Source organism: Dokdonella sp. (genome assembly GCF_017744955.1).
GTDB lineage: Bacteria > Pseudomonadota > Gammaproteobacteria > Xanthomonadales > Rhodanobacteraceae > Dokdonella_A.
The window spans coordinates 1-57,671 of record NZ_JAGIAG010000014.1; the positions used below are offsets into that span (position 1 = coordinate 1).

General features: G+C 68.9%; 49 protein-coding genes (1 of these 49 running past the window's edge). 25 read left to right on the top strand and 24 right to left on the bottom strand.

Annotated elements, in window-relative coordinates; genetic code table 11:
* Window positions 1-291 precede the first annotated feature (291 nt).
* Window positions 292-2,532, bottom strand: coding sequence for a DNA topoisomerase IV subunit A (parC, locus tag J7520_RS17975; protein WP_291191417.1), 2,241 nt, complete (start codon window positions 2,530-2,532; stop codon window positions 292-294).
* 142 nt (window positions 2,533-2,674) lie between these two features.
* Window positions 2,675-3,640: a LysR family transcriptional regulator gene (locus J7520_RS17980; protein ID WP_291191420.1), complete on the bottom strand. Its 966-nt coding sequence runs from the start codon at window positions 3,638-3,640 to the stop codon at window positions 2,675-2,677.
* Between the two features lie 161 nt (window positions 3,641-3,801).
* Here J7520_RS17980 and J7520_RS17985 point away from each other — a divergent pair, with 161 nt between their 5' ends.
* From J7520_RS17985 to J7520_RS17995, 3 genes are read left to right on the top strand one after another with little or no spacing between them, the layout of a single operon-like run.
* A complete protein-coding gene (locus tag J7520_RS17985; protein WP_291191423.1) occupies window positions 3,802-4,200 on the top strand; it encodes a DUF805 domain-containing protein in 399 nt (132 codons plus the stop codon).
* Window positions 4,201-4,244: 44 nt separating this feature from the next.
* On the top strand, window positions 4,245-4,490 hold the full coding sequence (locus tag J7520_RS17990; protein ID WP_291191426.1) for a hypothetical protein: 246 nt from the start codon (window positions 4,245-4,247) through the stop codon (window positions 4,488-4,490).
* Entirely contained in the window at window positions 4,487-5,371 is an 885-nt protein-coding gene (locus J7520_RS17995; RefSeq protein ID WP_291191429.1) for a hypothetical protein, read from the top strand. Before J7520_RS17990 ends, J7520_RS17995 begins: the two co-directional genes overlap by 4 nt.
* A gap of 2 nt (window positions 5,372-5,373) precedes the next feature.
* Here J7520_RS17995 and cfa read toward each other — a convergent pair whose 3' ends face one another.
* Window positions 5,374-6,492, bottom strand: coding sequence for a cyclopropane fatty acyl phospholipid synthase (gene cfa, locus J7520_RS18000; protein WP_291191434.1), 1,119 nt, complete (start codon window positions 6,490-6,492; stop codon window positions 5,374-5,376).
* A 101-nt stretch (window positions 6,493-6,593) separates the two neighbouring features.
* Window positions 6,594-6,980, bottom strand: coding sequence for a fluoride efflux transporter CrcB (crcB, locus tag J7520_RS18005; protein WP_291191436.1), 387 nt, complete (start codon window positions 6,978-6,980; stop codon window positions 6,594-6,596).
* Window positions 6,981-7,425: 445 nt separating this feature from the next.
* Between crcB and J7520_RS18010 the strand changes: the two genes are divergently transcribed.
* The 5 genes from J7520_RS18010 (at window position 7,426) to J7520_RS18030 (ending at window position 13,700) form a co-directional block, all read left to right on the top strand.
* Window positions 7,426-10,449 carry a GEVED domain-containing protein gene (locus J7520_RS18010; RefSeq protein ID WP_291191438.1) on the top strand — a complete coding sequence of 1,008 codons (3,024 nt, stop codon included), beginning with the start codon at window positions 7,426-7,428 and terminating at the stop codon, window positions 10,447-10,449.
* A 137-nt stretch (window positions 10,450-10,586) separates the two neighbouring features.
* Window positions 10,587-11,810 (top strand): multidrug effflux MFS transporter, encoded by a 1,224-nt coding sequence (locus J7520_RS18015; protein WP_291191440.1) that lies wholly within the window; start codon window positions 10,587-10,589, stop codon window positions 11,808-11,810.
* Between the two features lie 110 nt (window positions 11,811-11,920).
* Window positions 11,921-12,502, top strand: coding sequence for a hypothetical protein (locus J7520_RS18020; protein WP_291191443.1), 582 nt, complete (start codon window positions 11,921-11,923; stop codon window positions 12,500-12,502).
* Window positions 12,499-13,116, top strand: coding sequence for a hypothetical protein (locus J7520_RS18025; RefSeq protein WP_291191446.1), 618 nt, complete (start codon window positions 12,499-12,501; stop codon window positions 13,114-13,116). The genes J7520_RS18020 and J7520_RS18025 overlap by 4 nt, the downstream gene beginning before the upstream one ends.
* The gene (locus tag J7520_RS18030) at window positions 13,113-13,700 is read left to right on the top strand and encodes a hypothetical protein (RefSeq protein ID WP_291191449.1); all 588 of its coding nucleotides are present in this window, start codon (window positions 13,113-13,115) and stop codon (window positions 13,698-13,700) included. Before J7520_RS18025 ends, J7520_RS18030 begins: the two co-directional genes overlap by 4 nt.
* On the opposite strand, the gene J7520_RS18035 is transcribed toward J7520_RS18030, so the two are convergent.
* From J7520_RS18035 to J7520_RS18100, 14 genes are all read right to left on the bottom strand, one after another.
* Window positions 13,690-14,991 (bottom strand): hypothetical protein, encoded by a 1,302-nt coding sequence (locus J7520_RS18035; RefSeq protein ID WP_291191450.1) that lies wholly within the window; start codon window positions 14,989-14,991, stop codon window positions 13,690-13,692. The two genes, J7520_RS18030 and J7520_RS18035, sit on opposite strands and share 11 nt — an antisense overlap.
* 139 nt (window positions 14,992-15,130) lie before the next feature.
* On the bottom strand, window positions 15,131-16,528 hold the full coding sequence (locus J7520_RS18040; RefSeq protein ID WP_291191453.1) for a choice-of-anchor Q domain-containing protein: 1,398 nt from the start codon (window positions 16,526-16,528) through the stop codon (window positions 15,131-15,133).
* 145 nt (window positions 16,529-16,673) lie between these two features.
* On the bottom strand, window positions 16,674-18,038 hold the full coding sequence (gene otsA, locus J7520_RS18045) for an alpha,alpha-trehalose-phosphate synthase (UDP-forming) (protein ID WP_291191455.1): 1,365 nt from the start codon (window positions 18,036-18,038) through the stop codon (window positions 16,674-16,676).
* 7 nt (window positions 18,039-18,045) lie between these two features.
* Window positions 18,046-19,836 (bottom strand): glycoside hydrolase family 15 protein, encoded by a 1,791-nt coding sequence (locus tag J7520_RS18050; protein ID WP_291191458.1) that lies wholly within the window; start codon window positions 19,834-19,836, stop codon window positions 18,046-18,048.
* Entirely contained in the window at window positions 19,833-20,642 is an 810-nt protein-coding gene (gene otsB, locus J7520_RS18055) for a trehalose-phosphatase (RefSeq protein WP_291191461.1), read from the bottom strand. The genes J7520_RS18050 and otsB overlap by 4 nt, the downstream gene beginning before the upstream one ends.
* Window positions 20,643-20,753: 111 nt before the next feature.
* Window positions 20,754-21,248, bottom strand: coding sequence for a hypothetical protein (locus J7520_RS18060; RefSeq protein WP_291191464.1), 495 nt, complete (start codon window positions 21,246-21,248; stop codon window positions 20,754-20,756).
* The gene (locus J7520_RS18065) at window positions 21,245-21,742 is read right to left on the bottom strand and encodes a hypothetical protein (protein ID WP_291191467.1); all 498 of its coding nucleotides are present in this window, start codon (window positions 21,740-21,742) and stop codon (window positions 21,245-21,247) included. Before J7520_RS18065 ends, J7520_RS18060 begins: the two co-directional genes overlap by 4 nt.
* The gene (gene minE / locus J7520_RS18070) at window positions 21,742-22,032 is read right to left on the bottom strand and encodes a cell division topological specificity factor MinE (RefSeq protein ID WP_291191470.1); all 291 of its coding nucleotides are present in this window, start codon (window positions 22,030-22,032) and stop codon (window positions 21,742-21,744) included. The genes J7520_RS18065 and minE overlap by 1 nt, the downstream gene beginning before the upstream one ends.
* 2 nt (window positions 22,033-22,034) lie before the next feature.
* On the bottom strand, window positions 22,035-22,847 hold the full coding sequence (gene minD / locus J7520_RS18075) for a septum site-determining protein MinD (protein WP_291191473.1): 813 nt from the start codon (window positions 22,845-22,847) through the stop codon (window positions 22,035-22,037).
* A 96-nt stretch (window positions 22,848-22,943) separates the two neighbouring features.
* Window positions 22,944-23,726, bottom strand: coding sequence for a septum site-determining protein MinC (minC, locus tag J7520_RS18080; RefSeq protein WP_291191475.1), 783 nt, complete (start codon window positions 23,724-23,726; stop codon window positions 22,944-22,946).
* A gap of 19 nt (window positions 23,727-23,745) precedes the next feature.
* Window positions 23,746-24,357 (bottom strand): GNAT family N-acetyltransferase, encoded by a 612-nt coding sequence (locus tag J7520_RS18085; protein ID WP_291191477.1) that lies wholly within the window; start codon window positions 24,355-24,357, stop codon window positions 23,746-23,748.
* 132 nt (window positions 24,358-24,489) lie between these two features.
* Window positions 24,490-25,668, bottom strand: a complete 1,179-nt coding sequence (locus tag J7520_RS18090) for an MFS transporter (RefSeq protein ID WP_291191480.1) — start codon at window positions 25,666-25,668, stop codon at window positions 24,490-24,492.
* The gene (locus J7520_RS18095) at window positions 25,665-28,751 is read right to left on the bottom strand and encodes an efflux RND transporter permease subunit (protein WP_291191483.1); all 3,087 of its coding nucleotides are present in this window, start codon (window positions 28,749-28,751) and stop codon (window positions 25,665-25,667) included. Before J7520_RS18095 ends, J7520_RS18090 begins: the two co-directional genes overlap by 4 nt.
* Window positions 28,752-28,776: 25 nt before the next feature.
* Window positions 28,777-29,886 (bottom strand): efflux RND transporter periplasmic adaptor subunit, encoded by a 1,110-nt coding sequence (locus tag J7520_RS18100; RefSeq protein WP_291191486.1) that lies wholly within the window; start codon window positions 29,884-29,886, stop codon window positions 28,777-28,779.
* A 133-nt stretch (window positions 29,887-30,019) separates the two neighbouring features.
* Here J7520_RS18100 and J7520_RS18105 point away from each other — a divergent pair, with 133 nt between their 5' ends.
* The 4 genes from J7520_RS18105 (at window position 30,020) to J7520_RS18120 (ending at window position 34,318) form a co-directional block, all read left to right on the top strand.
* The gene (locus J7520_RS18105; RefSeq protein ID WP_291191490.1) at window positions 30,020-31,021 is read left to right on the top strand and encodes a LysR substrate-binding domain-containing protein; all 1,002 of its coding nucleotides are present in this window, start codon (window positions 30,020-30,022) and stop codon (window positions 31,019-31,021) included.
* Between the two features lie 66 nt (window positions 31,022-31,087).
* Complete coding sequence (locus J7520_RS18110; protein ID WP_291191493.1) at window positions 31,088-32,275, top strand: sensor histidine kinase; 1,188 nt, start codon at window positions 31,088-31,090, stop codon at window positions 32,273-32,275.
* 11 nt (window positions 32,276-32,286) lie between these two features.
* The gene (locus J7520_RS18115) at window positions 32,287-32,928 is read left to right on the top strand and encodes a response regulator transcription factor (RefSeq protein ID WP_291191560.1); all 642 of its coding nucleotides are present in this window, start codon (window positions 32,287-32,289) and stop codon (window positions 32,926-32,928) included.
* Between the two features lie 229 nt (window positions 32,929-33,157).
* Window positions 33,158-34,318, top strand: coding sequence for an SRPBCC family protein (locus J7520_RS18120; protein WP_291191496.1), 1,161 nt, complete (start codon window positions 33,158-33,160; stop codon window positions 34,316-34,318).
* 203 nt (window positions 34,319-34,521) lie between these two features.
* Here J7520_RS18120 and greB read toward each other — a convergent pair whose 3' ends face one another.
* The gene (gene greB / locus J7520_RS18125) at window positions 34,522-35,025 is read right to left on the bottom strand and encodes a transcription elongation factor GreB (RefSeq protein WP_291191499.1); all 504 of its coding nucleotides are present in this window, start codon (window positions 35,023-35,025) and stop codon (window positions 34,522-34,524) included.
* Window positions 35,022-36,506 (bottom strand): helicase HerA-like domain-containing protein, encoded by a 1,485-nt coding sequence (locus tag J7520_RS18130; RefSeq protein WP_291191502.1) that lies wholly within the window; start codon window positions 36,504-36,506, stop codon window positions 35,022-35,024. The genes greB and J7520_RS18130 overlap by 4 nt, the downstream gene beginning before the upstream one ends.
* A 111-nt stretch (window positions 36,507-36,617) precedes the next feature.
* Here J7520_RS18130 and J7520_RS18135 point away from each other — a divergent pair, with 111 nt between their 5' ends.
* Window positions 36,618-38,132 (top strand): transglycosylase SLT domain-containing protein, encoded by a 1,515-nt coding sequence (locus J7520_RS18135; protein ID WP_291191505.1) that lies wholly within the window; start codon window positions 36,618-36,620, stop codon window positions 38,130-38,132.
* Window positions 38,133-38,160: 28 nt separating this feature from the next.
* Here J7520_RS18135 and J7520_RS18140 read toward each other — a convergent pair whose 3' ends face one another.
* The 3 genes from J7520_RS18140 to J7520_RS18150 form a co-directional block, all read right to left on the bottom strand.
* Window positions 38,161-38,598, bottom strand: coding sequence for a hypothetical protein (locus tag J7520_RS18140; protein ID WP_291191508.1), 438 nt, complete (start codon window positions 38,596-38,598; stop codon window positions 38,161-38,163).
* 98 nt (window positions 38,599-38,696) lie between these two features.
* On the bottom strand, window positions 38,697-39,572 hold the full coding sequence (asd, locus tag J7520_RS18145) for an archaetidylserine decarboxylase (RefSeq protein ID WP_291191511.1): 876 nt from the start codon (window positions 39,570-39,572) through the stop codon (window positions 38,697-38,699).
* 7 nt (window positions 39,573-39,579) lie between these two features.
* A complete protein-coding gene (locus J7520_RS18150; RefSeq protein ID WP_291191514.1) occupies window positions 39,580-40,212 on the bottom strand; it encodes an SCO family protein in 633 nt (210 codons plus the stop codon).
* Between the two features lie 125 nt (window positions 40,213-40,337).
* Here J7520_RS18150 and prmB point away from each other — a divergent pair, with 125 nt between their 5' ends.
* The 8 genes from prmB to J7520_RS18190 all read left to right on the top strand — a co-directional run bounded on the left by prmB (window position 40,338) and on the right by J7520_RS18190 (window position 49,717).
* The gene (gene prmB / locus J7520_RS18155) at window positions 40,338-41,264 is read left to right on the top strand and encodes a 50S ribosomal protein L3 N(5)-glutamine methyltransferase (protein WP_291191517.1); all 927 of its coding nucleotides are present in this window, start codon (window positions 40,338-40,340) and stop codon (window positions 41,262-41,264) included.
* 110 nt (window positions 41,265-41,374) lie between these two features.
* Complete coding sequence (gene aroC, locus J7520_RS18160) at window positions 41,375-42,475, top strand: chorismate synthase (RefSeq protein WP_291191520.1); 1,101 nt, start codon at window positions 41,375-41,377, stop codon at window positions 42,473-42,475.
* A 137-nt stretch (window positions 42,476-42,612) separates the two neighbouring features.
* Complete coding sequence (locus J7520_RS18165) at window positions 42,613-43,626, top strand: D-glycerate dehydrogenase (RefSeq protein WP_291191524.1); 1,014 nt, start codon at window positions 42,613-42,615, stop codon at window positions 43,624-43,626.
* Between the two features lie 49 nt (window positions 43,627-43,675).
* A complete protein-coding gene (locus J7520_RS18170; RefSeq protein ID WP_291191529.1) occupies window positions 43,676-44,704 on the top strand; it encodes an aspartate-semialdehyde dehydrogenase in 1,029 nt (342 codons plus the stop codon).
* 183 nt (window positions 44,705-44,887) lie between these two features.
* Window positions 44,888-47,542 (top strand): FimV/HubP family polar landmark protein, encoded by a 2,655-nt coding sequence (locus J7520_RS18175; protein ID WP_291191532.1) that lies wholly within the window; start codon window positions 44,888-44,890, stop codon window positions 47,540-47,542.
* A gap of 195 nt (window positions 47,543-47,737) precedes the next feature.
* On the top strand, window positions 47,738-48,505 hold the full coding sequence (truA, locus tag J7520_RS18180) for a tRNA pseudouridine(38-40) synthase TruA (RefSeq protein ID WP_291191535.1): 768 nt from the start codon (window positions 47,738-47,740) through the stop codon (window positions 48,503-48,505).
* Window positions 48,502-49,125 carry a phosphoribosylanthranilate isomerase gene (locus tag J7520_RS18185; RefSeq protein ID WP_291191538.1) on the top strand — a complete coding sequence of 208 codons (624 nt, stop codon included), beginning with the start codon at window positions 48,502-48,504 and terminating at the stop codon, window positions 49,123-49,125. The genes truA and J7520_RS18185 overlap by 4 nt, the downstream gene beginning before the upstream one ends.
* Window positions 49,126-49,294: 169 nt before the next feature.
* A complete protein-coding gene (locus J7520_RS18190; RefSeq protein WP_291191541.1) occupies window positions 49,295-49,717 on the top strand; it encodes a hypothetical protein in 423 nt (140 codons plus the stop codon).
* On the opposite strand, the gene J7520_RS18195 is transcribed toward J7520_RS18190, so the two are convergent.
* Window positions 49,660-51,255 (bottom strand): MASE1 domain-containing protein, encoded by a 1,596-nt coding sequence (locus tag J7520_RS18195; RefSeq protein WP_291191544.1) that lies wholly within the window; start codon window positions 51,253-51,255, stop codon window positions 49,660-49,662. The two genes, J7520_RS18190 and J7520_RS18195, sit on opposite strands and share 58 nt — an antisense overlap.
* A 548-nt stretch (window positions 51,256-51,803) precedes the next feature.
* Between J7520_RS18195 and trpB the strand changes: the two genes are divergently transcribed.
* The 4 genes from trpB to J7520_RS18215 all read left to right on the top strand — a co-directional run.
* Window positions 51,804-53,042 (top strand): tryptophan synthase subunit beta, encoded by a 1,239-nt coding sequence (trpB, locus tag J7520_RS18200; RefSeq protein WP_291191547.1) that lies wholly within the window; start codon window positions 51,804-51,806, stop codon window positions 53,040-53,042.
* 23 nt (window positions 53,043-53,065) lie between these two features.
* The gene (gene trpA, locus J7520_RS18205; protein ID WP_291191551.1) at window positions 53,066-53,881 is read left to right on the top strand and encodes a tryptophan synthase subunit alpha; all 816 of its coding nucleotides are present in this window, start codon (window positions 53,066-53,068) and stop codon (window positions 53,879-53,881) included.
* A 143-nt stretch (window positions 53,882-54,024) separates the two neighbouring features.
* Window positions 54,025-54,888, top strand: a complete 864-nt coding sequence (gene accD, locus J7520_RS18210; protein WP_291191554.1) for an acetyl-CoA carboxylase, carboxyltransferase subunit beta — start codon at window positions 54,025-54,027, stop codon at window positions 54,886-54,888.
* 567 nt (window positions 54,889-55,455) lie between these two features.
* Window positions 55,456-57,671: part of a hypothetical protein coding region (locus tag J7520_RS18215; protein WP_291191557.1), annotated on the top strand (this coding region is incomplete at its 3' end). The annotated region continues 3,315 nt past the right edge of the window; the window shows 2,216 of its 5,531 annotated nt.

Consider the following 57,671-nt stretch of genomic DNA (forward strand, 5'->3'; position numbering starts at 1 on the left):
GCTGCACCGCCAACTCAAAGGCCTCCCTTCGGGGAGGCCTTTTTTTTGGCGATCCGTCCGGGATCGCGGCGCTCTGCTGGGGATCGAGGACGGCAGAGCCGCGGCTTCCGATCGTCTACTCGCGGCCATCCCTGGCCGCACATTTCACGAGAAGCATCGAGCGGGGGGCGTTGCGGGGAGGCTGCGGCTTCGGATCGTCTACCCACGGCCAACCGGGGCCGCACTTTTCACGAGGGGCACCGAGCGGAGGTCGTTGCGAGCGATGGAGTGCCGGTCCGCCGCGTCTGCACCTCATCCGGTGGTTTCGATCCGATCCACGCGTTGCAGCCCGCGCGGCAGCAGCCCGCCGCGCGCGGCGCGCGCGCCGCCGTATTCGACCAGGTCGTTCCACTTCAAGATCAGCTTGCGCTGGCCGGCGTACAGCGTGACCTCGCCCTTGCCTTCGCTCACCACCGCGACACCGGCGACGCGCTCGCCGTCGGCGAGGCGCGCCTTCGGGATCTCGATCAGCTTGTTGCCCTTGCCGCCCTTGTCCAGCTCGGGCAGGTCGGCGACCGAGAACATCAGCAGATGACCGGCATTGGTGACGACGACGATGCGGTCGCGCGCGGAGTCGGCGACCATCGCCGGCGTCAGTACGCGCGCCTTGTCCTCGATGTTGAGAATCTGCTTGCCGGCCTTTTTGTTCGCGATCAGCGCTTCGAACCTGGTCACGAAACCGTAGCCGAGATCGGAGGCGAGCACGAGCTTGCTCTGCGCGTCGGCGATCGCGACCGCGTCGAAGCGCGCGCCGGCGGGGAGGGTGAAGCGGCCGGTCAGCGGCTCGCCGTTGCCGCGCGCGGACGGCAGCGTGTGCGCCGGCGTCGAATAACTGCGGCCGGTCGAGTCGATGAAGGCGGCCTGTTGCGTGGTGCGGCCCTGCGCCGCGGCGAGGAAGGAATCGCCTTCGCGATAGCCGAGCTCGCTGGCGACGACGTCGTGCCCCTTCGCCGCGCGCACCCAGCCCTTGGCCGACAGCACTACGGTGACCGGTTCGCTGGCGACCAGGGCGGTGTCGTCCAGCGCCTGCGCGGCGGCGCGCGCGACCAGCGGCGAGCGGCGTTCGTCGCCGTATTTCTTCGCGTCGGCCTTCAGTTCGTCCTTGATCAGCGTCTTCAGGCGCGCCTTCGAGCCGAGGATCACGTTGAGGCGCGCGCGCTCCTCTTCGAGCTCGTCGCGCTCGGCGTTGATCTTCATCTCCTCCAGCCGCGCGAGCTGGCGCAGGCGCGTCTCGAGGATGTAGTCGGCCTGTTCCTCGCTCAAGCGGAAGCGCGCGATCAGCGCCGGCTTGGGTTCTTCCTCGGTACGGATGATGCGGATCACCTCGTCGAGATTGAGGTAGGCGATGCGCAGGCCTTCGAGCAGGTGCAGGCGGCGTTCGACCTTGGCCAGGCGGAACTGCAGGCGCTTGGTCACCGTGTCGGCGCGGAAGCGCAGCCACTCGGTCAGGATCTGCTTCAGATTCTTGACCTGCGGCTTGCCGTCCAGGCCGATCATGTTGAGGTTGACGCGGTAACTCTTCTCCAGATCGGTGGTCGCGAAGAGGTGCGTCATCATCTCGTCGAGGTCGATGCGGTTCGAGCGCGGGAACAGCACCAGACGCACTGGATTCTCGTGGTCGGACTCGTCGCGGATGTCCTCCAGCATCGGCAGCTTCTTCGCGCGCATCTGCGTGGCGATCTGCTCGGCGATCTTCGACGGCGAGACCTGGTACGGCAGCGCGGTGATGACGACGTTGCCGTCCTCCTTCGCGTAGACGGCGCGGCAGCGCACCGAGCCGTTGCCGGTGGCATACATCGCGGCGAGTTCGCTTGCCGGCGTGATGATCTCGGCAGCGGTCGGGAAGTCCGGCCCCTTCACGTGCTCGCACAGCTCGGCGATGCCGGCGTCGGGCTCGTCGAGCAGATGGATGCAGGCGCCGACCACCTCGCGCAGGTTGTGCGGCGGGATGTCGGTCGCCATGCCGACGGCGATGCCGGTCGAGCCGTTCAGCAGCACGTGCGGAATGCGCGCCGGCAGCCACGAGGGTTCCTTCAAGGTGCCGTCGAAGTTCGGCACGAAGTCGACCGTACCCTGGCCGAGTTCCTCCAGCAGAAGCTCGGCGATCGGCGTCAGCTTCGATTCGGTGTAGCGCATCGCCGCGAACGACTTCGGGTCGTCGGTCGAGCCGAAGTTGCCCTGGCCGTTGATCAGCGGATAGCGGTACGAGAAAGGCTGCGCCATCAGCACCATCGCCTCGTAGCAGGCGCTGTCGCCGTGCGGGTGGAACTTGCCGATCACGTCGCCCACGGTGCGCGCGGACTTCTTCGGTTTCGAGCCGGCGTCCAGGCCGAGTTCGCTCATCGCGTAGACGATGCGCCGCTGCACCGGTTTCAGGCCGTCGCCGACGAAGGGCAGGGCGCGGTCCAGCACCACGTACATCGAATAGTCGAGATAGGCGCGCTCGGCGTAGTCCTTGAGAGGGATCTGTTCGTAGTTGGCTTGCAGGTTCATCCGATGGGGCAGTCGAAACGGCTCGCGGCGGCCGGAAGCGGGAGATTGTGCCGCAGTCGCTTCGGCGCAGATAGCCGCGGAATGTCGCCGATCGTGACGGCGCGGCAGGAGGCGGGTCGTTCGCGCGACGCACGCCCGCGCTTCAGCTTTCCTCGCGCCCCGGCACGCTGCGCAGGCGGCGTCGGTTCGCCGCGATCAGCGCGTCGTCGGCGACGGCGCTGACGCCTGCGTCGAGCGGGCGGTGCGACGCGTAGCATCGGGCGCTCTCGCGCACCAGCGAGTCGATCACCAGGCGGCGCATCTTGGTGTAGTACGGCTGGGTGTGGTGGTGCAGGAACACCGGCACCTCGTACGGACGGAAGCCCGGAACCAGGCGCACCTGGTGTTCCGGCCGCAGCAGATGCAGCGGCACCACGGCGCGGCCGATCCCCTCGGAAACCGCGTCGATCAGGCCGTAGATGTCGTCGAAGTACGCGCGCAGCATCGTCGGCACGGTCGATCCGGTCTGGATCAGGAAGAAGCGCTCGGTGAAGTTGTCGCGCGGATCGTGGTCGATGTAGCAGTCGCGGCGTCCGTCGTAGCGCGTCGACTCGATCAGCACGTTGCGCTCGGTGCCCAGGCGCACGTTCTCCACGCCCATGCGCTCGCATTCCGACAGCGAGACGCTGAAGTCGACCTTGCCGTCGATCAACAGCTCGTGCAGCTCGTGCACTTCGGCCTTCACGAACTGGCAGGACAGACGCGGGTTGTCGCGCAGCAGGCCGCCGATCGCCGGGATCAGGATCGAGCGCAGGCAGGAGGAGAACGAGACCAGGCGGAAGAAGCCGGCGATGCCCTCGGAACCGCCGACCAGATCGTCGAGCAGTTCCTGCTCCTGGCGTTCGACCGAGGCGGCGTGGCGCTGCAGGATGCGCCCGGATTCGGTCAGCTGCAGGCCGCCGCGCAGGCGCATGAACAAGGCTTGCCCGAGCGTTTCCTCCAGGTTCTGGATGCGCTTGGTCAGCGCCGGCTGGCTGACGTGCAGCAGCTCGGCCGCGCGCGAGAAATTGAGCACGCGCGCGAGCGTCATGAACGATTCGATCTGCGCCGACGACAGGCGGGTTCCCATCGCATCCTCCCCAGGATTGGCGGGCAGTATAACCACCGGCTATCGCGCGATCACGGCGTTCTATCGCGATAAAGCCGCGCTATCGACGGATGCGGAACATTGATTGGCGCCCGCCGTGCGCGCGGCGCACAGTGCCCGCGTCGTCCACGGGGAGAAAGTCCATGAGCTGGTCGCAGCTGTTGTTCTCGTTCGACGGGCGCATCGGGCGCGCGCCGTACTGGTATTTCGTGCTGGCGGTGACGGTCGTGTTCGCGGTGCTGTTCGCCTTTGCCGGCGTCTCGCTGTTCAGCGGCGTGGGCCTGGACGGCGTGCCGGATCCGGCGCCGAGTGCTGGCGTCGCCGGCGTCCTGCTGCCGCTGGCCTGCATCGCGCTGCTGTGGCCGAGCCTGGCGATCGCGGCCAAGCGCTGGCACGACGTCGACAAGTCCGCCTGGTGGATCCTGATCGGGCTGGTGCCGTTGGTGGGTGGACTGGTCGCGCTGGTCTTCAACGGCTTCATCGCCGGCACGCCGGGAGCGAACCGCTTCGGCAATCCCCCGCCGGCGAGCGTCGTGCCGTGAGGCGGCTGCGCACGACGGTGACGGGCGTGGCGGCAGCGCTGGCGATGTCAGTCTGCGCCGGCGCCACGCCGGGCGGCGACAGCTTCGCGCTGCGCGGCGCCGTGATCGCCGGCGGCGGCGGGTCCAGCCGTTCGGCGCAGGAATGCTTCGCGCTGGAGGCGACGGTGGCGGAAAACGCCGCCGGCGTTTCCGCCGCGGGCGAATTCGTATTGCGCGCCGGTTTCTGGGCGGGCGCAGGCGCACTGCGGCGCGACTCGGTATTCCACGATCGCTTCGAGGAGTGCGAATGATGAAGACCTCTCGGGTTTCGCGCCGGCCCGCTCTGCTCGGCGCGCTGCTGGCTTCGGCGCTGTCGATCGCGACCGCCGCTGCGGCCGAGCCGCAATTGCCCGACTTCACCTATCAGGGCCGATTACAGCGCAACGGCGCGCCGGCGAACGGCGCGTTCGACCTCAGCTTCGCGCTGTTCGATGCCGTCAGCGGCGGCAACCAGGTCGGTGTCGCGGTCGACGAGCCGGACTATCCGGTCGAGGACGGCCTGTTCACCGTCTCGCTCGCGTTTCCCGGCGTGTTCGACGGCACCCAATTGTGGCTGCAGGTCAGCGTCGAGGGCGTGCCGATGCAGCCGCGCCAGCCGATCGCGACGACGCCGGTCGCGCAGTACACCTTGAGCGGCGCGATCGGTCCGGCCGGCGGGGATCTCAGCGGCACGTTCCCGAATCCGGCGATCGCGTCGGGCGCGGTCACCAGCGCGAAGATCGCCAGCGGCGCGGTGTCCTCGAGCAAGCTTTCCGCCAGTTCGGTGACCGACAGCAAGATCGCCGACGGCGCGGTGACCGCGGACAAGATCGCCTCGAGCGCGGTGGGCACGGCGAAGCTGGCCAACGATTCGATCACGCGCGGCAAGATTTCCGGCGGCTACAGCAACGGCGCGATCTCGGTGACGCTGGGCGCGAACAGCTGCAACGACTACGACATCTCGGTCGGCGGCGTGCAGCCGGGCGACATTCCGTTCTTCTCGCTGCAAGCGGCCGGCACGCTGCCGTCGAAGATGCTGGTGATGCCGCTGAAGGTCGCCGCGGCCGGCGTGGTCAAGACGCGGATCTGCAACTTCGCCTCGACGACGCAGAGCGCGGCGAACGTGCCGGTCTACCTGATCACGCTGCGCTAGCCTCAGCGCGGCGCGCGATAGCCGCCGCGGATGCCGCGCGGGCTCATGACCAACTGCCAGAGCTGGTCGCGACGGGTGCGGAACACCGCCGCGGAGGCGGACAGGTAGAAGCGCCACATGCGCCGGAAGCGTTCGCCGTACTTCGGCGCGAGCCGCGGCCAGGCCGCGTCGAAGTTCGCGCGCCAGGCCATCAGCGTGCGGTCGTAGTCGGCGCCGAAGTTGTGCCAGTCCTCGATCACGAACAGGCCTTCGCTGGCCTTGGCGATCTGCTCGGCCGACGGGATCATCGAGTTCGGGAAGATGTACTTCTCGATCCACGGATCGGTGTGGTTCGAGGACACGTTCGAGCCGATCGAGTGCAGCAGGAACAGGCCGTCGTCGCCGGTGCAGCGGCGCGCGACTTCGAAATAGGTGCGGTAGTTCTTCACGCCGACGTGCTCGAACATGCCGATCGAGAACACGCGGTCGAAGCGCTCTTCCAGCTCGCGATAGTCGGTCAGGCGGATCTCGACCGGCAGGCCCGCGCAGATCTCGCGCGCGTAGTCGGCCTGCTCCTGCGAGACCGTCACGCCGACGCCGGTGACGCCGTAGCGCTCGGCGGCGAGCTTCAGAGCCTCGCCCCAGCCGCAGCCGATGTCGAGCACGCGCATGCCGGGCTCGAGTCCGAGCTTGCGGAAGATCAGGTCGAGCTTGGCTTCCTGCGCGGCGTCGAGATCGGTCGCCGCGTTCCAGTAGCCGCAGCTGTAGACCAGGCGCTTGCCGAGCATGGCCTGGAACAGGTCGTTGCCGAGGTCGTAGTGCTGTTCGCCGACCTCGTAGGCGCGGCGGCCGCGCTGCAGGTTGACGACGCGCGACTTGAGGAACAGCCAGGCGTCCTCGGCGGCGCCGACGCGCTCGTCCAGGTGCGCGTCGAGCAGGCGGCAGAAGAAGCCGTCGAGGTCCTCGGCGTCCCACCAGCCGTCCATGTAGCTTTCGCCCAGGCCCAGCGAGCCGTGCGCGAGCACGCGCGAGTACATGTGCGGGTCGTTGACCCGGATGTCGGTCGGCGCCGGCCCGTCGATGCGTATGCCGGCGATCTCGAGCAGCGATTCGATGCGCGCCTGCGCGCGGGAGTCGTTCATCGGCATCCCCTGAAGAAGGTTCGCAACGACAACGTGCAGATGGTCGGGGCATGCGAGCGGGGCTTCAAGCGTCCGCGCGCGAAGCCCGCGCCGCCTGGGCGCTACGCGCGCAGGAACAGGCGCATCAGGCCGATGCCGGCCAGCGTGGCGAGCAGGGAGCCGAGCAGGTGCGCCGTGATGATCGCCGCGGTCCAGCCGTACTGCTCGCGCTGCAGCGTGATGACCGTTTCCGCCGAGAAGGTCGAGAACGTGGTCAGGCCGCCGAGGAAGCCGGTCGTCAGCGCGAGGCGCCAGACGACCGAGAGATCCTGGTAGTGCTCGATCAGCCCCATCGCCATGCCCATGATCAGGCCGCCGAGCAGGTTCGCCGCCAGCGTGCCGAGCGGCAGCGCCGGCAGGATCGGATTCAAGGCCAGGCCGAGCAGCCAGCGCAGCACGGCGCCGGCGAAGGCGCCGAAGCCGACGGCGAGGAAGGAGAGCAGGTTCACGCGGCCGGGCGGAGGGGAACCGCGGCCGGGCGGAGGGGAACCGCCGCCGGCGGTTGCGGGATCGAGTTGGACGGCATCGGCATCTCGGTCGCTCGGGCGGGGCCGCTCCCGGGGGCGCCGATCTTAACGCAGCCCCGGCGGGGCGCGGAGGCGTTTCGGGCGGCGTATCGGTCTGAAGGGGCGATGGGCTTCAGGTCCGGGAACGCAGGAATTGCATACTGAGAACGCACGGATTGCATCCATGGACGGATGAGGTTCTAATCAAAAGTCCGTCCAGAGGCTGGGTGGGTTCGAGCGCAAGACCGACGCTTCGGTGGCGAACGGTCTGCGTGTCTTCCGAAACGGATGGCGGGCCGTGTAGGGGCACGGGCCGGGTCCGCTTCCTTTTTCAATGGGGAATGACATGGCTTTTTTCGCTTCACGATGGGCCCGCATCGGGCTGGGGTTGGTCTTTGCGCTCGCGGCGGCGGCCGCGGCCAATGCCAAGGTCATCGAGATTCGCGTCAACCAGGCGCGCGGCGTCGATTCGACAGTCGCCTACGGCAAGCTCACGGCGTTCGGTCCGTGGGACGACCGCAACTACGCCCTGACCGCCGAGGATCTCGAATTCCTCTCGCCCAACGAAACCGAATCGCGTGATCCGACGCCGGCGTTCTTCCGCGTCTGGATGCGCAAGGGTGCGATCCAGGAAGGGCACCCGCTTCCGACCAAGGGGCCGGACCAGTACCCGCGCAGCGCGGTCAACACGTTCCTGCAACGGTTCGGCGGCCTGCAGATCGACGGCAAGATCTACCGCGGCATCAACCGCATCGAAGGCAACCGCTTCGAGGTCTTCGAGGAAGAGGAACTCGAGGAGATGGGTGAAGGCTGGCCGCGCTTCGTCAGCGGCGAGGTCAAGATCACCAATCCGCAGGGTGCCGAGGAAACCGCGATCGCGGTCAATCCGGTCGACACCAACTACGTGATCGCCGGCAGCAACGGCCCGGGCAACGGCCAGAAGATGTGGCGCTCGACCGACGGCGGCGCGACCTGGAGCAACGCGATCAGCCTGACCGGAAACACCTGCTGCGACGCCACCGTCGGCTGGTCCACCGACGGCCAGGTCGCCTACACCTCCTCGCTGGTCAACTGCGGCTCCAGCTGCGGCGTCGCGTTCTACCGCTCGCTCGACAAGGGCGCCACCTGGACGCAGAGCGCGACCCTGGTCGCCAGCGGCTCGGACAAGGAATACCTGCACGTCGATTCGTACGCCGGCTCGCCGTACAAGGACAACATCTACGTCTCCTGGCACCAGAGCAACGTGCAGAAGTTCGCGCGCTCGACCGACAAGGGACTCACCTTCAGCTCGGCGCAGACGCTCGACACCGCCTTCAAGGGCATCGGCAGCGACATCACCAGCGACAAGCAGGGCAACGTCTACTACTTCTTCCCGTCCACGACGGGCCGCCAGGTGCGCGTGGTCAAGTCGACCGACGGCGGCGCCTCGTTCGCGGCCAGCGGCGTCAAGGTGTCCGATACCAAGGCGTCGTTCGACTTCCCGCTGCCGTCGATGTCCACGCGCAACGCCTTCATCTACGCCTCGGCCGACGCCGACCTCACCAGCGGACCGTACGCCGACAGCCTCTACGTCGCCTGGTCGGACACCTACGACACCGACAACGACGGCAGCGCGACGGCCAACCACGCGCGCGTGCAGGTCGCCTACTCGCGCGACGGCGGCGCCACCTGGACCGTGACGACGCCGCACCCGACCAGCGACGGGACCACCGTCGACCGCTACCAGCAGTGGCTGAAGGTCGACGAGTACGGCCGCGTGCACGTCGTCTACTACGACACCCGCCACAGCGCCAGCCGCAACGGCGTCGACCTGTACTACTCGGTGTCGATCGACGGCGCGCAGACCTGGGAAGAACCGCGCCGCCTGACCACCGCCACCTCGCCGAAGATCAACACCTCGATGGAGTGGGGCGACTACAACGGCATGGACATGGCGATGAACGACATCATCGCGATCTACACCGACAACCGCGCCGGCATCGACGTGTGGGGCATCGGCGGCTTCGCCGACGCGCCCGGTCCGGACTATCGCCTGTCGGTGCCGAATACGACGCAGGACGTGTGCGCGGGCAGCTCGATCGCGCCGGTCACGGTGTCGCTGTCGTCGGTGGTCGGCTACACCGGCACGGTCGCGCTGAGCACACCGGGCCTGGACGCTTCGGCGTTCACCGGCGGCGTGTTCACGCCCGCCTCGCTCACCCTGCCGGCGAATGGCAGCGACACGTCGGTATTGACGCTCGGCACCCAGCCCGGCGCGGCGAGCGGCACCTATCCGGTGCTGGTGCGCGGCACCGACGGCCAGAACCCGGCGGTGATCAAGGAGGCGACCTTCAACGTGCAGATCGCCGCCGGCCAGACCGTGGTGCCCGCGCTGAACACGCCGGCGAACGGCGCCAGCGGCCAGCCGCGCCTGACCGTGTTCAACTGGGCGGCGGATCCGGCCGCGACCGGCTACACGATCGAGATCGCCAGCGACAGCGCGTTCGCCACGATCGTCGAGACCGGCACGCCGAGCGCCGCGACCTACACCGTGCGCCAGCAGCTGCAGCCGCTGACCACGTACTACTGGCGCGTCCGCGCGAACAGCCCGTGCGGCGACAGCGCGAACTCGCCGGTGTTCAGCTTCACCACCGGCGTCACCTTCCCCGAGCCGTACTGCAGCGTGTCGTTCCCGAGCGCGGTGGAGCCGATCACGCGGGTCAAGTTCACCGGTATCGACAACCGCAGCGATCCGGCTCCGGACGGCAGCCCAGCGCTGGAGGACTTCCTCAGCGTGCCGGGCGGCGCGATCGTCGCGGGCGAGACCTACTCGATGATCGTCGAAGGCAACACCGTGGGCAGCTACACCACCAAGGTGAAGGCGTACGCCGACTGGAACCGCAACGGCACGTTCGACGCGAACGAAGGCTACGTCATCGGTGACATCGTCAACTCGACCGGCACCGATGGCATCCAGGCCGTGGCGAACGTGCTGGTGCCGGCCGGCACCACGCCGGGCCCGGTGCGCCTGCGCGTGATCAAGAAGTACAACACCGCCGCGACCGCCTGCAACACCGATGGCTATGGTCAGGCCGAGGACTACACGCTCAACGTCGGCGGCACCGAACCGACCTACACCGTCGGCGGCACCGTCAGCGGCCTGGCCGGCAGCGGCCTGGTGCTGAGCTTGAACGGCTCGACCAGCCTGCCGATCGTGGCGGACGGCGTGTTCACGTTCGGCGACGCCCTGACCAGCGGCACGAGTTACGAGGTGACGGTGGCGACGCAGCCGTCCGATCCGGCGCAGACCTGCACCGTCGACAACGACAGCGGCACGATCGGCTCCGCCAACGTGACCGACGTCGAGGTGACGTGCGAGACGACCGTGCTCGATCGCATCTTCGCCGACGGCTTCGAGCAGGCCACGCCCTAGCCGCCAGTCCCACGCAGGACCGTCCCTTCGCGGGCGGTCCTGCGTTTTTCGACAGCGCCTGTCGCATCGAACGTGCGGCAGGCGCTTTTTTTTGCGCAGTCCGGCTCGCCGCGGCCGCCCCTCGGCAGGTAGCATGCGTGTTCACGCCGATGACGCCCGCGCCGACTTTCCGCCACCGCCGCCTCGCGCCGCTGCTCGCCGCGCTGGCGATGTTCGGTCCGTTCGCGATCGACACGATCTTTCCGGCGTTCCCGGCGATCGCCGCGCAGCTGCACGCGAGTCCATTCGCGATGCAGCAGACCATCAGCGTCTACCTGATCGCCTATGCGCTGATGTCGCTCCTGCACGGCCCGCTGTCTGATGCGCTCGGCCGGCGCCGCGTGATCCTCGCCGGCGTGGTCGTGTTCGCGCTGGCCTCGATCGGTTGCGCGCTCGCCGGCACCATCGAGGCGCTGCTGGCGTTTCGCGCGCTGCAAGGCGTCTCCGCCGGCGCCGGCCTGATCGTCGGCCGCGCGATCATCCGCGACTGCTTCGACGGTCCCGAAGCGCAGCGCCTGATGTCGACGGTGTCGATGATCTTCGGCATCGCGCCGGCGATCGCGCCGATCACCGGCGGCTGGGTGGTCGCGGTCGCGCACTGGTCGATGATCTTCTGGCTGCTGGCTGCGTTCGCGTCGCTGCTGTTCTTCGCCTGCATCGCGTGGCTGCCGGAAACCCATCCGCACGAGCGCCGGCTGCGGCTGTCCGCCGGCGCGCTCGCGTCGAGCTACCGCCTGATCGTGCGCGACCGCGCGTTCCTGCCGCTGGCGCTGGCGGGCACGTTGAACTTCAACGCGCTGTGGGTCTACATCTCCTCGGCGCCGGCCTTCGTGCTCGATCTGCTCAAGCTCGACGCGCAGCACTTCGCCTGGCTGTTCATTCCGGCGATCAGCGGACTGATGCTCGGCGCGTTCCTGTCCGGCCGCGTCGCCGGCCGCCTGAGCGCGGCGGCGACGGTGCGGCTCGGCTACACGATCATGCTGGCGGCGGTGGTGCTGAACGTGTTCCTCGCGCTGCTGTTCCCGTCGCCGCGGCTGCCATGGTCGGTGCTGCCGATCGGACTGCACGCGGTCGGCATCGGCATCAATTCGCCGACCTTGACCTTGCTGCTGCTGGATCGATTCCCGCAATACCGCGGCGCGGTGTCGTCGCTGCAGGCCTTCATGAGCCTGGTGCTGAGCGCGATCATCGCCGGCCTGCTGTCGCCGCTGCTGTCCGACAGCGCGCTGAAGCTCGCCGCCGGCGCGGCGCTGGCGACCTTGCTCGGTTTCGCGGCGTGGCGCGCGTACCGGCGCGTCGAGCGCGCGGCACAACCCGGCTGAATCGACGCTGCACTCCGCGCGCGGGGCATGTGCGGGTGTGTGCTATAAGTTCGCCCCGTCATCGACCGACTCGCCGGTTCATGCCGCTCGATCCTTCCCTGAAACAGGCGGTGAAAAGCACGCGCTGGCGCATCGCCGCAGCCGTCGTTCTGCTCGCCGCGATCGTCACCGCAGCGCTCGGCGGCTTCCGCTTCGCACCGAAGACCTCGGCGAAGTCGGAGGAGCTCGGCAAGCGCGTGACGACGAACGCGCTCGCGGTGCAGCCGTTGCGCGTCTGGCTGGACACCAACCATCCGGTCGGATTGGCGACCCCGACGCCGCCGGTCGACTATCTCGTGCTCGAAGCCGAGGTCGAGAACCTGACCAGGCAGAGCAACAACTACTTCCTCGCCAGCGACCTGGTCTGGCTGACCAGCCAGGACGACCAGAAGGGCAAGCGTGCCGACGCGACCTACCGCGTCGACGACACCACACTGCTCGGCAACCTGCAGCCGAAGCTGCCGGTGCGCGTGCGCCTGTCCTGGAAGCTGCCGCACGGAGCGGTGCTGCCTTCGCCGCTGCGCTTCGGTCTCTACGCGCGCCGCTACGTCGAGAAGACCTACCTGACCGGCGAGAGCACCTGGCTGCAGGATGGCCCGGGCGCGACGCTGAAGCTGCCGGTCGAGGACCGCCGCAACCGGAGCGTGCCGTGATCGCTCAGTCGCTGCGTCGCGTCGGTTGGCGGCAATGGGTGTGGGTCGTGATCGGCCTCGCGCTGATCGTGCTGATGCGCAAGAACATGCTCAGCTACGACGAGCGGCTGGCGCCGCTGCCGGTGCACGGCGCGCTCGAGCAGCGCGTGGTCGGGCGTACCTTCGCCGTGACGGTCAAGGGATTCCGCCTCGCGCGCAGCTACAAGACCGCCGGCGGCTGGGTGTCGCGACAGCAGACGTTGGTGCTGAAGACGCCGGGCATCTGGATGTCGACGGTCGTTTCGCTCGAGGCGTTCCAGCAGCCGGTCGGCGCGGTCTCCGCGCGCGTGCGCGCGGCCGACGGCTCGTACTACACCGCCGGCGCCAGCGACCGGCCGACTGTGAAGGGCGTCAACCTGACCGGCGAACCGGTCCTGCCCGGGCTGCCGCAGAACGGCGCCTACTTCTTCGAGCTGCCGCCGGCGCAGCTGGTCGGCGCGCATCTGGAATTCTTCACCGCGCCGCACGTGCCGGGCAGCAACGACGCGCTCGTCGACATCGATCTCGGCCTCGACAAGGCCAAGGTCGACGAGCTGGTCGCGAAGGCGCCCGACGAGGTCAGCCTGCTGCCATGAACGGGACGATCGAATCCAAGCCGCCGTCGAGCTGGTGGCGGCGCCAGGGTCCCTGGCTGCTCGGCGCCGCGCTGCTCGGCGCCTACGCGTTCTACATGCCGTACCGGGAATCCCTGAACCACTACGCGATCTTCCATCCGATACGGCCGATCGAAGTCGCCAAGGGCGCGTCGGCGGACTACGAGGGCGCGCGCTGGCGCCTGCTCAACATCACCCAGCGCGACCAGCGCGATCTGCGCGAGGACGCGATGATCCTGGTCGCGCGCTTCGAGTTGATCGCCGACGAAGGCACCAGCGCGAAGAACCTCAACCGCTGCAAGAGCCGCATCTCCGACGCGCGCGGACGCTATTGGGAAGTCGCTCCCTTCAGCGGCCTGCGCGTCAAGTCGGAGCTGCCCGATTCCTGCGGCAGCGGCCGCGGACCGAACTTCACCACCATCGAGCCGGAGCCGGGCAAGCCGTGGCTGTTCGAACAGGCCTATCTGGTGCCGCGCGGACTCGATCCGAAAACGCTGCGGCCGGAGATCTACATGTTCTCGATGGAGCAGCGGCGGCCCGGCGATTACCTGCGCTTCATGCCGTAGCCGGCACCGCGGCCGGTGCAGCCTCCGGCGCTGCAGCCTGGGACGTCTGCAAGCGCGCGATCGCGCAATCGCAGGTCGCCGCCAGCAGCGCGACGCGCAGCAGCTCGGTCAGCAGCGGCGGCCGCAGCGACAGCGGACTGCCGAACAGCAGCGCGATCGGGTTGCCGATCACGTTCCACCACGCCGGGTCGTGCGGGCCGAGCAGGTGCACCACGACGCGCCACGCGTACGAATCGACGAAGTCGAGCAACTGGTAGCACACGCACAGCACGACCACCGCGGGCAATCCCGCGCGCAGCACCAGACGCAGGCTGTTGACGACCGGCACGCCCTTGCTGGTCCAACCCTCGCTGGCCTTGCCGGCGACCTTGCGCACCAGCAGCGGCAGCGCGCTGTAGCGCGCGCCGAGACGCGCCAGGCTCTCGTCGGCGGAGTCGAGCTTGTGCGAGCGGCGCAGGTCCATGCCGTAGATGATCGCGGTGATCGCCAGCCAGATCAGCGGCAGCACCACGCCGGAGAACGCCGTGGTGGCGATGTCCCACAGCGGCATCAGCACCTGCTTGATCGGCGCCAGGAGATGGAACAGCGCGCGCGGATCGTCCCACCAGGCCATCAGCCATTGATGCGCGGCGCGGTCGGTCCACCACGTCTTCACCGTGCCGATGCCTTGCGAGATCGCGCGCGCGCCGACGAACACCCAGTACGCCTCGCAGGCGGTCGCCAGCAGCGACCAGCCGATGCCGGCGCCGGTTTCCTTCGCGCGCTTCAGGCTGACGTGGCGCACGGCCCAGGAAATCGCCAGCGCCAGCCACAGCCAGGGCAGGCCGAGCACGTCCTTCAGCGAGACCTGCTGCTCCGCCACGACCCAGAAGATGTAGGTGAGCTGGAAGTCGCGGCGCAGTCCTTCGAGCAGGCCCCAGGTCGTGTAGTACGCGAAGAACGGCAGTAGGGCGACCGCCAGCGCGCCGGTCCAGCGGTTGCCGCGCGGCGTGGTCGGCACGTCGCGCCGGTTCAGCATCGGCAGGCTCGGCCGGAGGCAGAGGAACATCGCGATCACCGTCACCAGCTGGCTGACCACCAGCACCGCGAGCGCCGCATAGGCCAGCAGCAGGGACGGGCCGGCGAGCGCGATCGCCGCCTGCATCGAGAGGTCGTAGACCACGCGCTGCAGGAGGAACCAGAACACCAGCGCGGGCCAGTGCCGCGCGAGCAGGCGGCCGGTCAGGCGCAGGATCTCGAGCCAGGCGCCGGCGGGACTCGCCGACGCGTCGCGGACAGTGGCGTTCGACATGCCGCCTAGGGTAGCCGATCGAGGCGGCCGTGGTGCCATCGGCGCGAATCCAGCCGGGCACATCGGAGCCATCGTGGCGGAGCGGATGCGGCGCAGGAATCCAGCCAGGTGAGCGAAGGCGCGAGGAATCGGCCCGGATCTATCCAGGCGGATCGAAGCCGTTCGCGAACACCGGATCGGGCGGTCGCCATTCGAACGCGCCGATGTCCGCGGCGGCGCCGATCACGCGCGGGAAGCCGGCGCCGCGCTGATCCCATTGCAGGTTCGCATTGTCGCTGCCGTGGTCGATCGCGGGACTGTCGGCGGCCAGGGCGAGCGTGCGCGTCGGTCCGCCGTTGTCGACCAGGTATTGCAGATGCGGATCGACCATCAGCGTGTCCGCCGGCATGCTGACTTGCGGGAACGTGACTAGGTTGTGGTCGCCGCTGACTACCTGGGCCGACAGATCGACAATCGGATCGTTGGTCGAACCGACGTAGTTGCCGGCGATGATCGTGCTGACCAGCGTCAATGGCCCCTGGATCATCACCGCGGGATACTGGTTCACGGTCGCGATGTTGCGCGCGATCGTGCTGTTGTAGATGAAGGCGGGGAGCCAGCTGAATACGCTTCTGCCGTCCTGCGACAGATTTCCCGAGATCGTGCTGTTGACCATGATCAGCAGTCCTCCGGAGCCTCCGGAAAAGAGAAGCAGCGCCGAACCCGCGCCATGACCGGTGCTGTTGGTCGTCAGTGAGTTGTTCGAGATGGTCGAGTTGAATATCTGCGCGCCGTTCATCGCCCACGCGCCGGCGCCGCCCGCGCTGTCCCCACCCTGGATTCGGCAGTTGTCGATCGCGCTGTATCGCATGTCCAGCCCACCAAGGCCGGCGTATACGCAGCCGCCTTCGAAGTAACCGTGCCCGACTTCGGAGACGATCCAGCTGTAGGACACCGTGCTCGACATCAGGTGCAGCGAGTTGCGGGCAAAGATGGCTCCTCCGCCGAGGTTGGGGCTTTGGCCGCTGGCGCCGGTCGCCCTCACGGTGCATTGGGTGACTTTGGCGGCGACCACGGACAAGTCTCCCGCGGTCCGGATGCAGCCTCCGTCGGCATCGTCCGCATGGCCGCCTTCCAGCGTGAGCGCTTCCAGGCGATTGCCGTCGTCGACCCTGGCGGAGGCGTTGGTGAAATCGAGAATGCGGAAGTAGTTGTTGGTCGGCCATCGCCGCACGCTCAGGCGATTGGCGCCGGGCCCGACGATGGTCAGGCCCTTCTGCGGAACCACGATCTCGCCGGAGGTCAGCGTGATCGTGCTGCAGGTCAACTGGGTCAGGTCGATGGTGTCGCCGTCGGCCGCGCTCGCGACCGCGTCGCGCAGGCTGCCGGCGCCGCTGTCGTCGCAGTTGGTCACCACGAGGACGAATGCCGGCGCTTGTGGCGCCGTCGTATCGGATGTCGCCGGTGTCGGCGTGGAAAGCCCGAGCGTCAGCGCGATCGCCAGCGCAAGAGCTGCCGGTGCGGGAGTCTTCGTCGGACGTTTGGACGAGAGAGACATGGCGCAGGCTCCGAAACGCGGCCGGCGCCGCCGGACGCTCCGGCGGCGCGGAGCGCGGGCGAGACGCTCCTGCGTTGTCCTTACGCCGTGTCGCGACGGAATCCGCCATGGCGGCGGAACGAGGCCGGCGACTGTTCGAGCGGAGTCAGGCCTCGCCCAGCGCGTGCAGAAACGCGTTGCGCCAAGCGGTGATGTCGTGCCGTCGGAGGTGTTCGATCATCGCCGCCCAGCGCTCGCGGCGTTCGTCGAGCGGCATCGCCAGCGCGGTTTCCAGGCTCTCGACGATGTCGTCCGGATCGAGCGGGTTGATGATGATCGCCTGATGCAGTTCGCGCGCCGCGCCGGCGAGGTTGGACAGCACCAGCACGCCGGGATCGTCGGGCGCCTGCGCGGCGACGAATTCCTTCGCCACCAGGTTCATGCCGTCGCGCAGCGGCGTGACCAGGCCGACGTGTGCGCTGCGATAGAAGCCGGCCAAGGTTTCCTGCTGGAAGCTGCGGTTGACGTAGCGGATCGGCACCCAGTCCGGCTCGGCGTAGCGGCCGTTGGTCGCGCCGGCGAGGCGTTCGAGGCGCGAGCGCAGTTCGCGATATTCCGGCACGTCCTCGCGCGAGGGCGGCGCGATCTGCAGCAGCGACAGCTTCGAGCGCCATTCCGGATGGTGCGACAGGAAACGTCCGAACGCCTCGAAGCGTTGCGGCAGCCCCTTGGAGTAGTCGAGCCGATCGACGCCGATGGCGAGCCGGCGATGCTCGAGGCTGGCGATCAGGCGCTTCGTCGCCGCGCTGTTGGCGGCGCGCTCGGCCTGGCGCGCGACGCGTTCGGTGTCGATGCCGATCGGGAACACGGCGGCGCGGAAACGGCGGCCGTCGGGCAGGCGCAGCTGCGTGCCGTCGATCTCCGCCGAGCACTCGTCGCGGAAGTAGCCGCGCAGCGCCTGGAGATCCGATTCGGTCTGCAGGCCGACCAGATCGTAGGCGGCCAGCGCGCTGAACACGTGCTCGTGGTGCGGCAGCGCGGCGAGCAGGTCGCGCGGCGGCAGCGGCACGTGCAGGAAGAAGCCGATGTGCGCGTCGACGCCGAGCCGCCGCAGCTCGGCGCCGAGCGGGATCAGGTGGTAATCGTGCACCCACAGCTGGTCGCCCGGCCGCAGCAGCCGCGCGACGTGCTCGGCGAACAGGCGGTTGACGCGCTGATAGCCGGCGAAATCCTTGCGGCTGTAGTCGAGCAGCGCCTGGCGGAAATGCAGCAGCGGCCACAATGTGCGGTTGGCGAAGCCGAGGTAGTACTCCTGGTAGTCGGCGCGCGTGAGGTCGAGCAGGGCGTACTCGACGCGGCCTTCGCTGCGGTGTTCGAGCGATCGTTCGCTTTCCTCGACGAGACGGCCGCTCCAGCCGAACCACAGTCCGCCGCGCTCGGCCAGCGCGGCCTGCATCGCCGAGGCGAGGCCGCCGGCACGGGTCTCCTTCGGCAGCGCGACGCGATTGGAAACGACGACGAGTCGGCTCACGATACCCTCACAGGACACTTTCCCAGCTGCGCGACAGGCGCGCGGCGGCGTTGATCAAACCGACCAGCGAATAGGTCTGCGGAAAGTTGCCCCACAGTTCGCCGCTGCCCGGATGCACGTCCTCGGACAGCAGGCCGAGCGGATTGCGTCGCGCCAGCAGTTCCTCGAACAGTGCGCGCGCCTCGTCGATGCGGCCGATCGCGGCCAGCGCGTCGACGTACCAGAAGCTGCAGATCGTGAAGCTCGTTTCCGGTGCGCCGAAATCGTCGGGCACGATGTAGCGGAACAGATAGTTGCCCTGGCGCAGCACGCGGCCGATCGCCTCGACGGTGGCGACGAAGCGCGGATCGTCGGCGGTGACGAAGCCGAGATCGGCGAGCAGCAGCAGGCTCGCGTCGAGCCGGTCGCTGCCGAAGGCGTCGACGAAATGGCCGTCCTTCGGATGCACGGCGCGTTCCAGGATCAGGTCGCGTACGCGCTGCGCGCGCGCGCCCCAGAACTGCGCGCGCTCCTCGAGGCCGAGATGCTCGGCGATGCGGCGCAGCCGATCGCAGGCCGCCCACGACATCACGCTGGAATAGGTGTGCACGTCGCTGCGGCCGCGGAATTCCCACAAGCCGGCGTCGGGCTGGTCGTGGAGGCGGAATGCCGCTTCGCCGGCGTGCTCCAGCCGTGCAAACGCGGCGGCGTCGCCGCGCACGTTGAGGCGGTGGTCGAAGAACAGCTGCGTCGCCGCCAGCACGACGCTGCCGTAGACGTCGTGCTGGTTCTGGCGCCAGGCATCGTTGCCGATGCGCACCGGGCCCATGCCGCGGTAGCCGGCGAGGTGCGTCGCCTCGCGTTCGATCAGCTCGCGCTCGAAATGGATGCCGTAGACCGGCGCGAGATCGCCGTCGGCGGCCGCGGCGAGATTGGCCAGGTAGCGCAGGTATTCCTCCATGCTGCGCGTGGCGCCGAGGCGGTTCAGCGCGCGCACGACGAATGCCGCGTCGCGCAGCCAGCAGTAGCGGTAGTCCCAGTTGCGCACGGTATGCGGCGCTTCGGGGATCGACGTCGTCAACGCGGCGACGATCGCGCCGGTGCCCTCGTACTGGCTCAGCTTCAGCGTGATCGCGGCGCGGATCACCGCGTCCTGCCACTCGGCCGGGATCGACAGATAGCGCACCCATTCGCGCCAGTAGTCGACGGTCGAGTCGAGCGCCTCGCGCACGTGCACGGCCGGCGCCTGCGCCAGCGTCTCGTCCGGGCCGAGCACGATCGACAGTTCGCGATCCAGCAGGAACGGCAGTTCGTCGCGCAGCATCGGCAGCGGCGCGTCGGTGGTCGCGCGCAGCACCAGGCCGTCGAGCACGAAGCGCAGATGGTTCGAGCCGAACGTGCGTTCGGGCACGCGCGCGCCGTAGCCGGTGAGCGGACGCAGACGCAGCGTGATGCGCGGCGTGCCGGCCAGCGGGCGGATCGTGCGCAGCAGGCTGGTCGGATGGAAGATGCGGCCGTGGAATTTGTAGCGCGGCGCGAAGTCGACGATCTCGACCATGCTGCCGTCGGCGGATTCCAGGCGCGTGACCAGCACCGGCGTGTTGTCGAGGTAACGCTGCGAACGGGCGGTCTCGCCGTCGAGCTCGAGATCGAAATAGCCGTGCTCGCCGAGCGTCGGCGACAGCAGCGAGCAGAACGCCGGATCGCCGTCGAACGACGGCAGGCAGCACCAGACGATGCGTCCGCGCGCGTCGATCAGCGCGCCGATGCTGCCGTTGCCGACCACGCCGAGATCGAGGCTGGCTTGGGGTGGATTCATCGGACCTCCATGGGTTGTGTCGCGGCCGCATCGGCCAGCGCGGCGAGCCACGCCCGCGCTGCGGCCGGATCGGCCAGGGCGTGGCGAGCGCGCGTCGGCCGCCGTTCGCCGACGAGGATGCTGACACCGCCGAGTTCCTCCACGCGCGCGAACGCGTGTTCGTCGGTGAGATCGTCGCCGAGCATCCACGGCACGCGGCCGGCGAACGGCGCTTCGAGCATCAGCGCGGCGAGCGCGACACCCTTGTCGACGCCGGCCGGTTTGAGTTCGACGACGCGGTTGCCGGCCTGCAGCTCGAAGCCGGCGCCGCCGAAGCGCAGCAGCTCGTGCGCGGCGCGCTCGACTTCCGGCGCAGCGTCGGGAACGTTGCGATAGTGCAGCGCGAACGCCACGCCCTTGTCTTCGAGCAGCACGCCGGGCAACGCGGCGGCGATCGCGCGCGCGCGATCGCGCAGCGCTTCCAATCGCTCAGCTTCGGGGCGCAGCTGGCTGACGCGGCCGTTCGCGCGCCGCAGTTCGGCGCCGTGCAGTCCGGCCGCCGCCGCCTCCGGCAGGCCGAGCAGGGCGTCGATCTGCTGTAGCGACCGGCCGCTGAGCAGGGCCAGCGCGCCGCCGAGCGCGGTGCGCAGGCGGCGCAGTCGTGTGCGCAATCCGTCCTCGACCACGACGGCGTCGGGCCGCGCGGCGAAATCGAGCAGGGTGCCGTCGAGGTCGAGGAACAGCGCGACGTCCGCCGGTTGCGCCTGCGGCGGCGGCGGGAGAGGAGCGTCGAGGGGATGGGTTTCGCTGCGGATCATGTCGAGCATGGTCGGCGTCGGGAGGCGGCGCCGCGCGAGCCGCGGGCCATCGTCGAGTTCACACTCCCACGCATGTATCCCGACTGACCGCGAAGGTTTTCGGGTGCTGGTACGTACAGTTCAGGCATCGCTCTCGCTGCAAACCTCCGGCTTGCGACTCGTCGTTGGGGCAGGGGAGCCGTGCGTGGCGTCGACGACGGGCACGCGGCCGAGCAGTACCCGCGCCGCGAAGAGCACCTTGCCGGCGACGAACACGCGATGGCGCGGATCGTCGGGCCCGCCGTACGGAATGCGGTCGCTCCACGAGGGCACGCCGGCTTCGCGCAGGCGGTCGCGCAGCGCCTCGGCGGCGCCTTCGCCGCGGAAGAATCCGACCAGATGGTCGTGGCGCATCGCGGTCAGGTGGCGGAAGAAGAAATCGCAGGCCTGCGCCTCGTCGCGCGAGACGTGGACCGGCGGCGAATCCTGGCCGCGCTCGGTGTAGAAGACGCGCCACTCCTCGCCGTCGCGGACCAGGCAGAACGCATCCGAGGCGGCGCCGCGCGAGCCGATCGCGAACATCGAAGGACGGCAGCCTTCCTCGAGCAGGCGCTGCGCGAGTTCGCGCGTGTTCACGGCGGCGTGTCTTCGGCGCGGGCCGGCGGCAGCAGGTCGCGTTGCGCCAGCCAGCGGCGCGCGTCCTCGGCGTCGCGCTCGAACCAGGCGCGCGTGGAGCCGAGGCGGAACGTGTAGCCCCACGCGTCCATGTCGCGCATCAGCCGTTCGCCGCCGACGCCGGGCAGCTGGTCGGCGAGCAGGATCTGCAGATAGCAGGTCGCGTCTTCCTCGGCCTGCGAATCGGAGGCGTCGGTGTGGATCGTCGCGCGTCGCTCGGTCGGTGCGACGATCAGATGACAGGCTTCGTGCAGCAGCGAATGCACGGGTGTGTCGTCGCGCGCGTACACCGTGTGCGCGATCACGCCGGCTTCCGGTTCGCCCCAGTAGCTGCCGGGAATCGGCGCGTCGCGCTCGACGCGCGCGAGTCGCAGCGAATGACGCGCGAGCAGCGCGTCGACGGCGGTGATGTCGAGATCGGCCAGCGTGAGCACGCCGGCCTCGTCGTTCCCCATCAGCTCTCGCTGGCCGTCGCGGTCGGCGTCTCGCCGTCCTGCTTGTCCGGCAGCGCGACCGACAGTTCCAGCACTTCCTGGTCGCCGTCGCGCTGCACGTGGATCTCGATCGCGTCCGGATCGATGTTCACGTACTTGCGGATGACCTCGAGCAATTCGCGCCGCAGCAGCGGCAGGTAGTCGGGACGACCACTCTGCGCGCGCTCCTGCGCGACGATGATGCGCAGGCGCTCCTTGGCGACCGAGGCGGTGTTCTTCTGGCGCGAACGCAGGAAATCGAACAGTCCCATGCTCAGCTCCCGAAGATGCGTGCGAGGAAACCCTTCTTCTGCGCGTCGATGAAGCGCATCGGCCGCGTCTCGCCGCTGAGGCGCGCGACCGCGTCGGCATACGCCTGGCCGGCGGCGGATTCCTCGTCGAGGATCACCGGCACGCCGGCGTTGGAGGCGGTCAGCACGCCCGGCGATTCGGGGATCACGCCGATCACTTCGATGCCGAGGATTTCCTTGACGTCGTTGACGCCCATCATGTCGCCGCCGGCGACGCGGTCGGGGTTGTAGCGCGTCAGCAGCAGATGCTGCTCGACCGGCCCGTTGCCGAGTTCCGCGCGGCGCGTCTTGCTCGACAGCAGGCCGAGGATGCGGTCGGAGTCGCGCACGCTCGACACTTCCGGATTGACCACCACGATCGCGCGATCGGCGAAGTACATCGCCAGCGCGGCGCCTTTCTCGATGCCGGCCGGCGAGTCGCACAGGACGTAGTCGAAACCGTCTTCGGTCAGTTCGTTCAATACGCGCTCGACGCCTTCCTTGTTCAGCGCATCCTTGTCGCGCGTCTGCGAGGCGGCCAGCACGTACAGGGTTTCGATGCGCTTGTCCTTGATCAGCGCCTGCTTCAAGGTGCATTCGCCCTGGATCACATTGACGAAGTCGTAAACCACACGGCGTTCGCAACCCATGATCAGGTCGAGATTGCGCAGGCCGACGTCGAAGTCGATGACCGCGACTTTCTTGCCGCGCTTGGCCAGTCCCACGCTGAGCGAGGCGCTGGTCGTGGTCTTGCCGACGCCGCCTTTGCCGGAAGTGACGACGATGATTTCAGTCAATGGAGTGCCCTCGGGATTCGTGATTTGCGATTGGCGATTCGTGATTGGCGATCGGCGGAAAAGTGTTTTTCCGAATCACGAATCACCAATGACCCGTCACAGTTTCTTCAATAATAGCTTGTCGCCGTCCAGCCACGCTTGCACCGGCTTTCCGCGCAGGTCGGCGGGGATGTCCTCGAACACGCGGTAATGGCCGGCGATCGAGACGAGCTCGGCGTGGAATTCCTGGCAGTAGATGCGCGCGCGCTCGTCGCCGAGCGCGCCGGCCAGCGCGCGTCCGCGCAGGGCGCCGTAGACGTGGATCGAGCCGTCGGCGATGACTTCGGCGCCGTTGGCGACCAGTGCGTTGAGGATCAGATCGCGGCCGCGCGCGTAGAGCTGCTGGCCGGAACGCACCGGCTGGTCGTGCAGCTGGCCGCCGGTCGGCGCCGCGGCGCTCGGCGGCGGCGGAGTCGCGCGCTCGACCGGCGCGGGTTCGCGCGACGGCGGCGGCGGGGTCGCGCGCGACGGTGGGAGCGGCGTCTCGGCGCTGCGCTCGTAGGCGGCGCGGAACTTCGCGAACACCGGCACGCCGAGCGCCTGCGCCAGCGCGTCGTTCTCGCTGGTGCCGTAGGACAGGCCGACCGGCAGCATGCCCGACTCGCGGATGCGCTCGAACAGGCCGCGTACGGTGTCCACGTCCGGCAGCGCGGGCAGATGGCTCAGATCCAGCACCACCGGCGTGCGCAGGAACAACTTCTGCGCACTTTCCACTTTTTCACGCAATTCCGCGGCGAGCCCTTCCGGATCGAGCCGCTTCAGTTTGAGGTTGGCGAGGCCGACCTGGCCGAACTTGATCTCGGCGACCAGCTCGAGACTTCCGATGGAAGCAGACGTCATTGTCCGTCGACGCTCCGGCTCAGCCGCCGCCGGCGGCGCGTACCGCCGGGCGGTCGGCGGTCAGGCGGCCGCGTTCGGCCAGCCACGGCAGGTCCGGCAGGCCGGCGCCGTCGATGTAGGTCTCGCGCACGAACGGATAGCTGCACAGCGTCTTCGCCAGCAGCGACACGCGCCGGCCGTTGCTCGGCATCGTCTGCTGACCGACCTCCTGGAAGCCCCAGGTGCCGTGGAACAGCACCGAGACGTCGTCGCGCGGCTCCAGGAACACCTCGCAGGCGAGCAGCGGCACGCGCGTTTCGGCGTAGCTGGTCACGTCGGCGTAGAACACCCGGCCGAGGCCGAGGCCGCGGTACGGCTTGGCGATGACGATGCGGTCGATGTAGACGAACGACGGATAGTGCTGGCGAAACCACTGGTAGTTCGGGCTGTCGTAGTCGGCGTCTTCGCGCATCGCCGGCAGGAACCCGGCGGCGTGGCCGTCGACCTCGGCGAGACGGAAATAGCTCGCCTGTTCGTACAACGTGCGCAGGCCGGCGGCGTCCAGCGGCAGGATCGTCGAGCCGGCGGCATTGTTGAGCGCAAGCACCGAATCCAGCTCGTGCGGCGACACGTCGCGGATGCTCAAGGACATTGTGTAGCTCCATGGAAGTAGTGCCCGGTCCGACAGCTGTCAGCTCGTCGATGCGGGTCCGCGTCGGCGGAATTATCGCATGTGACCGCGGCAGGGTCATGGCGCGGTGCGGGCAACGAAGTTAGCGAAGCGTTAGCGCGGACGGAGCAGACGCGCGAGCGCGACCACCGTCGTCGCGGCCAAGAGGGTGGCCGCCGCGGCCGCATTCCAGCCGCCGCCGGCCGTCGCCAGCGCGGCGGCCAGCGGCGGCAGCGCGAACTGGCCGGCGGCCGAGCCTTGCATCATCAGGCCGTTGACGCTCGACAGGAGCTGCGGCCGCGGCGCGTGCTCCGGCGCGAGCGCGAACAGGCTGCCCGGGATCAGTCCGCCGACGGCCGAGAACAGCAGGCCTCCCGCGACGCGCAGCCACGGCCCGCTCGCGGCGAAGAACACCAGCGCGGCGCCGGCCGCCATCGCGATCGAGGCACCGGTCAGCAGCCGCTGCGGCCGCGCGCCGGCGTGCAAGGCGAAGCCGGCGGCGAGATTGCCGAGCACGTTGGCGAGCACGACCAGCGCGCTCAGCGCCGCCGCGGCCGGCGCCGACGCGCCGTCGACCTCGACCAGGATCAGCGGCAGGAAGCCGACCACGGCGAGGTATTGGCCGGCGTACAAGGCGAAGATCGCGGCGAGCACCCAGGGCCCGCGTTGCGTGGCGAGTTCGCGCAGTCGAGCGGTGAGCGGCGCTTGCTCCGTCGGCGCGCGCGGCTGCCTGCCGCGAGTGACCAGAAACAGCGCCAGCGCCGCCGTCAGCGTCAACGCCGCCGCCAGCAGCCACACGCCGCGCCAGCCGGCGCTGCCGAGCAAGGGGGCGCCGAGCAGCAGCATCGCGCCGATGCCGAGCGGTACGTTGGCGCCCCACAGGCCGAGAGCGACGCGGCGGTCGGCCGGCGCGGCCGCCCGCGTGATCAGGGAAGGCACCGACACCGCGGTGAGGATGAAGCCGACGCCTTCGATCGCGCGGCTCGCGAGCAGTACGAACGCATTCGCCGCCGCCGCGCCGAGCGCCGAGGCGAGCGCGACCAGCAGCATGCCGGCCAGCGCGACGCGCGCCTGGCCGCAGCGGTCGGCGGCCAGGCCGACCGCGAGACCGGCGCCGGCGGCGACCAGGTTGAAGATCGACACCACCCAGCCTGCCGCGGTCAGGCCGAGGCCGAGGTCCGCGCGCAGCAGCGGGATCGCGCCGGGTACCTTGCCGACGTGCAGCGCGACCGCGACGCCGGCGCCGGCCAGCACCACGACGGTGATCCACGGCGTGCGCGGCGCGGCGTTCACGCGGCGGCGTTCGCCGTCGCCGACGATGCGGCCGGGCCGGCGTCCTCGTGCGCCGGTTCCGCGCGGTGCGCGGCGGCGATCAGCGAATAGAACACCGGCACGACGAACAGCGTGAACACGGTGCCGATGATCATGCCGGCGACGAGGACGATGCCGATGCTGCTGCGCGCGGCGGCGCCGGGTCCGCTGACCAGCACCAGCGGCAGCGAACCGAAGATCATCGCCGCCGAGGTCATCAGCACCGGGCGCAGCCGCGTCAGCGCTGCTTCGCGCGCGGCAGCCAGGCGGTCCAGGCCGAGCGCCTGGCGCGCGTTGGCGAACTCGACGATCAGGATGCCGTTCTTGGCGATCAGTCCGACCAGGGTGATCAGGCCGACCTGCGAGTAGATGTTGATGGTGGTGAGGCCGAGGAAGCTGAAGACGAGCGCGCCGGAGATCGCCAGCGGCACCGAGCCGAGCAGCACGATCAACGGATCGCGGAAGCTCCTGAACTGCGCCGCCAGCACCAGATAGATCAGCACCACCGAGAAGCCCAGCGTGACGGTCAGCGCGGAACCTTCCTTGCGGATCTGGCGCGACTCGCCGGCGTAGTCGACCGCGACGTCGGCACCGCCGACCGCGGCGGCCGCCGCTTCGAGCACGGCCAGGCCTTCGGCCTTGGTCACGCCCGGCTGCACGCCGCCGAAGATGCGCGTCGCGTTGCGCTGCTGGAAGCGGTTCAAGGTGCGCGGCGCGGTACTGGTCTCGATGCGGGTGAACGAGGACACCGGCACCAGGCGGCCTTCCGGCGTCTTGATCTTGAGGTCGAGCAGCGGCTCCAGCGTGGCGCGGTCGGCGTCGCCGAGCTGCGGAATGACCTTGTAGCTGCGGTCGAAATAGTTGAAGCGGTTGACGTAGTTGCCGCCGAGCAGGGTGCCCAGCTCGCGGCCGACGCCGGCCAGGTCGAGGCCGAGGTCGGCGATGCGCTCGCGGTCGAGCACGACGCGCGCCTCGGGCAGGTCGATCTTCAGGTCGGTGTCGACGTAGAGGAACTTGCCGCTCTTCATGCCCGCGTCGAGCACGGCCTGCGCGGTGGCGAGCCGCTGTTCGAGCGGCGCGTCGCTCTGCAGCACCAGTTCGACGTCGTACTGACCCGGCGTCGGCAGCGGCGGATCCAGGCGCGGGAACACGCGCACGCCCGGCGTCTGCGAGACGGCGGCGTAGACCTCGCCGAACATCGCCTCGGTGGTGCGTTGGCGGGCGGACCAGTCCTTCACCACCAGCCCGCCGAAGCCGCCCCAGGACGAGGTCAGCGCCCAGGTGTACTCGGTCTCCGGGAACGCCTTCAGGGCCGCGAACGCCTGCGCCGAGTCGTGATCGGTCGCCGCCAGCGCGGAATCCGGCGAGGCTTCGTAGAACAGACTGATCGAGCCCTGGTCCTCGACCGGCGCGAGCTCCTGGCGCGAATTCAGATACAGCGGCCAGGCCGCGAGCGCGACCAGCAGCGCCGCGACGGCGATCGCCTGGCGCATGCCGAAGGCCGCTTCGAGCGCGCGCGCATAGCCGCGGCGGACGACGTCGAAGCCGCGATTGACCAGCCGCGTCATGCGGCCTTCGTGGCCGCGCTCGTGCACGAAGCGCGAGCTCATCACCGGCGACAACGTCAGCGCGACCACGCCGGACACGATCACCGCCATCGCCAGCGTGATCGCGAACTCGAGGAACAGCGAGCCGGTCAGCCCGCCCTGGAACGCGATCGGCGTGTACACCGTCGCCAGCGTGATCGTCATCGCGATCACCGGGCCGATCAGCTCGCGCGCGCCGATCATCGCCGCCTGGACGCGCGAGCGGCCCTCCTGCACGTGGCGCTCGACGTTCTCGACGACCACGATCGCATCGTCGACGACCAGGCCGACCGCGAGCACGACGGCGAGCATGGTCAGCAGGTTCAGGCTGAAGCCGAACGCGAGCATCGCGATCGCGGTGCCGATCAGCGACACCGGCATCGCGATCAGCGGCACCAGCGCGGTGCGCAGCGAGCCCATGAACACGAACACCGCCAGGCCGACGATCAGGATCGTCTCGATCAGCGTCTTGCTGATCTCCTTCAGCGCGCTGCGCATGAAGGTGGTGCCGTCCCAGACCAGGCGCATGTCGACGTCCTTGGGCAGGGTCGGGCGCAGGCGTTCCATCTCCGCGTACAGCCGATCGGCGACCTCGATCTCGTTCGAGCCGACCAGCGGCCAGATGCCGAGGTAGACCGCTTCCTGGTCGTCGTACTTGGCGAGGACGTCGGCTTCCTCGGCGCCGAGTTCGACGCGCGCGACGTCGGACAGGCGCACGATCGCGCCGCTGCGGTCGGCCACGATCAGGTTGGCGAATTCCTCGGCCGAGCGCAGGTCGGTGTCGGCGAGCAGGTTGACCTGCACCAGGTTGCCCTTGGTCTGACCGACCGCGGCGAGATAGTTGTTGCGCTCCAGCGCTGCGTGCACGTCGCCGGGCGAGAGGTTCAGTGCCGCCAGCCGCGCCGGATCGATCCACACGCGCATGGCAATCTGCCGGCCGCCTTCGAAGGTCACGCGCTGCACGCCCTCGAGCGTGGCCAGCTGCGGCTGCAAGGTGCGCAGCAGCCAGTCGGTGATCGCCGGCACGCTGCGTTGCGTGGAGGCGAAGCTGAGATAGAACGTCGCGTAGGGCCGGTCCGCGCGCTGCACCTCGATCGTCGGCGGCTCGGCTTCGGCCGGCAATTGCGAACGCACCTGCTGCAGGCGCGCGGTGATCTCGGCCAGTGCCGCGGTGCTGCTGTGGTCGAGCTTCAGGCGCACGGTGATCGTGCTCTGGCCGGCGCGGCTGGTCGATTCGAGGTGGTCGACGCCGCCGATCGAGGACACCGCGCGTTCGAGCGGCGTGGTCAGGAAGCCGCGCACGGTCTCGGCGCTGGCGCCGTAGTAGACCGTCGTGATGATCACCGAGGAGCTTTCGATCTGCGGGTACTGCTGGATCGGCAGCGACGACAATGCGCGCCAGCCGACCAGCAGGATCATCAGATTGACGGTGATCGCGAGTACGGGATGCTTGATGAAGAGGTCGGTGAAGGCGCGCATGGCGGCGGGTCCCCAGGCAGGCCGACTACGGCTGGCCGGCGCGGGCCGGCGCGCCTTCGCTGAGCGCGACCAGGGCGCCGTCGCGCAGCTTGAACGAGCCGGAGGCGGCGACCTTCTCGCCGGCGGCCAGGCCCGATTCGATCACCGCTTCGCGTTCGAGCAGGGCCTCGACGCGCACCGCGCGCTCCTGCGCGCGCGTCCTGCCGTCCGCCGCGGTGGCGAGCACGAACACCTGATCGCCGGCGGGGCCCTTGCGGATCGCGCTCAGCGGCACCGCGACGGCCAGGCGCGGATCGCCGACCGGCACGCGCACGCGTACCGAGGCGCCCGGCGCCGGTGCGCCGGCGGCATCGGCGATGCGCGCACGCGCGGTGGCGTTGCGCGTGGCCGGATCGACGCGCGCGTCGATCGCGACGATCTTCGCCCGGATCGGCGCATCGCCGTTCGCGGCGACGATCTCGACCTCCTCGCCGGGGCGCAGCTCGCGACCGACCTGCTGCGCCACCGCGAAGTCGACGTAGGCGGCCTCGTCGACACCCTGCAACGTGGTCAGCAAGGTGCCTTCGGACAGGAACTGGCCCGGATGCACGTCGGCGATGCCGACGCGCGCGCGGAACGGCGCGCGGATCGTCTTGCGCGCGATCACCGCCTTGGCCCGCGCGATCTGCGCCAGGGCGACATCGCGTTCGGCGCGCGTGCGATCGAGATCCGCCTGCGAAGCGAACTGGCTGTGGCTGAGGCGCTGCATGCGCTCGAGCATGCTCTGCGCCAGCGTCGCCTGCGCCTCCTGGGCCTTGAGTTCGGCGCTCTCGACCGAAATGTCGAGCTGGACCAGCACGGTGCCGGCCTCGACGACTTCCCCAGGCGTCAGCTTCACGCCGTGCACGGTGCCGGCCAGTTCGTTGCGCAGCGTGACCGAGCGCAACGCGACGACGGTGCCGATCGCGGTCGTGCTGCGTCCGTGTTCGCGTTCGACGGCGGTGGCGGCGACGACGCTCTCGGCAGGTTCGGGCTGGCTCGCTGAAGCCGCCTCGGCGGCGCGCACGGAAGCGTGCTTCCAGAGCACCAGGCCGGTGGCGAGACCGCCCAGGAGGGCGATCAGCACCCCGGTGTGCAACCAGCTTCGACGGGCCATCGGCGTTCCTTGATGAATGAGCTTTTTTCATCTTAGACTTGCCAGGACTGCTTATCGAATGATGATTTCTAACGGGATCATTAATTCAGTTCATGAGGTACGTATGCCGAGCCCGTATCGATCGACCCCTCCATTGCCCGCTCTGCGCACCTTCGAGGCGGTCGCGCGGCTGTCGAGCTTCACCCGCGCGGCGGAGGAGCTGGCGATTACGCAGAGCGCCGTCAGCCACCAGATCCGCGCGCTGGAACAGTTCGTCGGCGGTCCTCTCTTGTTGCGCCGCAATCCCGGCGTCGAGCTGACGGCGGAAGGGCGCGTCCTGCTCGAAGGCGTGCGTGCCGGGCTCGACCTGATCCTGCGCGCTTCCGATCGCATCCGTTTCCCGCGCCAGGTCGGCGTGTTGACGGTCGCCGCGCCGATGGCCTTCGCGAGCTGGTGGCTGGTACCGCGGCTCGGCCATTTCGCCGCGCTGCATCCGAACATCGAGATCCGCATCTCGACGATGGAATGCGCCGAGCTCGACTTCGTGCGCGCGAACGTCGACGTCGCGATCCTGACGCGGCCCGAAGCCGAGCCGCCGCGCCGCAACGAGGCGCTGCTGCTGCGCGAAAGCGTGTTCCCGGTGTGCAGTCCCGGTCTGGTCGAACGCGGCGGGCTGCGCCAGCCGGCCGATCTCGCGCGGCAGACGCTGATCGAGGAGGATTCCGGTCCGTTCGAGGCCGCGCAGTGGGCATCGTGGCTGCACCTGTTCGAGGTGCCGGACCAGCCGGCGGTGCCGCGGCTGCGCTTCAGCCACTACGGCGTCGCGTTGTCGGCGGCGATCGACGGACTCGGCGTCGCGCTCGGGCGTTCGCCGATGATCGATTGCGAACTCGACGCCGGCCGTCTGGTGCGCCCGTTCGGCGACAAGTTCGAGCTGACCACGCCGGACGTGTACGTGCTGTCCTGGCCCGAGGGCGCGGAGAAGGATCAGCGCTTCCTCGCGTTCCGCGACTTCGTGTTCGACGAAAGCTGCCACTGCGAAGCGGCGGCGGGACCGTGCGGCGATCCACCTCCGCAGCGGCCGCCGCAGACCGACTGGCCGGCCGAGCGCGCGGCGCGGCGGCAGGCGGCGAGCGAACCGTCGCCGGTCGAATGAGGCGCCGCGGCGCCGCGTGACTTCCGGGCAGGTTACGTCGCCGCGGCGCACGCCTATGATGCCGCCATGCCCTGGCCGAACTTCAATCACATCCAGCTGCTGCGCTACGCGGGCCTGTTCCAGTACGCCAGCGTCGGCACGCCGTTCCTGCGCTACCAGACCCTGGTCGAGGAACTCGCGCAGAGGCAGCTGCCGACCTCGTACGTGCACCTGTGGCTGGGCTGCTACATCGTCTTCGGCATCGTCTACTGGTACCTCACCAGCGATCTCGGCGACCAGCGCCGCACGCCGCTGCGGCGCGCGCTGCAGATCGTGCTGCTGCTGGTGTTGAACGTGACGGTGGTCGCGATCGGCTGGTTCAGCCAGGGCGGCATCGGCGCGCTGCTGCTGGCGGTGATCGCGGTCGCGCTGCCCTGGCTGCTGCCGCTGCGCGTCGCGCTCGCCTGGATGGTGTTGCAGAACTTCTCGCTGGTGCCGGTGTTCGCCAGCATCCGCGAGCCGGTGTTCAGCCTGAGCGATGCGTTCCTGCAGTCGAGCCTCTACCTCGGCTTCATCGTGCTCGCCTTCGTGACCTCGTTCGTGACCAAGCGCCAGGTCGAGGCGCGCGAGGAGCAGCGGCGCCTGAATACCGAACTGCGCGCGACGCGCACCCTGCTGGCCGAGTCGAGCCGGCTGGCCGAGCGCATGCGCATCTCGCGCGAGCTGCACGATCTGGTCGGCCATCACCTGACCGCGCTCAGCCTCAATCTCGAAGTCGCCAGCCATCTGGTGCAGGGCGCGGCGCAGGAGCACGTGCGCCAGGCGCAGTCGGTCGCCAAGCTGCTGCTCGGCGACGTGCGCGAGGTGGTCAGCCAGCTGCGCGAGGACGACAACATCGACCTGACCCAGGCGCTGAAGAACCTGACCGAAGGCGTGCCGGGGCTGGACATCCACCTGGAACTGCCGCCGCGCTTCGGCGTCGACGACCCGAAGCGCGCGCAGGTGCTGCTACGCTGCGCGCAGGAGATCATCACCAACACCGTGCGCCATGCCGGGGCGCGCAACCTGTGGCTGCGCTTCGAGCGCAGCGAGGATCGCCAGATGGTGATCCACGCGCGCGACGACGGCCACGGCGCGTCTCAATTCCAGCACGGCAACGGCCTCACCGGCATGCGCGAACGCCTCGCGCAGTTCGGCGGCCGCCTCGACATCGCAACCGGCAAGGGGCAGGGCTTCGCGCTCGACGCCTCGCTGCCATTGGAGAGCAGGGCATGAGCAAGGAAGGAATGATCAAGGTCTGCCTGGTCGACGACCAGACGCTGGTGCGCCAGGGCATCCGTTCGTTGCTGGAATTGTCCGATTCGATCCGCGTCGTCGCCGAAGCCGGCGACGGCGCGCAGGCGATCGAGACGATCCCGCGCGTGCAGCCGGACGTGGTCCTGCTCGACCTGCGCATGCCGGGCATGTCCGGCATCGACGTGCTGAACGCGCTGGCCGGCGCCAACCGCCTGCCGCCGACGATCATCCTGACCACCTTCGACGACGACCAACTGGTGCTGGCCGGCCTCAAGGCCGGCGCGCGCGGATACCTGCTGAAGGACGTGTCGCTAGACCAGCTCGTCGACGCGGTGAAGGCGGTCGCCGGCGGCGGCTCGCTGGTCGCGCCGGTGGTGACGCAGCGCCTGCTGTCGGGCCTCGAGCGCATGCACAACGACTTCACCAGCCTCGACCGGCCCGACCCGCTGACCGAGCGTGAAACCGAGATCCTGCGCCTGATGGCCGGCGGCTACAGCAACAAGGAAATCGCCAACTCGCTCGGCGTCGCCGAAGGCACGGTCAAGAACCACGTCTCCAACGTGCTCTCCAAGCTCGGCGTGCGCGATCGGACGCGGGCGGTGCTGAAAGCGTTCGAGCTCGGCATCGTCTGAGCCCTGCGGCACGGGACGGTTTCGGCGCCCGGGCGGCGCGCGCGGGACTTTCCGCGGCGAGCCGACCGGCCGTAGCGTTTCCGGCCCGGACTCCGTTACCATCCGGCCCTTGACCTGCGCAGGCGCAGGGCACGCTGGCGCGGGGCAGACAGGGGACGTCGGGCGAAAACCGCCACGTTCCTGCTGCGCGCCAATGCTTGTAACGGCTGACGCCCTGGAGATGGCTCGGATGATTCGTATCCTCGAAGTACTGGTATCGCTGGTAATCGTGTTCGCACTGGCGGTGTTGATCGGTGTCTTGCTGCCGAGCCATGGTCACGTCACGCGCGTGGTCGAAGTCTCGAGCCCGGTGCGCCAGGTCTACGACACCTTGAACACGTTCCGGCGCTTCCCGCAGTGGTCGGCCTTCCGCGGCCTCGACCCGCAGACCCAGTTCAAGGTCGAGGGCCCGGATTTCGGACCCGGCTCCAAGGTTTCCTGGACCAGCTCGAACGCGCGCGTGGGCAGCGGCGAATACGAGATCACCAAGAGCGAGCAGGACAGCAAGATCGAAATGTCGGTCAAGAACCATTGGACCGGCGAGAACAAGAAGTTCACGATCGATCTCGAGCCGTCGGCGAACGGCAAGACGCTGAAGATCCGCTGGGGCTTCGACGCCGACTACGGTTGGGACCTGCTGGCGCGCTACGCCGGCCTCTACATCTACGGCGATCCGGCGCAGACCATCCAGTCCGACCTCAACAACGTCGCGGCGATCCTGGCCGGTTTCCCGAACACCGATTACAAGGACCAGAAGATCGACCTGGTCGACGTCACCACTAAGCCGGTGTTGCTGGTCGCGACCAAGGCCAAGCGTTCGCTCGACGACGTCGCCGAGGCGACCGACACGGCGGTCGCCGAGATCGAAGCGGTGATGAAGAAGGCCGGCCTGACCGCCGCCGGTCCGACCATGACGATCACGACCAACTGGGGCGACGAGGACTACGCGTTCAGCATCGCGATCCCGGTCGACAACGCGACGTTCACGCTGGACAAGCACGATTTCACCATCGACGCGCCGACGCCCAAGCCGAGCGACACGCAGGACGACAGCGGCGACGGCGAAGAGAAGACCCTCAACCCGGGCGACCGCGACGAACACGGCCTGCTGGTCATCGGCGGCAACGTGCGCGCCGCGCAGTGGTATCAGGGCAAGGCGCTGATGAGCGAATACACCGGCAGCCCGGCTTCGCTCCCGCTGTATCGACTGAACCTGAAGGCCTATGCGGAAACGCACGGCTACCGCTACGCCGAAACCGGCCTCACCCGCTTCTGGGACGAGAACGTCTCGGCGCCGGACGCGCCGGCCGGCGAGGAGTCGTTCAAGGTCTATCTGCCGATTCAGCAGTAAGCCGAATCGGTCGGGAACGAAAAAGCCGCGCCGATGCGCGGCTTTTTCTTTGTCTGCGGTGTCTATCGGATGGCCCGGCGATTCGTCGACGTCGCGCTCGCGGACATCGCTTCGAAAAGACGCGGGGTTGGAGCGGCGCTTTGCGGCGCCTCCTGTGCATTCTCCGTTTCAGAGTGCGACGGCTCTTTCGCGGCCGTGCCGCATCAGTTCGCGCCGTAGCGCACGCCGATCACGACGAAGCGCGCCATGCCTCCCGGCAGCGCCGCCTCGAACTCGTCGTCGGCGCGCCGCTTCAACGCGGCGCGCGCGAGCGGCGAGTCGATGCTGATCCAGCCGCGCACGGCGTCGGTCTCGTCGGGGCCGACGATGCGATATTCGTGCTCCTCGCCGTGCTCGTCCTCGACGCGGAACCAGGCGCCGAAATAGATCGCGCCCGGATCGCTCGGCACGCTGTCGATCACGCGCAGGTTCTCGAGCCGCTTGCCGAGGTAGCGCACGCGGCGGTCGATTTCGCCGAGCTGCTTCTTGCGGTAGGTGTATTCGGCGTTCTCCGAGCGATCGCCTTCGGCCGCCGCGGCGGCGAGCGCGCGCACGACCTCGGGGCGGCGCACGCGCCACAGCTCGTCCAGCTCTTCCTTCAGCCGGCGATGGCCGTCGGCGGTGATCACCGCGGTGGACGCGGCAGCCGGCGGTCGCCAGCGGCTCATCGCTTCGTCAGCGAACCGAGCACGCCGCGCAGCAGCGCGCGGCCGAGCTGGCCGCCGGCGTTGCGCACGGCCGACTTGGCCATCGTCTCGACCATGCCCTGGCGACGCTTGGTGCCGAACAGCATGTCCTTCGCCACGCCCATCCAGCCGGCGTCGGCCTCGGCCGCGGCGCCGCCCTTCGTCTTCGCCGCGTCGTCGGCCGGTGCCGCCGCCTGCGCGCGCGCGTTGAGCTTCTCGAACGCCGATTCGCGATCGACCGGCGTGTCGTACTTGCCGCCGATCGGCGAGCGCGAACGCACGGTGCTGCGCTCGGCTTCGGTGACGGTGCCGATGCGGCAGCCGGGCGAGGCGATCATCGCCCGTTCGACCGGCAGCGGCGTGCCGCCTTCCTGCAACGTCGACACCAGCGCTTCGCCGACGCCGAGTTGCGAGATCACCTCGGCGACCTTGATCTTCGGATTCGGCGCGAAGGTTTCCGCCGCCGCCTTGACCGCCTTCTGGTCGCGCGGCGTGAACGCGCGCAGCGCGTGCTGGATGCGGTTGCCCATCTGGCCGAGGATCACGTCGGGCAGGTCGTCCGGATTCTGCGAGCAGAAATACACGCCGACGCCCTTCGAGCGGATCAGGCGCACGACCTGCTCCACGCGCTGGCGCAGCGCCGGCGGCGCGTCGTCGAACAGGAGATGCGCTTCGTCGAAGAAGAACACCAGCTTGGGCTGGTCGAGGTCGCCGACTTCGGGCAGGGTTTCGAACAGTTCCGACAGCATCCACAGCAGGAAGGTGGTGTACAGCTTCGGCTTCAGGATCAGCTGGTCGGCGGCGAGGATGTTGACGACGCCGCGGCCGGACATGTCCTGGCGCATGAAGTCGGCGAGGTCCAGCGCGGGTTCGCCGAAGAACGCATCGCCGCCGGCCTGCTCGAGCGAGAGCAGCGCGCGCTGGATCGCCGCGATCGACGCCGGCGAGATCAGGCCGTACTGCTTGGAGATGTCCTTGGCGTTCTCGTTGGCGTAGGTCAGCAGCGCGCGCAGGTCCTTGAGGTCGAGCAGCAGCAGGCCTTCGTCGTCGGCCGCCTTGAAGACGATCTCGAGCACGCCCGATTGCGTGTCGTTGAGTTCGAGCAGGCGCGCGAGCAGGTTCGGGCCCATCTCGGAAATGGTCGTGCGCACCGGATGGCCGGACTTGCCGTAGATGTCCCAGAACACGACCGGATTCGCGCTGGGCTGCCAGTCGAGGCCGAGCTTGTCGATGCGCGCTTTCAGCTTGTCGTTCATCACGCCGGCCTGAGACAGGCCGGCGAGGTCGCCCTTCACGTCGGCCAGGAACACCGGCACGCCGAGCTTGGAGAAGCCTTCCGCCAGGAGCATCAGCGAAACCGATTTGCCGGTGCCGGTCGCGCCGGCGACCATGCCGTGGCGGTTGGCGTACTTCGGCAGCAGAAACACTTCCTTGTCGCCCTTGCCGATCAGGATGTCGCTCACGATGTCGCCTCGCCGGTTCGCTGCGGAAGGCGCGATTGTAGCGAACGGTTGCCGCCGCGCTCGCGCACGGGTTAAGTTGCACGAGCCTTTCCGCCGCGGATTCCGAGCACGATGCCTTCGCCCCTTCGCTTCGCCGCCGTCGCCGCCACCGTCCTGGTCACCGCCTGCGCAGGCGCGCCGTCGACGCGCAAGCCGGTGGCGACGAAAGTCGACGACACCGCGGCGGCCGCGCTGTACGCGCGGCTCGATCGCGACAGCCAGCGCTACACGAACGGCCTGGACCTCGCGCGCGCCGGCGACACCGTCAAGGCGCAAGCCGAGATGAAGGCGGCGCTGGACGATCTGCGCGCCGCCGCGACCAGCTGCGCCGCGGCGGCCGGTTGCGACCAGCAACGCTTCGTCGCCGGCTTCGACGCCTTGCTGCGCCGGGGCATCGACGGCGGTTCCGACCAGACCGCGGAGGGCGAGGCGGCGGCTCCGCCCGAGGAAGCGACCGTCGAGCCGGGCGAGAGCTCGCCGGCCGTCGCGCAGCTGCCGCAGCTCGGCCGTACGGTCACGCTGCTCAAGGGGCGCGAACTCAGCGACATCATCGCGCTGAACGGCCCGGTCAAGGCCGCGCTGGAGGAATGGCTGACGCAGTACCGGCCGAACCTGATGACCGCGTACGAGAACTATCAGTACATGCGCTCGCAGATGTGGCCCGAGTACGAGAAGGCCGGCCTGCCGGAAGCGCTGCTGTTCGGCATGCTGGCGAAGGAGTCCGGCGGCAAGGTGCACGCGGTGTCGCGCTCGGGCGCTTCCGGGCCGCTGCAGTTCATGTACGCGACCGGGCTGCGCTTCGGCCTGAGCACGGTCGACGGATTCGACCAGCGCTTCGATCCGAAGCTGTCGGCGCGCGCGAACGCGGCCTACGTCAACGAGCAGCTGGCGATCTTCAACAACAACCTCGAACTGGTGATCGGCGCCTACAACGGCGGCGAAGGCGCGATGCAGCGCCGCGCCGGACGCGGCGCCGGCGCGCTGAGCTTCTGGGATCCGCAGATCTACTACGGCGTCTCGCAGGAAACGCGCGAGTACGTGCCGATGGTGCTGGCGGCGGCTTGGCTGTTCATGCATCCGGAGCGCTACAACCTCGAATTCCCGAAGCTCGCCGGGCACCCGGGCAGCATCACCTTGAAGCGGCCCGCCTCGATCGCCGAGCTGACGGTGTGCCTGGGGCAGGACGGCAACGCGCACGACGGCTGGTTCCGCACCCTGCGCAACCTCAATCCGCAGCTCGATCCGCAGCGCCAGGAGCCGGCCGGCGCCAGGCTGGTGGTGCCGCTGCAGCTCGAAAAGATCTACGAGCGCGACTGCGCGCAGGGACGCTGGCCGACGCTGGCGGCGGAGCTGCATTCGGCGGTCGTCCCGGCGCCGCCGCCGATCGCCCTGACGCGCGCGGCGGAAGCGCCGAAGTCGAAGGCGCCGAAGACGGTGACCGTACGCAAGGGCGACACGCTGGCGGCGATTGCCGGCCGGACGGGCTGTGCGAGCAGGCAGATCGCGGCGGCGAACAAGTTGCGCGCGCCGCACTACACGATCAAGCCAGGGCAGGTCTTGAAGCTGGACGGCTGCTCGGCGCGCTAGGCGCAGCCGGCGGGCGGAGGCCGGCGAATCAGGCCGCTTCGGCCTCGTTGAGCATCCAGCGGTTGAGTTCGGCCGCGGGAATCGTTTCCTTCAGCGTGCGCAGCGAGCGCATCAGCTGGCGGTGCAACTCCTGCTGCTCGCCGAACGGCGAATCCTTGGTCTCGTGGAAGGCGACCGCCAGCCACAACGCGATGCCGCGCAGGCGCACCTGCAGATTGTCCGAGCGCAGGCGTTCGAGCCCGATGTCCGTGCCGCTGCCCCAGGCCTGGTACTTGTCCTCGGGCGGGGTCGCGTACAGGTGCGGGAATTCGCTCTTGGACGCATTGGAAAATTCGCGCAGCGTGATCGCGGCGAGCTGGCGGCGCACGTTCTGCGGCAACTGCTCCAGCGCCTTGTTGATTTCGCGATATTGTCGGCGCAGCTGGATGGAGCGCGTGAGCGCGATCAAACGAGTAATGAGATGCATCGATCCTCCCTGCGTCCCGTCCTTAGGATCGACTGCCGGAAGTAGTCCGGATTTACGTGATTCTAACGTTGACGGCAGGGAGAAGCGCGTTCAGTGCGTCACATTTTGTCGCCGAACGTCATAATTTGACTGGCGTCCAGGCGGCCGACCGCCTCGCCGACGCGCACCGCCTGCTCGGGCAGCAGCTCCGCGGAAAAGCGGCCGAGCGCCGCCGGGAGCAGCACGATTGCCGTCGAGCCCATGTTGAAGCGGCCCATCTCGGCGCCGCGCGCGAGGCGGATGCCGCGGCCGCGGTAGTCGCGGCGGGTGATCGCCGACGCATACGGCGGCACCTCGACGCCGCGCCAGACCGTCTCGATGCCGGACACCAGCATGGCGCCGACCAGGACGACGACGAACGGGCCGCGCTCGTTGCGGAAATGGCAGACCAGGCGCTCGTTGCGCGCGAAGAGGCGGTCGATGCCTTCCACCGCGAGCGCCGCGACGCTGAACAGCCGGCCGGGCACGTGCACCGTCTCGACCAGTTCGCCGTCGAGCGGCATGTGCACGCGGTGATAGTCGCGCGGTGACAGGTAGACGGTGAGGAAGGCGCCGTCGGCGTAGACGGTCGCCGCGCCGGCGTCGCCGAGCAGTTCGGCGACGGTGTAGTCGCGCCCCTTGGCCTGCAGGATGCGGTCGCCGGAAATCGCGCCGGACTGGCTGACGCGGCCGTCGGCGGGGCAGAGGATGGTGCCCGGATCGGCCGCCAGCGGACGCGCGCCGGGTTTCAGCGCGCGCGTGAAGAAGGCATTGAAGTGGGGGTAGGCGGCCGGGTCGGGATTGTCGGCTTCGTCGAGATCGACGCGATAGCTGCGCACGATGCGCCCGATCAGGAAGTTCTTCCACGGCGCGAAGGTCCAGCGCGTCGCACGGCGCACGACCCAGGACAGGAATTTCTGCGGCGCGATGTGCTGCAGCAGGACGGCCAGGCTCATCGGCGTCTCAGCTTCCGTTGCCGGCCGCGAGCGTCTGCAGGTCCGCCGCCATCTTCGCCGCGTCGAACGGCGGCCGGAACAGACCGACCTGGCGCCCGGCCGGGTCGACGATGACGGCCGACGCGCTGTGGTCGACCGAATAGGTGCCGTCCTTCGGTTCGCCGCGCGCGTAGACCATGCCGAGCGCGCGCGTCAGCGGCAGCAGCGCCTCGTCCGGACCGGTCGCGCCGACGAAGTCCTTGCTGAAGAACCCGACGTAGCGGGCGAGTTGTTCCGGCGTGTCGCGCGCCGGATCGACCGAGATGAAGTCGAAGCGCACGCGCTGGCCGACGCCGGCGTCGGCCAGCCGCTGGTGCACCTGCTTGAAGGTGGCCAGCGTGGTCGGGCAGACGTCCGGGCAGTTGGTGAAGCCGAAGAACGCCACCGTCCAATGGCCTTTCCAGTCGGCCAGGGTCAGCGGTTGTCCGTCGCTGCGCGTCAGGCGGAATTCCGGCAGCGCGCGCGGCGCCGGATACAGCACGCCGGCTTCGAGCTTCGGCGCCGACGACGGCTGCATCTGGCGCAGGCCGAGCCAGAGGCCGAGCCCGGCGGCGACCGCGGCGATCAGGATCAACCAGGTCGCGGAAACGCGACCGTGCATGCGGGAAGAGGTCATTCGCCCAGTATAGGCGCAGCGCCCCGCGAACCGCAGCGACGCAGTGACGCGGATCGTCGCCGTCGCGCCCCGACGTATACTGTGCGGCCTCCCGCAATGCAGCAACGCCCGTGACCCAAGAACTCGCGACGATCGTCGACTTCATCCGCTACGGCGCCAGCCGCTTCGGCGCGGCCGGGCTGACCTTCGGCCACAGCTACGACAACGCGCTCGACGAGGCGACGCACCTGGTCCTGCACGCGCTGCACCTGCCGCACGATCTCGCGCCGGCCTACGGCGCGGCGCGGCTGATCGCCGAAGAGAAGCGCGCCGTGCTCGAACTGATCGAGCGCCGCATCGCCGAGCACAAGCCGGTCGCCTATCTGACCGGCGAGGCCTGGTTCGCCGGGCTCAAGTTCAAGTCCGACACGCGCGCGCTGGTGCCGCGTTCGCCGATCGCCGAGCTGATCCAGGCCGGCTTCGCGCCGTGGCTGGACGAGCGGCCGGTCGAACGCGCGCTGGACCTGTGCACGGGCTCGGGCTGCATCGGCATCGCGATGGCCGCGCACAATCCCGACTGGCAGGTCGATCTGGCCGACATCAGCGACGACGCGCTCGCGCTCGCGCGCGAGAACGTCGAATTCCAGGACGTCGCCGATCGCGTGCGCGTGATCCGCTCGGACCTGTTCGCCAATCTCGGCGGCGAGCGCTACGACCTGATCGTCAGCAACCCGCCGTACGTGACCGAGCAGGAATACGCCGCACTGCCGCCCGAATACGGCCACGAACCGGCACTAGGCTTGCGTGCCGGCGACGACGGCTTGGATTTCGCGCTGCGCATCCTCGCTGCCGCACCGGAGCATCTGAACGAGGACGGCGTGCTGATCGTCGAGGTCGGCGAGAGCGAACGCGCCCTGGTCGAGCGGCTGCCGCAGGTGCCGTTCAACTGGATCGAGTTCAACGTCGGCCAGATGGGCGTGTTCCTGCTCGACCGGCGCGATCTGGTCGAGCACGCGGAGGCGATTCGCGCAGCGGCGCAGCAGCGCCGGAAGGCCTGATCGACGCTTCGTGCAGAGTGCCCGCGAAAGCGGGCATGGCGATTTTCCCTCCGAGATTCCTGGATCGTCCCCGCCGTCCAGTGGAGATTCGGGGACACCCGAGGTGAGACGTGTCCAGCAACGCTTTCGGAAAACTGTTGACCGTCACCACCTTCGGCGAAAGCCACGGGCCGGCGATCGGCTGCGTGATCGACGGCTGCCCGCCGGGACTGGCGATCGCCGCCGAGGATTTCCGCGCCGACCTCGATCGTCGCGCGACCGGGCGCAGCCGCTACACCTCGCAGCGGCACGAAGCCGACGACGTCGAGATCCTCTCCGGCGTCTACCAGGGACAGACCACCGGCACGCCGATCGCCTTGCTGATCCGCAATGTCGACGCGCGCTCGAAGGACTACGGCAACATCGTCGAGACGTTCCGTCCGGGCCACGCCGACTACACCTACTGGCAGAAGTACGGCATCCGCGATCCGCGCGGCGGCGGGCGTTCTTCCGCGCGCGAGACGACGATGCGCGTCGCCGCGGCCGTGGTGGCGAAGAAATGGCTGGCCCAGAAGCACGGCGTGCGCGTGCGCGGCCACCTGGCGCAGATCGGCGAACTGGTGCCGCGCGCGTTCGACTGGGAGGCGGTCGAAGCCAATCCGTTCTTCTGGCCCGACGCGGGAATGATCGAGGAGCTGGAGAACTACGTGAACGCGCTGCGCAAGTCCGGCGATTCGGTCGGCGCGCGCGTCACCGTCGTCGCCGACGGCGTGCCGCCCGGCTGGGGCGAGCCGATCTACGGCAAGCTCGACGGCGAACTCGCCGCCGCGCTGATGTCGATCAACGCGGTGAAAGGCGTCGAGATCGGCGACGGCTTCGCCTGCATCGCGCAGAAGGGCAGCGAGCACCGCGACGAGATCACCGCACAAGGTTTCCTGTCCAACCACGCCGGCGGCATCCTCGGCGGTATCTCCAGCGGCCAGGAAATCGTCGCGTCGATCGCGTTGAAGCCGACGTCGAGCATCCTGATCCCGGGCCGCAGCGTGAATCTCGCCGGCGAGCCGGCCGAAGTCGTCACCAAGGGGCGCCACGATCCCTGCGTCGGCATCCGCGCCACGCCGATCGCCGAGGCGATGGTCGCGCTGGTGCTGATGGACCAGGCGCTGCGCCATCGTGCGCAATGTGGTGACGTCGGGGCGGTGGCGCCGCGGATTCCCGGTGCGGTGTCCTAGAGAGAAGAAGCTGGACGCGGATCGACGCGAATGAACACGGATAGAGCGCAATTGGTGAAAGAGCTGCGTCGGCTTCTCTGGATTTCCGTTTTATCCGCGTTCATTCGCGTCGATCCGCGTCAAAAGGCATTTCCATCATGACCCACTCCGATCACCGCCCGCGCATCTGGGTTTCGCGTCCGCTGTTCGACGACATCCTCGATCGCCTGCGCGAGCACTTCGACGTCGAGGTCGAAGACGACGATCGCGAATGGACGCGCCAGGAGATGGCGGAAAAACTCGCCGACAAGGCCGGTGCGATCCTCGGCGTCGCCGATCCGGTCGACGCGAGCGTGCTCGCGCACACGCCGCTGCTGCGCGCGATCGCCAATCGCGGCGTCGGCTACAACAACCTCGACCTCGCCGCGTTGAGCGCGGCCGGCGTCGTCGCGACCAACACGCCCGGCGTGCTCGACGAAACCGTCGCCGACTTCGCCTGGGCGCTGATGCTGGCGACGGCGCGGCGCGTGACCGAGGCCGAGCGCTATCTGCGCGCCGGCGAGTGGAAGGGCATGTCCTTCCACATCCTGCTCGGCGGCGACGTGCACGGCCGCACGCTCGGCATCCTCGGCATGGGGCGGATCGGCCAGGCGATCGCGCGCCGCGCCGCCGGTTTCCGCATGCCGGTGATCTATCACAACCGGTCACGCCTGGACGGCGCGATCGAGCAGGACTGCAAGGCGCGCTACGTCGATCGCGACACGCTGCTCGGCGAAGCGGACTTCCTCGTGCTGACGGTGCCGATGACGGCCGAGACGCGGCACATCGTCGGCGCCGCCGAACTCGCGCGCATGAAGCGCGATGCGTTCCTGATCAACATCGCGCGCGGCGGCGTGGTCGACGACGCGGCGCTGGTCGCGGCGCTTTCGGAAAAGCGCATCGCCGGCGCCGGGCTCGACGTGTTCGAGCGCGAACCGGCCGTGCCGCCCGCGATGCTCGCGCTCGACAACGTCGTGCTGACGCCGCACATCGCCAGCGCGAGCCTGGCGACGCGGCGCGCGATGGCGGGCATGGCGGTCGACAACCTGATCGCCGCGCTCGGCTACGGGCCGGATGCCGGGCGTCCGCCGAACGCGATCAATGCCGATTCGTCATTGGCGCGCGCAGGTTGATCCGATCCATGCTGCAACGCCTTTCCTTCTTTCCATTCTCGGCTGAACGATGAACCAGAAGACGAAATACAACGTGGCGATCGTCGGCGCCACCGGCGCGGTCGGCGAAACCCTGCTGGCGATCCTGAAGGAGCGCGACTTTCCGATCGGGGACCTGGTGCCGCTGGCGAGCGAGCGTTCGGCCGGCGGCAAGGTCGCGTTCGGCCATCGCGAGATCGTGGTGAGGAACCTCGCCGACCACGACTTCAACGGCATCGACATCGCGTTCTTCTCGGCCGGCGGCAGCGTCTCCAAGGTGCACGCGCCGCGCGCGGCGCAAGCCGGCGCGGTGGTGATCGACAACACTTCCGAGTTCCGCTACCAGGACGACGTTCCGCTGGTCGTCGCCGAAGTCAATCCGCACGCGATCGCGCAGTACGCGACGCGCGGCATCATCGCCAATCCGAACTGCTCGACGATGCAGATGCTGGTCGCGCTGGCACCGATCCATCGCGCGGTCGGCATCGAGCGCATCAACGTCGCGACGTACCAGTCGGTGTCCGGCGCCGGCCGCTCCGGCGCGGAGGAACTCGGCCGCCAGACCGCGGCCCTGCTCAACTTCCAGGAATTCGAACCGAAGAAGTTCCAGGCGCAGATCGCCTTCAACCTGATCCCGCAGATCGACGACTTCCAGCCGAACGGCTACACCAAGGAAGAGATGAAGATGGTGTGGGAGACGCGCAAGATCCTCGAGGACGCGTCGATCCAGGTGAACCCGACCGCGGTGCGCGTGCCGGTGTTCTACGGCCACTCCGAAGCGGTGCACATCGAGACGCGCGAGAAGCTGACCGCCGAAGCCGCGCGCGCGCTGCTGGAGAAGGCGCCCGGCGTGGTCGTCGTCGACGAACGCAAACCGGGCGGCTATCCGACGCCGGTGTCGCACGCGGCCGGCAACGACGAGGTCTTCGTCGGGCGGATCCGCGAGGACATCTCCCACCCCCGTGGCCTGGACCTGTGGGTGGTGTCCGACAACATCCGCAAGGGGGCCGCCCTGAACGCGGTTCAGGTCGCCGAACGGTTGATCGAGTCGTATCTCTGAGGCGCTCCGCGACCGTCATCATTTCGTCATCCGGCCGGCGCGGCGGGTGCGGAATGTTGACCGGTTCGCGGATCGTCGCGGGCGAAGCTTTCTCAATCGCCTTTGGAGGTTACGATTGTGTTATAAGCCCGTTTCGAGATAGCCCGTCACGGGCAGGCCTATGAGATTTTGGGGGGACGCCAGATGAAACGATCGTTGCAGCTTCCGCTTGCGATCACGCTCGCGCTGGGCGCGACGAACGCGCTGGCGCTGGGCCTCGGCCCGGTGCACGTCAATTCGAGATTGAACGAGCCACTGAACGCCGAGATCCCGGTGATTCAGGGCACCGCCGGCGAGGCCGAAGGGCTGCTGGCCAACCTGGCCGGTGCCGAGGATTTCGAGCGCGTGGGCCTGAATCGCTCGCGCCTCACGGTGCCGCTGGAATTCGCGGTGACGAAGAACCCGCGCGGCGAGGTCTTCATCAAGATCACCAGCAAGGAGCCGGTGCGCGACAGCTTCCTCGACGTGCTGGTCGAGGCCAACTGGCCGAAAGGCCGGCTGCTGCGCGAGTACGCGATCCTGCTCGATCCGCCGGCCACCGCGCCGGCGACGACGACCCGCAGCACGGCCACGGCCGGCGCCGCTCCGGGTGCGCCGGGTTCCGTCGCGCTGGTCAAGCGCGAGCCGCGCCCCGAACGCAGCGCCGCCGCGGCCGCGCCACGCGCGCCGAAGCCGGCACCGGTGGCCGAGCCGAAGCAGCCGAAGGCTTCCGCTGCCGGCGAGTACGGTCCGGTCGAGCCGGGCGACACGCTGTCGGCGATCGCGCGTTCCGAAGGCGTCGCCGGCGTCACGCACAACCAGATGATGCTGGCTCTGCTGAAGCACAATCCGAACGCGTTCTACAAGAACAACATCAACGCGCTGAAGCGCGGCGCGATCCTGCGCATTCCGTCCGCCGCCGAGGCGAAGGAAATCGGCTCGGCCGGCGAGGCCGCCGCGCAGGCGCAGGCGCAGATCGAAGACTGGCGCGGTGGCCGCGCCAGCCCAACCCTGGTCGCCGATGCCGGCAGCAAGCGCGCCGAACCGGTCGCCGCTGCCGAGAAGACCAAGCCGTCGGCGGGTTCGACTGCCGCGGCGAAGACGTCCGAGCGCCTGGAACTGGTGCCGCCGAAGGCCGGCAAGGACAGTCTCGCGATGGCGGACCGTCCCGGTACCGGCGGCGGCAGTGCGGCGCTGACCGAGATCAAGGCCGAATTGTCGCGCGCGAAGGAAGCGTTGACCGCGCGCGACCAGGAAACCGGCGAGCTGAAATCGCGCGTGCGCGAGCTGGAAGACCTGAAGGGCAAGAACGATCGCCTGATCAACCTGAAGGACTCGGAGATCGCCGAACTGCAGCGCAAGCTGAAGGAAATGCAGGACTCGTCCGCCAAGGGCGGCGCCGCCAAGCCGGCGGCCGCTGCGGTCGCCGCTCCGACGGTGGCGAGCGCGCCGGCCGCGAAGCCGGCATCCGACGGCGACAAGAGCCCGCCGAGCAAGGACGAGATCTGGGGCAATGCCGACGCTGCGGCCGCCAAGCCCGCGTCCGACGCGGGCAAGCCGGCCGGCGACGCGGCGAAGCCCGCCGATGCAGCGAAACCCGCCGACGCGCACAACGCCGCCGGCGAAGCCGCCAAGCCCGCTGCGGCGACGGCTGCGGGTGCGGTGTCGACCACGGTGCCGCTGCCGGAACCGCCGGCCACCACCGCTTCGACACCGGCGTCCACGCCGGCCGCGCAGACCACGCCGACGTCCTCCTCGTCCGCGCCGGGCTCGCCGGCGACCAGTACCGCGTCCACGCCGCCCGCGACGGCACCCGCCACCGCACCGAAACCGGCCAGCGCCGCCACGGCGCCGAAGACCGACGCCAAGCCCAAGCCGAAACCCGCACCGGTTGCGTCCGCGCAATGGTACGAGGAGCCGTGGGTTCTGCCGTCGGCGCTCGGCGGCGGCGCGCTGCTGCTCCTGCTCGCCTTGTTCGGAATGCGCAAGCGCAAGCCGGCGGCGGCTGCGGCCGAACGCGGCTCGATCGCCAGCGCATTCGGCGACTCGCCGCTGTCGGCGGCCGGCGCGGAAGCGTCGACCGATCCGGCCTACGACACCGAGGAAACCAGCCTGCGCGAGCAGATCGCACACGACCCCTCCAACCTCGGCCTGCGCCTGGAACTGCTCAGCATCCACTACGCCGAGCGGGCGACGGACAAGTTCGAGGCCGCCGCGGCCGAGATGCACGGCTACGTCAGCGATCCGACCCAGCCGGAGTGGCAGGAAGCGATGGCGATGGGGCAGGAGATCGCGCCGCACAATCCGCTGTTCTCCACTGCTTACCGCAATGCGGCCGACGCGATCGGGGATTCCGAGCGGGTCGATTTTTCCGCTCCTTCGCACGCGGAAACCTTCGAGCATTCGAACACGCTCGTCGACGATTTCTCGACCGAGTTCGAGCCGATTGCCGAGCCGCTGACGCAGCCCGCGCATGCGGAGTCGCGGCTCGGTTTCGGACTGGACGAGGAAACGTTCCAGCCGCACGCGGTCGAAGCCGCGCCGGCACCGGCGGCGAAGCACGACGACGGCTTCAGTTTCGACCTTCCGCCGCTCGACTTCGAGCCCGCCAAGCCCGTCGCGTCCGCCGAGCCGGCCGCGCACATCGACGACGACTATTTCGCCGGCGAAGACGCGGTCGGCACCAAGCTCGACCTCGCCAAGGCCTACATGGACATGGGCGATCCGGAAGGTGCGCGCTCGATGCTCGACGAGGTCATCGCCGAAGGCAGCGACGCGCAGAAGGCCGAGGCGCATCGGTTGCTGGCGGAAGTGCGCTGAGAAGCCGTGATTCGGGATTCGTGATTCGGAATTGGCAAGAAGCACGAACGCTTTCGCTCGCCTGAGGCAGGCACTCGGCGACACTTCCCCATAAGCTCAGCGTTTCGGCTTGCGCCGAAGCGCTGAGTTCGTACGCTCACGAATCACGAATCACGAATCACGAATCACGAATCACGAATCACGAATCGCCGCCCCATGCGCCTCGCCCTAGGCATCGAATACGACGGCACCGATTTCTCCGGCTGGCAGCGCCTGTCGCACGGGCGCAGCGTGCAGGGCGATGTCGAGGCGGCGTTGTCGTTCGTCGCCGATCATCCGGTCGAGGTCACCTGCGCCGGGCGCACCGACGCCGGCGTCCACGCGCGATGCCAGGTCGTGCATTTCGACACCGAGGCCGTGCGCAGCGAGCGTGCCTGGATGCTCGGCACCAATTCGCGGCTGGGGCGCGACGTCGCGGTGATCTGGGCGCAGCCGGTGGCCGCGGAGTTCCATGCGCGCTTCGGCGCGCGCGCGCGACGCTATCGCTACACGATCCTGAATCGTCCGATCCGCGCCGCGCTGGCCGCGCGCTTCGTCGCCTGGGAGCGCGTGCCGCTCGAGGTCGAGCCGATGCAGCGCGCCGCGGCGGCGCTGATCGGCGAGCACGATTTCAGCGCGTTCCGCACTGCGCAGTGTCAGGCGAATTCGCCGATGCGCGAGGTGCGCGAGATCGCCGTCTCGCGCCACGGCGACGAAGTCGCGATCGAGATCGAGGCGAACGCGTTCCTGCATCACATGGTGCGCAACATCGTCGGCTCGCTGCTGCCGATCGGCCGCGGCGAGCGCCCGCCGCAGTGGCTGGGCGAACTGCTGCGCGGCCGCGACCGCAACCTCGCCGGGCCGACCGCGCCCGCAGGCGGATTGACCTTCCTCGCTCCGCGCTATCCGGCGCAGTGGAACCTGCCGGCCGCGGTGACGCTGTGACCCGCACGCGCATCAAGTTCTGCGGCTTGACGCGCGCGGACGACGTGCGCGCGGCGGTCGCGCTCGGCGTCGACGCCCTCGGTTTCGTGTTCACGCGCAGGAGCCGCCGCTTCGTCGAGCCGGCGGAGGCGCGCGCGCTGCGCGGCGAGCTGCCGCCGTTCGTCGACGTCGTCGCGCTGTTCATGGACGACGAGGCCGACTGGATCGAGCAGGTCGTGTCGATCGTGCAGCCGGACCTGCTGCAGTTCCACGGCGAGGAAACGCCGGAGTTCGCCGCGCGCTTCGGCCGGCCGTATCTGAAGGCCGTGCCGATGGCCTCGGTCGCCGACGCGGCGGCCTACGCACGACGCTACGTCGGCGCGCGCGGCTTCCTGCTCGACAGCCACGCCAGCGGCGCGGTCGGCGGCACCGGTGCGGCGTTCGACTGGTCGAAGTCGCCGCGGCTCGCGCAGCCGGTGGTGCTCGCCGGCGGACTCGACGCGCGCAACGTCGGCGAGGCGATCGCCATGCTGCGGCCGTACGCGGTGGACGTGTCGAGCGGCATCGAAGCGGCACCCGGCGTCAAGGATGCGGCGAAGATGCAGGCATTCGTCGCGGCCGTGCGCGCGGCGGACCGCTGAAGCGGGGCACTCGGCGGTAACGTCGGCCGCGCGGGAACGAGTGTTTTTTGTCGCAACGTCCACTTGTCCGAGATGTGCTAGCGTCCTTCGATGGTGCGATTGGCACCTTCAAACTCTTCGAGACAGGTGAGTTATGGCGACGCTTCTTCGTAATTCGTCACGCGTACTGGTGGCAGGAATGCTCTTCTCGGCGGCGGGTTCCGCTCTCGCCGGTCCCCCTTGCTGCCTGAGCGAACCGCACGGCACGGCCAAGGCGACGACCGGCCTCGGACAGGCGACGCTATCGTCCGCGAACGTCAGCCAGAGCCCGGCGTGGAGCGCCTACGAGCTGGAGCGCGACGGCATCCAGTATCTGCAGGTCAACGACCGCAACGGCAACGCCCGCGTGATCATCGGCAACATCGGCGAAACCTTCTGGAGCCTGCCGGCGGGCAACAAGACGGACGTGGTCTCCCTGCCCAATCAGCTCGTCGCGATCCCGGCGGGCGCCACGCGGACGGAGGTCTATCGCAAGGCCTACGTCGTGCTGGCGGCCTACGAGGCGAACGGCGGCATCATCTGGTCGATCGAGGCGCCGGACGGAACGCGTTGAGTCGTCGCCGGCGCTCGTTCCGGCTCGTTGAACAATAGGCGAATGTGATTACGGCGGCACCGCACCGTGCCGCCGTAGATCAGCGTGCGCCCCGTCAGCGAATCGAGGACGCGCGTGGTCGTTTCGGGCGAGAACGTACGCAGCCGGTCGAGCAGATAGACGTTGATCACGATCCCTTGCTGGGCGTTCCTGCGCCCGCAGCGCGCGCGAATGCGGATCGCTCCGGTCTCGTGCTTGAGGAGGATGGCGACCGCATCGCAGATGCTGCGATACGCGGCCAACTGCAGGCCGAGGCTGAGCCGGCACGGATTTCCGGTCAGGTGCGGCGGGGCCATGCGATCGGACTGGTCCCACACGCCGGTGATGCCGCTGGACTGCAGGACCAGGTACAGGCCGTAGTGCTCGATGCCCGACGGATAGATCAGGCTCAGCTGTTCGCGGAACAGCTGCGATTGGGTCACGCTGGACCGCAGCATGTCCATCGCGGCGGTGTTGTGTCCGCGCTCGCGCAGCCATTTCACCGCCTGCTGCAGCGCGTTGTCCATGTCCTCGCCGAGCAGCTTGATCTGCGCCGCGCCTTCGCGCAGTTCGCGCTCGGTGGCGAGCAGGTTCGCGCGCGCCAGCGTCAGCGTGTGCCGCTCGATCTGGTCGCGATGGATGAACTTGTAGTAGAAGTGGGAGACCGTCGATCCGAGCAGCAGCAGCGCGGTCCCCGTCATCGCGAGGATTTCCTGCGCGAGGAAGGCGTTCGGATCGTTCGATCCGGGTACGCCGGTGCGCTCCATCGTGAATCCGAAGACCAGATTCAGCGCGGCGACGCCGACGGCCCCGCCCTGCCAGCCGTGCAGGCACGTCAACGCGATCGCCGGCAGGATCATCAGGATGCGCAGGCTGTTCTTCGCCGCCACTTCCGTTTCCGGCAGCAGCATCGCGTAGACGCCGAGCACGACCAGGATGGTGAGCGCCGCGACCACGTCCAGGCGCCAGCGCGTGGAGAACTGGATGGACAGGTTGCGATGCCTCCAGAACATCACCAGCGGCGCGAAGATCAGGATGCCGAGGTAGTCGCCGATCACGAACGTGATGGCACCGTCCCACGACACCACCGTGTGCCGCGTCGGCATCAGCAGCCAGGCCAGACCCAGGTTGAGTATCGTGATGCAGACGGCGGACAGCGCCGCGACCGAGAGAAGCCCGTAGGGATTGCCGGAAGCGAGCAGGCGCCGATGCTGATGCACGATGAGCGCAGCCATCGGCATCAGCACGGCCGAGGAAACCACTACCCAGGGCAGACCGAAGCGCTCGATCAGCGGATAGCGCATGTACGCGAACGCCGCGTATTCGCCGGCGATCAGATAAGGCCAGTAGCGCGGTGCGAACAGCAGAAGCGCGCCGACGCGCACACCTGCCGACAACACCCACTGGTCGACGGAGATCTGGCGCACTCCCCAGAACACGACGGCGTACGCCAAGACCAGCAGCAATCCGCTGAGGCGAATGCGCAGCTGAAATTCCTGTTCCAGCCAATTGGGTCGCACGGACACGGCCTCTTTTGTGACTTCCAAGTGAAGATTGCGTGAAGCTACGACGCAAGGCTGGATGCCAGGCCTCAAGCATCCTTGCCCAGGCTCGTTAGCGTCAAGCCATCACGATGTAAACAAAGCCAAATGTGCGAAAAACCCGACCAGCGGACGGCCCGCCGAGACGAGTCTTCACGGCATCGTCGAATGACGCGCGATCGGGCCGATCCCGTCGGATCCGCGAACACCTCCGCGAAGGCAGATGCATGAATGGCGCCAGCCGTCGTGCGAGCCCTTGCCGATGCCGAGTCGGCGAATGGGCGCGGCAGGGCGAACCCGCGCGGAATTGAGTACGCTATGCCGACTCCGATGAGCCCTTCGATCCGCCCGTTCCCGTCGCCGCCGTTCGGCCGCTCGCTGCGCCGTTGGCGCCGCGTGCCTGCAGCCGCGGTGCGATAGCGGCACGCGCATCGGCGTACGCGCGCGGCAAGCGGCCTGCGCCGTCGAAGCGTTCGCGAGTCGTGCCCTGCCGCACGCTCGCCAGTCGACCCGTTCCGGAGAATCCCATGTCGTCCCCATCCGTTGCTGCCGCGCCCGTCGCGGCGATCGATTATCTGCACTACCCCGACGCCCGCGGTCGCTTCGGCGACTACGGCGGTTCCTACGTGGCCGAGACGCTGATCGCGCCGCTGGCCGAATTGACCGCCGCCTACGAGACGCTGCGCGCCGATCCGGCCTTCGTCGCCGAGTTCGAGCGTGACCTCACGCACTACGTCGGACGGCCGTCGCCGATCTATCACGCCGAGCGGCTGTCCAGACAGATCGGCGGCGCGCAGATCCTGCTCAAGCGCGAGGACCTCAATCACACCGGCGCGCACAAGATCAACAACACGATCGGGCAGGCGCTGGTCGCGCGCTCGATGGGCAAGCGTCGCGTCATCGCCGAGACCGGCGCCGGCCAGCACGGCGTCGCCACCGCGACCGTCTGCGCGCGCTTCGGCCTCGACTGCGTCGTCTACATGGGCGCCACCGACATCGAGCGGCAGAAGATCAACGTCTACCGCATGAAGCTGCTCGGCGCCGAAGTCGTCCCGGTCACTTCCGGTTCGAAGACGCTGAAGGACGCGCTCAACGAGGCGATGCGCGACTGGGTCACCAACGTCGCCGACACGTTCTACATCATCGGCACCGTCGCCGGCCCGCATCCGTATCCGCAGATGGTGCGCGACTTCAACAGCGTGGTCGGCCGCGAGGCGCGCGCGCAGATGCTCGGGCAATACGGCCGCCTGCCGGACGTGATCACCGCCTGCGTCGGCGGCGGCTCGAACGCGATCGGCTTGTTCCACGCGTTCCTCAACGATCGCGACGTGCGCATCGTCGGCGCCGAAGCGGCGGGCGAGGGCATCGAGACGGGACACCACGCCGCCTCGCTCGCCGCCGGCCGCCCCGGCGTGCTGCACGGCAACCGCACCTACGTGCTGTGCGACGACGACGGCCAGATCACCGAGACGCATTCGGTGTCGGCCGGACTCGACTATCCCGGTGTCGGCCCCGAGCACGCGTTCCTGAAGGACAGCGGCCGCGCCACCTACGTCGGCGTGACCGACGAGGAGGCGCTCGCCGCGTTCCATCAGCTCGCGCGCACGGAAGGCATCCTCGCCGCGCTCGAATCCAGCCACGCCGTCGCGCAGGCGATGAAGCTCGCGCGCGAACTGCCCGAGGACGCGCTGGTGCTGTGCAACCTGTCCGGCCGCGGCGACAAGGACGTGCACACGATCGCGGCGAGGGAGGGCATCGCGCTGTGACTTCCGCATCCGCAACTGAAGACGTGAACCGCATCGACCGGCGTTTCGCCGAACTGAAGGCCGCAGGCCGCACCGGCCTGATCCCGTTCGTCACCGCCGGCGATCCGCTGCCGCCGGCGACCGTCGCGCTGATGCATGCGCTGGTCGAGGCCGGCGCCGACCTGATCGAGCTCGGCGTTCCGTTTTCCGATCCGATGGCCGACGGTCCGGTGATCCAGCACGCGAGCGAACGCGCGCTGGCCAGAGGCGTCGGCCTGGCGAAGATCCTCGAATGGGTGCGCGAATTCCGCACGCGCGACGCGGCGACGCCGATCGTGCTGATGGGCTATCTCAACCCGGTCGAGATCCACGGCGCCGCGTGTTTCGCGCGCGAGGCGGTCGAGGCCGGCGTCGACGGCGTGCTGCTGGTCGACTGCCCGATCGAGGAGATCGACACCGCCGCGCCGCTGCGCGAAGCGGGCCTGCGGCAGATCTTCCTGGCCGCGCCGACCACGACCGACGCGCGCCTCGGCCGCGTCTGCGAGGCGGCGCAGGGTTTTCTATACTATGTCTCCTTCGCGGGCATCACCGGAGCCGACCGGCTCAGTCAGGACGACGTACGTACGCGCGTCGGCGCGATCAAGCAGCGCGCGCGGACGCCCGTTGCGGTCGGCTTCGGCGTGCGCGACGCGGCTTCGGCCGCGGCGATCGGCGAATTCGCCGATGCGGTGGTGATCGGCAGCGCGCTGGTCGAGCGGCTTGCCGCGGCGACGGACGCGGACGACGCCCGTGCCCGGGCACGCGACTTCCTGGCGCCGATCCGGGCAGCGCTGGATGCGCGGGGAAGCGGAGAAGCCTGAAACACGAAGGGCACGAAGAGAAGCGTCGAGATGAAAGGCCATGGTTCGTTCTTTCTGCGTGATCTTCGTGTCCTCGGTGGTCCACTCTTTTGATTTCGATTCCGGTCTGCCGATCCGCTGACCGAAGAGATACGGAAAAGCACATGAACTGGTTGCAGAGACTCGTCGGGCCGCGCACCCGCGCCGCCGGCGCAGGCAAGGGCAAGGTGCCGGAAGGCCTTTGGGAAAAATGCGAGGGCTGCGGCGCGGTGCTGTACAAGCCCGAGCTGGAAGCCGCGCTGATGGTCTGCCCGAAGTGCGGTCATCACCATGCGATCCGCGCACGCGCGCGCCTGTCCGCGTTCTTCGACGCCGGCACCGCGCAGGAACTGTTCGCCAATCTCGAGCCGATCGATCCGCTCAAGTTCCGCGACACTAAGAAGTACAAGGACCGCCTGGTTGCCGCGCAGAAGCAGACCGGCGAGAAGGACGCGCTGATCGCGATGCGCGGCGCCTTGAAGGGCCAGCCGGCGGTCGCGGCGGCGTTCGAGTTCTCCTTCATCGGCGGCTCGATGGGCTCGGTCGGCGGCGAGAAATTCACGCGCGCGGCCGAACTCGCCCTGGCCGAACGCATGCCGCTGGTCTGCTTTTCGGCCAGCGGCGGCATGCGCATGCAGGAAGGCCTGTTCTCGCTGATGCAGATGGCCAAGACCTCGGCCGCGCTCGCGCGCCTGCGCGACGCCGGCGTGCCGTTCGTCAGCGTCCTGACGCATCCGACCACCGGCGGCGTCTCCGCCAGCCTCGGCATGCTCGGCGATCTCAACATCGCCGAACCCAAGGCGCTGATCGGCTTCGCCGGCCCGCGCGTGATCGAGCAGACCGTGCGCGAGACCCTGCCCGAGGGCTTCCAGCGTTCCGAGTTCCTGCTCGAACACGGCGCGGTCGACCTGATCGTCGACCGCCGCGAACTGCGCGACAAGATTTCCGCCGTGCTGGCTCTGCTAACCCGGCAGCCGCGCGCCGCGTAAGTCGCGCGCAGCGACGCGGCCGGTCGATTCGGCCCGGCGCACCGCACCGCACCGCCGGCGTTCCGCATCGGCGGCCCCGCCTTTCCGCTCGAACCGGCATCCGCGCCGGGGCGTTCGAGCACCTTCCTTTCCCGCCGCCGTGACGAAGCACGCCATCCCCGTGGCGCAGCCTCGCGCGCGCGGCGCGTCGCCTGGATCGCGCGCCCGCTTCCCGGGCTCCCCCGTGCCTTCGCGGCACGTCCGGAGGCCGTCCCTCGCGCTGCGGAAACGAGCGAAGGGAGGCGGTGCGGGCCCTTCATCGGGAAATCGGAAGGGAACAGATCAATTCTTTGCTTTGCGTCACAAGTTTTCACTTTTAGAATGTGAGGTATTTCGCACAATGTGTAATCAGGGGCGGTCGATCGAATCAACGGGCTGTGACCCGCTGACGACGGCCAGCACCTCCTGTGGTTGAACGCGATTCGTCGTCAGGGGGAAGTCATGAGTCATCGTTCTGGGAAGGAAGGTCGGGCTGCTGTATCTCGTGCGGCTGCGGCCGCACGCCGCGGCTTGGCCGGCAAAGCCTGCATGGTGTTGGCGCTGCTCGCCGGCGCGCCGCTGGCGTACGGGTCGGGAGCCACGTCGCAGCGCGACGTGAATCCGACCGGCGGCGTGCTCGCCACCGGGGCGGACGGCTTGCGCATGTACTGGGGCAGCAACAGCCAGTTCCAGGTCAATCTGGGCGGCAGCGGACAGGTCTACTCGACGACGGGCCAGCCGACGAACGGCACCTTGTTCAACAGCGTCTATCTGCGCGTCGACCGCGGGACGAACGCGACGACACGCGTCTACAACAACTCCAACAACGCAACGGGCGCGCCTTTCTCGACCTTCACGCAGGTTTCCCAGAGCGCCATCAGCGGCCTCGGCACGGCGGCCTCGCCGTGGGTGGTGACCACCGTGCTGCGTCCGTCGGTGGCGGACGACAGCGGCATCACCGTCACGCTGACCGACAGCTACGTGCGGCCGCAAGGCTGGTTCACGCGGCGCGTCTCGCTCACCGGGATGCCCACCACCGGCGCCGCGATCAAGTTCTACCAGAACGTCGACACGTACCTGCAGGGCGGCGACAACGGACCCGGTTTCACGCGCACCGGCGCCGGCAACACCACCGGCATTCCCGACGTCGTCGGCGTCATCAAGAACAGCCAGTTCGAGGCGCTCTGGTACGAACCGTCGTCGGGCACGCCGATTTGGGATCGCTACTTCACGGGTCGCTACTCGTCTCCGAGTACTCTGATCTGCAACGGCACGACGACGGCGAGCAATCCCTGCGTCACCGGCACAGGCAATCTCGACAACACCGTCGATACGAATGCCAATACCGACAACGGCATGGCGGCGCAGTGGAACGTGCCGGCCGGCCTGTCCTCGTACACGGTCGAATACCGCGTCACGTTCGCGATGGGCGCGGTCGACCTGACCAAGGCGTTCAGCCCCGACACGATCGCGCTCAACGGCACTGCCACGCTGAGCTTCGACCTCAGCAACAAGACCGTCAACGCCGTGGCGAGCATGACTTTCCTCGACACACTGCCGGCCGGCGTCGTGGTCGCGCCGGTGCCCAACATCCGCACCAACTGTCCCGCCGGCGGTGCCCTGGGCACGACGTTCCCGTCCGGCATGACCGTCACCGCGGTCGCCGGCAGCGGCACGATCCAGCTCGCCGGAGGACGCGTCAACGGCGCGGCCAGCGCCGGAGGACAGAATTCCTGCCAGATCACCGTCGACGTCACGTCGGGAACGGCGGGGGTCTACCACAACACGAACGCGAGCATCTCCGGCACCAACAACCTCACCAATCTGGTCGGCGACGAAGTGCTGTCGGTGGCGATCCCGCAACTGGTCGCCGGCAAGTCGGTCGTCGGTACCCTCTCGGCCGGGCAGACCGGCGCGGCGGGAGACGGCTACTACCAGATCACGGTGCAGAACAACGGCACTGGTTCCACTGTCGGCGCGATCACCCTGGCGGACAATCTGCCGGTCGGCGTCACCGCGACCGCCGTGTCGAGCCCCAACGGAACGGTCAACTGCGGCTCCCTGCCTGCGGGCGGGACACTGTCGTGCACGTTCACGCCGAGCGCGCCGATCGCGGTCGGTGGCTCGGCGACCATCCGTATCAACGTGGCGATTGCCGCGACGGTCAACGGCTCCGTGACGAACGTCGTCGGCGTCGCCGGCGGAGGCGATCCCGACCCGCTGCCGACCTGCCCCAATGCCAGCAATGCGCAATGCGCGCAGACGACCACGCCGGTCACGCCGAGCGTCGACTTGTCGATCAGCAAGACCGACGGCCGCACCACCTACACGCCCGGCGCCGCGCTGACCTACACCATCGTCGTGGCCAACGCCGGCCCCGGCAACGCGGTCGGCGCCACGGTGGCCGATACCTTCCCGGCGGTCTTCTCGGGCACCTGGACCTGCGTCGGCGCGGGTGGCGCGACCTGTCCGGCCTCCGGCAGCGGCAACATCAACGCCTCGGTTTCGATTCCGTCCGGCGCCAGCGTGACGTTCACGGTCTCCGGCACGGTCAGCGCAGCGGCGAGCGGCGACCTGTCCAACACCGCCACGGTGACGGCGCCCGCGGGCAACGTCGATTCGAACCCCGCCAACAACCAGGCCACCGACACCGATACCGCGGCCCCCTCCGCCAACCTTTCCGCGGTGAAGACCGGCACGCCCAGCGCCGGCTACGGCGGCGCCCTCAGCTACAGCGTCGTCGTCAGCAATGCCGGGCCGAGCAA

What these genes read in the sequence shown, in the direction of transcription:
- trpB (WP_291191547.1), top strand. Translation starts at nt 51,804, where the DNA reads ATGTCGTCCCCATCCGTTGCTGCCGCGCCCGTCGCGGCGATCGATTAT.
- cfa (WP_291191434.1), bottom strand. Translation starts at nt 6,492, where the DNA reads ATGAACGACTCCCGCGCGCAGGCGCGCATCGAATCGCTGCTCGAGATC.
- truA (WP_291191535.1), top strand. Translation starts at nt 47,738, where the DNA reads ATGCGCCTCGCCCTAGGCATCGAATACGACGGCACCGATTTCTCCGGC.
- J7520_RS18135 (WP_291191505.1), top strand. Translation starts at nt 36,618, where the DNA reads ATGCCTTCGCCCCTTCGCTTCGCCGCCGTCGCCGCCACCGTCCTGGTC.
- J7520_RS17990 (WP_291191426.1), top strand. Translation starts at nt 4,245, where the DNA reads ATGTCAGTCTGCGCCGGCGCCACGCCGGGCGGCGACAGCTTCGCGCTG.
- otsB (WP_291191461.1), bottom strand. Translation starts at nt 20,642, where the DNA reads ATGCTCGACATGATCCGCAGCGAAACCCATCCCCTCGACGCTCCTCTC.
- accD (WP_291191554.1), top strand. Translation starts at nt 54,025, where the DNA reads ATGAACTGGTTGCAGAGACTCGTCGGGCCGCGCACCCGCGCCGCCGGC.
- J7520_RS18030 (WP_291191449.1), top strand. Translation starts at nt 13,113, where the DNA reads ATGAACGGGACGATCGAATCCAAGCCGCCGTCGAGCTGGTGGCGGCGC.
- J7520_RS17980 (WP_291191420.1), bottom strand. Translation starts at nt 3,640, where the DNA reads ATGGGAACCCGCCTGTCGTCGGCGCAGATCGAATCGTTCATGACGCTC.
- J7520_RS18170 (WP_291191529.1), top strand. Translation starts at nt 43,676, where the DNA reads ATGAACCAGAAGACGAAATACAACGTGGCGATCGTCGGCGCCACCGGC.
- J7520_RS18035 (WP_291191450.1), bottom strand. Translation starts at nt 14,991, where the DNA reads ATGTCGAACGCCACTGTCCGCGACGCGTCGGCGAGTCCCGCCGGCGCC.
- J7520_RS18110 (WP_291191493.1), top strand. Translation starts at nt 31,088, where the DNA reads ATGCCCTGGCCGAACTTCAATCACATCCAGCTGCTGCGCTACGCGGGC.
- J7520_RS18100 (WP_291191486.1), bottom strand. Translation starts at nt 29,886, where the DNA reads ATGGCCCGTCGAAGCTGGTTGCACACCGGGGTGCTGATCGCCCTCCTG.
- J7520_RS18175 (WP_291191532.1), top strand. Translation starts at nt 44,888, where the DNA reads ATGAAACGATCGTTGCAGCTTCCGCTTGCGATCACGCTCGCGCTGGGC.
- J7520_RS18140 (WP_291191508.1), bottom strand. Translation starts at nt 38,598, where the DNA reads ATGCATCTCATTACTCGTTTGATCGCGCTCACGCGCTCCATCCAGCTG.
- J7520_RS17995 (WP_291191429.1), top strand. Translation starts at nt 4,487, where the DNA reads ATGATGAAGACCTCTCGGGTTTCGCGCCGGCCCGCTCTGCTCGGCGCG.
- J7520_RS18095 (WP_291191483.1), bottom strand. Translation starts at nt 28,751, where the DNA reads ATGCGCGCCTTCACCGACCTCTTCATCAAGCATCCCGTACTCGCGATC.
- J7520_RS18165 (WP_291191524.1), top strand. Translation starts at nt 42,613, where the DNA reads ATGACCCACTCCGATCACCGCCCGCGCATCTGGGTTTCGCGTCCGCTG.
- minE (WP_291191470.1), bottom strand. Translation starts at nt 22,032, where the DNA reads ATGGGACTGTTCGATTTCCTGCGTTCGCGCCAGAAGAACACCGCCTCG.
- parC (WP_291191417.1), bottom strand. Translation starts at nt 2,532, where the DNA reads ATGAACCTGCAAGCCAACTACGAACAGATCCCTCTCAAGGACTACGCC.
- J7520_RS18085 (WP_291191477.1), bottom strand. Translation starts at nt 24,357, where the DNA reads ATGTCCTTGAGCATCCGCGACGTGTCGCCGCACGAGCTGGATTCGGTG.
- J7520_RS18065 (WP_291191467.1), bottom strand. Translation starts at nt 21,742, where the DNA reads ATGGGGAACGACGAGGCCGGCGTGCTCACGCTGGCCGATCTCGACATC.
- asd (WP_291191511.1), bottom strand. Translation starts at nt 39,572, where the DNA reads ATGAGCCTGGCCGTCCTGCTGCAGCACATCGCGCCGCAGAAATTCCTG.
- greB (WP_291191499.1), bottom strand. Translation starts at nt 35,025, where the DNA reads ATGAGCCGCTGGCGACCGCCGGCTGCCGCGTCCACCGCGGTGATCACC.
- minC (WP_291191475.1), bottom strand. Translation starts at nt 23,726, where the DNA reads ATGACGTCTGCTTCCATCGGAAGTCTCGAGCTGGTCGCCGAGATCAAG.
- J7520_RS18150 (WP_291191514.1), bottom strand. Translation starts at nt 40,212, where the DNA reads ATGCACGGTCGCGTTTCCGCGACCTGGTTGATCCTGATCGCCGCGGTC.
- J7520_RS18040 (WP_291191453.1), bottom strand. Translation starts at nt 16,528, where the DNA reads ATGTCTCTCTCGTCCAAACGTCCGACGAAGACTCCCGCACCGGCAGCT.
- J7520_RS18115 (WP_291191560.1), top strand. Translation starts at nt 32,287, where the DNA reads ATGATCAAGGTCTGCCTGGTCGACGACCAGACGCTGGTGCGCCAGGGC.
- J7520_RS17985 (WP_291191423.1), top strand. Translation starts at nt 3,802, where the DNA reads ATGAGCTGGTCGCAGCTGTTGTTCTCGTTCGACGGGCGCATCGGGCGC.
- J7520_RS18120 (WP_291191496.1), top strand. Translation starts at nt 33,158, where the DNA reads ATGATTCGTATCCTCGAAGTACTGGTATCGCTGGTAATCGTGTTCGCA.
- J7520_RS18050 (WP_291191458.1), bottom strand. Translation starts at nt 19,836, where the DNA reads ATGAATCCACCCCAAGCCAGCCTCGATCTCGGCGTGGTCGGCAACGGC.